Consider the following 57671-nt stretch of genomic DNA (forward strand, 5'->3'; position numbering starts at 1 on the left):
CGTCGTTCAGCGCCGTCGTCTCCACCTCTTCGGTGGCGTAGAGTTTCTTGAGATGTTGTGTCGTTATCATCACATGCCCCCTTTGCGGTTTATCGTTGTACGCTGCACACATACTAGTTCATTACCAGCCGTTCCATGTCGCCGAAGTTGTCATACATGGAGGTGATGACCTGCTCGCCCTCTTCGAGCCCTTCCAGCACTTCGAAGTACTGGCTGTTCTGCCGGCCGAGCCGGATCTGCCGCCGCACGGCGACCTCGCCCGTGGGATCCAGCACGTAGATCCAGCGTCCGCCCGTCTTCTGGTAGAACCCGCCCCGGGGCACCTGCAGGGCGTCGGCCAGTTCCCCCAGGGCTACGCGAATCTGGAGCGTCTGCCCGCGGCGCAGGCCGTCCGGCATCCCTCCGGGAAACTCCATGTCCGCCTCGAACTGGCCGTCGATCACCTCGGGATACACCCGTCGGATCACTAGTTCGTAGGTCCCCCCGGCGAAATCGAAGGACCCCGCCTGGCCGATTCCGATGCGGGCGATGTAGTGCTCATCGATCGCGGTACGCACCTTGAAACTGCCCTCCACATCGATCTGGCCGAGCCTTTCGCCGCGGGCTTTCGATTCCCCGACCTCGGCCGCGAGGGAGGAGAGCAGCCCCTTGATAGGCGCGCGTAGCGTCAGGTTCTCCTCATTCTCCTTCACCATGTCCAGGTTCAGTTGCAGCCGGTCGATGGATTCCTCTAGTTGCTGGATCTGCACCGCCTGGAAGAGCGAATCCTGGCGAAGCGTCTCCACTGTGACGGCCCGCTTGCGCGTTAGATATTCGAGATTGTCACTGGCCTCTTCGTACTCCTGCCGTGAGGCCAGATCCGCTTCCAGCAACGCGGCCTGCCGCGCGTGTTCCCGCTCCGCCTGCTGGAGATTGTAGTCCAGCTCCACCAGTTGTGACCGCATCTCCAGTCGCCGTTGTTCCATCGTAACCCGCGTCTGCCTGAGCTGGTTCGCTTCGCGGAAAAGCTCGGCTTCCCGCTGCATGACGTTGAGCTGCAGGTTTGCGTTGGATAGCCGCAGAATCGGCGTGCCTTCCTCGACATGCGCACCCTGCTCCACGTAGACCTCTTCCACGCGACCGCCTTCGACCGCGTCCAGGTAGATCGTCGTAAGCGGCATCACCGCGCCCTGCTCGACGATGTACTCCAGAAAGGGACCGTAGGTGATCGGGGCCGTGGTCAGCTTGCCCGCGTCGACATTCAATGCGGATGAGTCGATGGCCGAAAGCTCGTACGCCGCGAATGCGAGGATCAGCACGGCCAAGCCGCCGAGTGCCATCCTGCGCGGCGTAAATCGCTTCCTCTCGATCCTGCGATCCATCGTGCCGTGCTGTTCCTTGGGCTCCTCCGCCGTGAACATCTCCACCAGCCCCTTCGGTTTCCCACCGTGCTGCGTTGACTTTTCCATAATGTCCTCCTCATCATGACTGCGATTTTCGCCTTGTGTTACCGGCATGATAGCCGGAATGAGGATTCGGTTCCATAGGGTGATTCCTACTTATCCCCTGAGTACTTCAACCGGGTTCGTCTCTGCCGCTTTCACGGTCTGGAATCCCACGGTAAACCAGGTAACCAGCATCACGACGACGCCGGCGAAGATGAACGTCAACGGACTTGGTTCGATGCGATAGGCGAAGTCGCGCAGCCACACATCCGCCATGTAGTAGATCAAAGGGATGCCGACAACCCACGCGATGAGGACGTACAGCGTGAATTCCCGGTACAGGAGGACAACGACCTGGCCGACCGTGGCCCCCATCACTTTACGAACGCCTATCTCTCTGATGCGGCGCTGGACCATGAAGGCGGACAGGCCCAGGAGCCCGAGGCAGGCGATCAGAATCGATACGGTAGATCCTGCCGTGAAAACGGTCCGGAGGATGTGATCGTCTTCATAAAGCCCGGCTACCTTGTCTGTCATTAACGCGAACTCCGGCTCCGGAAGATCGGGGTAGACCTGGTTCCATTGGTCCCTCAGGATGCGGAGCGCGTTTGCCTCGTTACCGCTGTCGATCTTGACTACAATAGAACCGTATTGACCCCCGTATTGCGCCAAAGCGATCCTCATGGGATGAATCCCCTGACGTAACGATTCCACGTTGAAATCCCGTACGACGCCAATCACCTCGCACCGCACCCACTCATTGTCTAACTTGTCCGGCCCTAAAAGTTCCGTACCGACGGGATCTTGCAGACCCAGGACGCGGACCGCCGTCTCATTGATCAGGCACGCATCGGCGTCCGTAGACTTCTCCCGAGCGTAAAATCGCCCTTCAACCAACTCAAGCCCCAGTACATCGGAGAATTCGTAATCTGCACTGAAACGTTGAAAAGGGGTTAGCTGGTCATCCGGAACGCCCTCCAGCTTTACTCCACCGATGGAAAACGCCTCTCCAAAGATCGTGGACGACCGTCCCATTGCCAGGATTTCGGGATGTCTGAGCGAGTTATTTCTGAATACCTCATAGCCGCGCTCCGGCAGATCGATGATGACGACGCCACCTTGCTCAAACCCCAGGTCTTCGCTCATTATGTAGTCAAGCTGATCCGAGATCGTCCACGTGCCGATGATCAGGACGACTGAGACGGTAAACTGAAACACGATGAGTATTCTGCGGAAGATCGCGCCAGTGGTCCCGGATACAGACGAGCCCCGCAACACGGCTGTCGGCAGGAAGGAAGAAATGACGAACGCGGGATAGGTACCCGCGAGCATCCCGACGAGCAGGACCACACCCGCGAGCATCAGCATCGTGTCCGTCGTGAATTCCAGGATGATGTGCTGGTTGAACAGATTGTTGATAGAGGGCAGCAGCGCCTGAAGCAACACGATGGACAGTCCCAGGGCGAACAAAGTCAACAACACCGATTCGCCCATGTATTGCAGCATGGCGTGAGCCCGCGTGCCGCCCAGCACCTTTCGCATACCCACTTCACTCGCACGACTCATCGACCTGGCTGTCGTCAGATTGACGAAGTTGGCACAGGCGAGCACCAGTATGAAGGCCGCCAGAAGGAAGGCGACATAGACGGTGCGGATATCCCCGGTGCCGCCTCCTTGCATCAAATCGTAGGTGTACAGGTGTATTTCACCGACAGGCCGGAGATAGGGATTCGCTTCGGCGCCGAAAGCCCGCAGTCGATCTCCGAGGTATCTTTCGATGAAATCGGGCAATTGCTCGTCCAGTTCCAAGGCGGAATACCCTTCTCGCAAGAGGAGGTAGGTATAGACGGTGTAATTGAGACCTTGATCCTGCATGTTGGCGGGCTCGCCCCAACCCAATGACTCGAGCGTGACGTAGGAGATCAGGAAATCGAAGTGCACGTGAGAATTCTCCGGAAGGTCGTACACGACGCCCGACACAGTCAGCGGCAGCGTGTTGCCTTTCCCCAGGTCCAGGGTGATCGGAGAACCCGTGGGATCCGTCTCGCCAAAGCATGTATTCGCCATGGATTCCGAAAGGACGACCGTATGAGGTCTGGTCAGGGCCGTGGCGGGCGTGCCTCTGGCCAGGGGCACGGTGAAGACGTCGAACAGGGTCGAATCGGCAAAGAAAGACGCCTTGCCGCGTACCGACCTGTTTTCAAGCTGTACCAACTGCTGTTCAGACAACGGCCGCAGCCTGGTCAAGTTTTCTATGGACGGGTAGTCGGCAAGTAACACGGGGCCCCAGGCCGATGGCGTTGTGCCGGTCTTGTTCTCGGTGCCGCCAAAAAAGATACTGCCTTCAATCCGGTACATGCGGTCTTGCTTCAAATTGTAATCGTCATAACTGGTTTCGTACCGAATGTAGAGCAGCATCAGGATGCATCCCGCCAGGCCAAGGGTGAGACCGATTACGTTGACCAGAGAATACCCCTTGTGTTTCAAAAGATTCCGTATGGCTGTCGTAATGTAGTTGCGTATCATGTCACACCTCCGTACCTCAGGTTTATGTCACGAATTCAGTCTCTTCAAAGCTGGACTCACTCCCCCCTCGGCCCCGTCACGTCCCGGCGGAGGAAGAGCCAGAACGCGGCCGCACCGGTCACGACGGTGTAGGCGAACATGACGAGGAGTGGATTAAGGTACAAATCAACAAAGGAGGCAAAGACGCTTGCGCCTTCATTTGCGGGCAGCACGAAATCGATCTGCGAGACCATCATGACGTTGGGCGCGAGCATGTAGTCGCCGACGTTCGGACTGAACAGCGCGATGAGAGGGTTGACGGTTAGAATCTCAAATAAGAGATGCACCAGCGTGATCGAAACGCCAGCCGTCCCCGAGCTCGTCAACACCGTAAAGAACAGGGACACCACGATGTATGGAAGCAGTATGCAGATCACCTTGCCGAATAACACCGCCGCGGACGACCACTGGCCGGCATCCGCGGTGATCAGGTCTTCACCGGTCAGGAGCGCCGCCACCAGGCTGCTGACCACGACCACAAGGGACAAGATGAGCAACCCGGCGCCTGACGTCAGCGCTATCGACAGCGCCTTCGCGCCCAGGAACTCCCAGCGCCTCACGCCTCTACTCATTACCGGCCGAAAGGTTCCCAGAGTGTATTCCCTTCCGAAAAAGGACGCGGCCAGGATGATGACCAGGACGAGCACGGTATCCTTAACGGATTTCAAACCGTTGGCCAGACTGCCCGGAAGGATGCAGTGATTCGCGAAACGTTGCCTTCCGGTTTCAAACTGGTCTCGGATTTCGGGACACCGCTCCCGGAGAGTTTCCACTTCCTGCCGGGCCTGTTCCCGGAACTCGTCTGGAACGTCCGTCAGAAGGGAATCAACCGTCCCATCCTCGATGTCGTCACAGGAAACCCGGATGACCGACTCCTCTTCGCCCGCATTCGCCGGTACCGAGACGACGACGTACTGATCGGCAGGGGCGGAATCATACATCGTGGTGTAGGCGACCCAGAAATAGATTTGGTTGAGCATGACAAGCACGGCCAGGATTATCCAGGGCATCCGTAGCCGCCGGAGTTTGAACAACTCCCATCGCGTGAGGTGCAGTATTCGGCGTATCATGAGTCCTCCCCTTCACTGCTGCCCGTGACTTTGAAGTAGTATTGCTCCAGGGACATCTGCTCCGCTGACATCTCGGCGACGTAGACGTCCGAGCGGCCGAGGGCTGCAGTCAGTTCCGGCGATCGTTCCGTGGGGACCGCAACCAGGATTTTTCCGTCCTCCACGGTGATCTCCCCGACCCACTCCAGAGCGGACAGTATTTCCATCGCTTTTTCGTTATCGGTGGTACGAACGCGAAGCTGATTCGCGGCCAGCGAGTGGACCAGGTCGTCGAGTCGGCCCTGGACGACGAGTCTGCCCCGTGAAAGGATGGCGACGCTGTCGCACACCTGCTCGACTTCGTGCAACAGGTGGCTCGACAGGAGCACGGTACGGCCTCCGGTCCCGAGGCTTCGGATCAACTCCCTGATTTCGGCCATGCCTTCCGGGTCCATGCCGTTGGTGGGCTCGTCCAAAAACAGGATTTCGGGGTCGCCGAGAAGGACGCACGCCAGTCCCAGCCGCTGCTTCATACCCTGGGAGTAGGTGCGGAAGCGGTCGTTCGCGCGACCGCCGAGCCCCACCTTTTCAAGCAGTTCGCTCAATTCTTCGCGGTTGCTCTTCCCGGATATGCCCTGGAAGTAGGCGAGGTTGTCTCGGCCGGACAGGTCGGGATAGAAACAGGGGGTCTCCACGATGGCGCCAGTGCGGCGCAGGGCTTCCCGGTGGGAGATGCCGGCGTCCAGCAGCCTGAAACGGCCCGAGGTAGGCTTCACGAGTCCGAGCAGCATACCCATGGTGGTCGTCTTGCCCGAACCGTTGGGACCAAGCAGTCCGAAGATCTGACCGCGCGGCACCGTCAGCGAGAGCCCGTCCACGGCTACGATGCGGCCGTAGTGTTTGGTGAGGGATTCGGTCCGTATGGCGAAGTTGTTGGAATTCATCTGATCCGCCTCCTTCACAAGTTGGTCTGAAGCATCTACCCATAAAGGAACGGAAAGCCGGACCGGATTTCTATAGGGTGTATCCCTATTTCGCGGGTTTTTTAACCGGAATCGAAGAAAAACTTGATGCCGGTCTTGGACGGGGTGGTGCGTCTGCTTTAAACGAACGTGCTCATTCTTCCAGATTTATCAGACCAAGTTTGATGGCCGATCGGATCAGATCGGGGAGACTGTGCGTGTTTAGTTTCGCCATCAGATTGATGCGATGGTTTTGCACGGTTTTTGCACTAATTCGCATGGTTTCAGCAATCTGCCGATTGGATCGTCCCGATGCGATCAGTCGAAGGACTTCGTGCTCACGGGGAGTCAGCCGGGGCGGCGTACCCTGGGGGTTCTCCCAATACTGGTCATCGGCATGATCCATGGCCCGGGATTGGTACGTGACGCCCCTGCAGACTGTACGTATCGCTTTGACCAACTCTTCGCCGGCTGATTTCTTTAGCACGTAGCCCCGGGCGCCGTTGTCCAGCGCTTTCCGGATCAGTTCGGGATCCGAATGCATCGACATCATGACCACCTGGATCTCGGAAAACGACGCGCGTATCCTCCTTGTCGCTTCTATACCGCCGATACCGGGCATCTCGACGTCCATCACGATGACGTCTGTCCGAACTCGATGCACAACATCCATCACGTCCCGGCCGTCCGTAGCCTCGGCGACTACTTGAATATCGGGTTCCTTCGAGAGCAGATCCCGAAGGCCATGCCGAATCAGGTGATGATCGTCTGCTATGATCACTCGTATCATGTGTGTTCCGTGATTCGTCCTGCCGTCCCAATGTTGGCTTCAGATTAATCCGACTCTTGCTCAATTTTAACACTGAAAAAGAGAAAATTCCATAGGGTGTTTCCCTATGTTCCGTATTTTCGGACGGTCTTAGGGGGTTGAAGAAGGTGATAGAGGTGGACTGCGGCCAACCGGATCACTACCGTTCGGGGAAAGACAACGGCTCATTCATCCAGGAAGGCGAGACGGTGCTTGAGCGCTACGAGTATGAGATCCGGCAGGCTGTGGACTTCCAGCTTTTTCATCAGGATCGCACGGTGTTTTTCCACGGTCTTGGCGCTGATGCTCAGGACCTCCGCGGCGGCCTGGTTGGTATGTCCCTCGACGATGAGCTGAAGTATCTCCCGTTCGCGGGATGTAAGCTGCTCCAGAACGGTAGATGACTCATTCGTCGATTCCGTCTGCAGGAATCCCGATAGCACCGTTTGGGCAATCGAAGGAGAAAGATAGATTTCGCCCTTGTTGGCGGACCGGACAGCGATCAGGAGTTCCTCCACGACGGAGTTCTTGAGGAGATACCCGCTGGCCCCGCATCGGAGTGCCTGGCGAACCACGTCCTCTTCCGAATGTATGGATAGTATGACGACGCGGGTATCGACGGATAGCGTCTGAATCCGCCGCGTGGTCTCGATACCGTTCAGCAACGGCATGGCGATATCCAACATGGCTACATCCGGTCTCTTCCGTTGTACAAGGTCCAGTGTCTCGTGACCATCGGCCGCTTCGCCGACAACTTCCATGTCCTCGGCCTTTTCGATCAGCGATACGATGCTTTGACGGACCAGTTGGTGATCGTCGGCTATAACGATCCTGATCATTTCTCCTCCAGAGGAATGGTAGCGACCAGACGGGCTCCCGCGCCTGGTTTCGAGTGCACCTTCATACGGCCGTTCAGCGATTCGAGGCGTTCCTGCATATCGATCAAACCGATTCCTGTTTCATTCTGATCGGAAAGTGTATCTGCAAGATCAAAGCCCTGGCCGTTATCCTGTATTGATAGTTGCACCACTTCACCATTGCGTTTCAAGCTTACATCAACGTGAGAGGCTTGTCCGTGTTTGGCACAGTTCGTCAGCCCTTCCTGCAGTATACGATACAGGCAGATATCGAGTGGATTCGAGATCGCTGTAGTATCCATGCCAACGTATGAGACCGGTATCTGAGTTTGTTGCGTGAAACGCTTGCAAAGTCCTTCCAATGCTGAATTCAGCCCGACTGTATCCAGTGTCGGAGGACGAAGATTATGGGAGATCGCACGTAGTTTCTCCAGCGTATCGTCGGCCAGTACTACAGCGTCATTCAGCCGTGCTGCAGTGTGATCGGTATTCCCGGACAACTCGTTCCGGGTTATCTCCAGGCTCATTTTCAGCGCCGTAAGCGCCTGTCCGGTATCATCATGGAGATCCCGCGCCAGCCGACGTCTTTCAGATTCCTGAATGTTGATGAGTCGGTTGGAAAGTCTCTTGAGGCGTTGTGTCTGCATTCTCAGCGATGTATTTGCCTTTATGTTTTTCAGCACCATCTCCAACTCGGCAGCCAGTACCAGTAACTGTTCTTTTTCTTCGCCGGTAAAGGGCTCTTCCGAGACTTTGGCTCCAATTGCGATACAACCTTGAGTATGCAATTCACCACGTAGTAAGATGATGAGTTCGTAACCGAGATCTGAAACCCGATTCCGGACATAAGGGTCTTCAGACTCGACTAATGGTCGTTCTGGAGACATCAGCTTCAACAACGCTTCGATTTGGCCAATTGACGCACTGAAGAAGGCTTGGTCTTTTTTGGGCTCACTGTTGAACTTCTTGTTTACGTCGTACCAGGCAACCGATATCGACTTCCGAGGTCCATCGTTGAGGTAGATTGCTACATATGAGATGTCCAGCACCTCGAGCAGTTCACTTCCTGTACCATTAAGAAGGGCGTTTCGATCCTGAAAATGCGTTAACTCGCGTCTGAGCCTGAAGAGTCGCTGCCGGTTCTCGATTTCATCACGAAACAGGTATCGGTCTATAAACCGGATGACGGCTGGTTTTGCCAGGGTCCAGCCTCCGACGAGTATCAGGATGAATCCCGCGGTAACAACCATAATCAACAGGTCGGAGACTTCTACACCAGTAGCCGCGAACGTTATCGTTTCATAGATAATCAGGAGCAACCCGAGACTCAGCAGGAGATTCACACCCTGGTTGGATATAAATTGCCGAAGGCTTTTTCCGACGATGAACCTGAGGCCGAATACCCGGTGAGCCAGCACTGAATATGCAAAGGAGAGCGGCAAAATGCACTTCAACCCGACGAGGACAACATGATCGAGCAACCAGACGAGCAACGGAAATATGGCACCTTGCAGCGGTACCATAACCCATGTGACCATGAGTGTGCCTGGTTGAGTTATGGTCCAAACCGGTGCTAAAACGAAGGCTGACACAAATCCGACGTTGATGAACTGCAGGCGCGTGTACTGCTGTCGACGCGCGACGGATCGTTGGGCGAGAAGCAGGCAGGCCGCTATTAAAACAACAAGAACGGGTAACGCAGGGACTGGAACGGATTCAACCAGAGAGATGATGGTTTGTATCGAATCACTGTTCCAGCCATTGGTCAGACTTAGAAGATAGATAATTCGAAGGACGATCCAGGCGAAGAACGGTATCAGAATCCACGACGCCCGTTTTCGCATCCATGATCCGAGTTCGGTTTCGGTTGGGAATACGGTCAGGATGCTGAACAGGAGCCAGAACTCAAGGAAGTAAGCCAGGGTAATGACGAATATACTGAGTGATAATATCCAATCAGGCCAACCGGCGATCATGGGATGGAATGCAGGCGACACGGAGAGCGCTGTCGCGAGAAAGAGCAAGGCGCATTGAAAAGCGGTTTTATTGCCTGGACGCCTGAACCCCATCCACGTTCCGAAGACCAGCAGGACCATTGGAAAGATCAGATAGGGACCTCGCTGGAACCAGGTCATCGCGCCTGCGCTCAGTACGAGTTCCTCCTGATTGACCTCGACGGCGTACCGTACATGTTCTGTGGCCTCAAGCGTGAGGATACCGTTTTGCATATTGCCGTCGCGAAGCCAGGCGAGATTGAATTGGTCACCGGGCTTGCTCCGCAAACGCGCCTGGAAATAGGCTTCCGGACGTGTCCTGAGATCCGTCCCATCGATGGAGATCACCAAATCGCCCGGTCGCAATCCGGCTCTGTCCGCAGGGCTGTCCGCGTCTACTTGCGTGACTTTAATACCGCCGTCCTCGCGTATGCGAACGAGATGGAACCACGTGCCCTCCTGCAGATTGTTCACCGCGCTTTTCGTCAGTCCCTTCGTCTGTATCATTTCATTTCCGAAGAACTGGATGCCCGGCGACCAGTGCTCGATCTGTGTAAACCGGACCAGCGTCCACACGACCAGACCCATCTGTGCGCATAGCGCAACGACAAGCGTGCTGAGCAAAAAGTAACGCAGTCCGATTGTTTTTAGAGGTTTCAACGGTAGGCTACATGGATGAGTAGGCAACGGACAAACGAGATGCCGCAAACCGGAATCTTCGTATCCTGCCATATTTCAATGCAATGGTGTAATTACATACATAGTCGACCAGCGGGTTGATGTCAACTATGGGTGATGGGATCAGTCTGGCGCAATGGCCTAAAACCTTGACACCTGAAGCCGGATCGCAACATATTAGAGTTTTCCCTGAAAGTTGACGGTCGTACAGACGATCTTACTGAAAAAAGCGTAATACTAAGGAAAGCGCAGTCCCGAAGAGGAGGGGTGTTCGTGAAGGAATATAACATCGAAAAAATCAGAAACATTTGCCTCGCGGGCCACGGGGGGAGCGGCAAGACCTCCCTGGCGGAAGCCATGCTCTTCAACACCGGCGCCACGAACCGGCTCGGTAGCGTGGACGACGGCAACACGGTTTCGGACTACCGCGAGGAAGAGATCGAACACCGCATTTCCATGAACCTGACGCCGCTGTACTGCGAGTGGAACGACCACGACCTCCATATTCTCGACACCCCGGGTTATTCCGATTTCACCAGCGAAGTGCACTGCGCGATGCGCGTCACCGACAACGTGGCCATCGTGGTCAAGGCCATCGAAGGCATCGAGGTGGAGACGGAGCGCGCCTGGGAATACGCGGATCAGTACGGCCTGCCCCGCATGGTGGTGGTCAATCTCCTGGACAAGGAACACGCCGACTTCTACGACGCGCTGGGCCGCCTGCAGGAACGCTTCGGCACGCAGGCCGTTCCTGTCCAGATTCCGATTGGAGAGGCCGATGGATTCTCGGGTGTCGTCGACCTGGTCGCCATGAAGGCGGTGACGTTCGTGGGCGGCGACGGCAAGGGCAAGCGCTCCGAGATCCCCGGAGACCTCGCCGACCAGGCGGAGGAACACCGGGAAAAATTGGTAGAAACCGTGGCGGAATCCGACGACGAACTGCTGGAGGTCTACTTCGAAGAAGGCGCGTTGACCGATGAGCAGCTCCTCGAAGGGTTGCGCAAGGGGGTGAAGGACGGCGCCATCTTCCCCGTGCTGGCGACGTGCGCCTCTGCAAACATCGGCGTCTCCGGCGTGATGGACGCGGCGGCCGCGTACATGGCTTCTCCGGCGGACCGTCCGGCGGTGTCGGCAACCCCATCGAGCGGCGGCGAGGAAGTCGCGCTGGACCCGGATCCGTCCGGCCCGCTGGCCGCGCTGGTGTTCAAGACGGTCTCCGAGGCCCATATCGGGGAACTGACCTACTTCCGGGTTTTTTCCGGAGAAATCAAGCACGGCGGCGACGTGTACAATTCAACGAAGAACACGTCGGAACGGTTCGGCCAGATCTACCACACCAACGGTCACGCCCGCAATGAACTGAACGTCATCCGCGCCGGCGAGATCGGGGCCACCGTGAAACTGAAGGACACCCACACCGGCGACTCCCTGGGTACGCGGCAGAAGTCCTTCGGCCTGGAATGGGTGGACTTCGCCGAGCCCGTGGCGAACGTGGCCATCCTGCCGAAGAGCAAAGACGACGAGGAGAAGATCAGTACCGGCCTTTCCCGGCTTCACGAAGAGGATCCCTCCTTCACCTTCCGGTACAATTCCGAGATCAAGCAGCTGATCCTGGCCGGGGCCGGTGAAATGCACCTTGACCTCATCGTAGAGCGCCTGAGCCGCCGTTTCGGCGTGGAAGTCGAGATGGTGCAGCCGCGCATCCCTTACCGGGAAGCGATCAAGGGCAAGTCCGAGGCCCAGGGCCGGTTCAAGCGGCAGAGTGGCGGTCGCGGCCAGTTCGGCGACGTCTGGTTGCGCGTGGAACCCAGGCAGCGCGGTGAAGGGTACGAATTCGACAACGGCATCGTCGGCGGCGCGGTCCCCAGCCGGTTCATTCCGGCCGTGGACAAGGGCATCCAGGAAGCCATGGTGGAGGGCGTGGTCGCCAAGTATCCGGTGGTTGACCTGAAGGCCACGCTGTACGACGGCTCCTTCCACACCGTCGATTCGTCCGAAATGGCCTTCAAAGTCGCCGCGTCCATGGGGTTCAAGAAGGCCTTCTTGGAAGCCCGTCCCGTCCTGCTCGAACCGATCTACGAAGTGGATGTGGTCGTCCCCGAAGACTACATGGGCGACGTAATGGGCGATCTTTCCAGCCGGCGTGGCCGCATCCTGGGCATGTCGCCCCGGGGGAGTAACCAGGTGGTCCGGGCGGAAGTGCCCCTGGCCGAACTGTATCGGTACTCCACCGTGCTGCGGTCCATCACGCACGGTCGCGGAAGCCATGCGCGGAAATTCGTCCGCTACGAGGAAATGCCCAGGGAAATCGAAACCAAGGTCATCGAAGAGTCCAAGGCCCTGGAAGAGGAATAGCGGCGGCGTAGTAAGCGCGGCGGGAAGGTCTCGGCACGAACATGTGCCGCGAGTCGCCGGACCGACGCACGAAAGTCTGAATAAATGGATCCTTTACTTAAAGTAGATAACCTTTCGACCCACTTCCTCACCCGCGGCGGTGCGGTGCGTGCCGTGGACGACGTCAGTTTCGAGGTGGCGGAAGGCGAAACGGTGGGCATCGTGGGGGAAAGCGGTTGCGGCAAGAGCGCCACGGTGCTTTCCATCATGCGGCTCATCCCGAGCCCCCCGGGCCGCATCGTCAGCGGCAACATCCTTTTCCGGCCCGGCGCCGACGAACCCGCGGTCGACCTGCGCACCATTCCCGAATCCGAAATGCAGGAGATCCGGGGCAATATCGTCTCCATGGTGTTCCAGGACCCCATGACGTCGCTCAACCCGGTGCTGACCATAGGGTGGCAGCTGCGGGAACCGCTACAGCTTCATCTCGGCCTCGACAAGAAGCAGGCCACGGATCGCAGCATCGAACTGCTGCAGATGGTCAACATCCCGAGTCCGGAGCAGCGCCTGAACGACTACCCCCACCAGTTCAGCGGGGGGATGCGGCAGCGCGTCATGATCGCCATGGCCATCGCGTGCAACCCGAAGCTGCTCATCGCCGACGAGCCGACCACGGCGCTGGACGTCACCATACAGGCGCAGATCCTGGAACTGATGATGAAGCTCCAGGAAGAACTGAACATGTCCGTCGTCATCATCACCCACGACCTCGGCGTGGTGGGCGAGGTGTGCGACCGGGTGATCGTCATGTACGCCGGCCGGATCATCGAATCGGGGCCGGTGGACACGCTGCTCGACGATCCGAAGCACCCCTATACCCACGGGCTGCTGCAGTCCGTGCCCAAGCTGGGTCCCACGGTGAAGGAACGCATGGAACCCATCGACGGCGTGCCACCGAACCTGATCCAGCTGCCGCCCGGCTGCCGGTTCGCGCCCCGGTGTCCGAGCCGTTTCGACCGGTGCGAGGAAGATCCGGCGCTGAAGGACGTGGCCTCGGAGCACGACTGCGCCTGCTGGCTGTATTAAACCCTGGAGGACGCGTTGAACGAGCCTCTGCTGCAACTGGACAACGTAGTCAAGCACTTCGAACTGGAAGAAGGGATGGGCCGCAAGGAGGAAGGCGGCACCGTCCGGGCCCTGGACGGCGTCTCCTTTTCCATCAATCGCGGCGAGACCTTCGGCCTGGTGGGCGAGAGCGGCTGCGGGAAGTCCACCCTGGGACTGACCGTGTTGCAACTGTACCGCCCCACGGCGGGGAAGGTCTTCTTCGAAGGCAACGACCTGGCGGACATGTCCGAGGATGACCTGAAGCCCATTCGCAAGCGGCTCCAGATGATCTTCCAGGACCCCTACGCCTCGCTGGACCCGCGCATGACGGTGGGGAACATTGTTCAGGAACCCCTCGACATCCATCGTGTGGGCAACCGGCAGGAACGCAGGACGAGGCTGGTCAGTCTCCTCGAGATGGTGGGACTGGGCGAGGCCTACGTGGACCGTTATCCCCACGAGTTCAGCGGCGGCCAGCGGCAGCGGATCGGCATCGCCCGGGCCATCGCGCTGAACCCGAGCCTGATCATCTGCGACGAGCCGGTTTCCGCCCTTGACGTGTCCATCCAGGTCCAGATCCTGAACCTGCTCCAGGACCTGCAGAGCGAGCTGAACCTGACCTATCTGTTCATCGCCCACAACCTGGCCGTCGTCGCCCACATCAGCGACCGCATCGGGGTCATGTACCTCGGCAAGCTCATCGAGGCGGGCCGGACCGACGAGGTGACGGACAACCCCCAGCACCCCTACACGCAGAGCCTGCTTTCCGCCGTACCGGAAATCAGCAAGCGGCGTCAGAAGCAGCGCATTCAGCTCACGGGCGACGTCCCCAGTCCGGTCAACCCGCCCTCCGGCTGTCGTTTTCATCCCCGCTGCCCCATCGCGAAGGCCGACTGCGCCGAGCACGAGCCGGAACTCAAACAGAACGACAGCGGCCATTGGGTGGCCTGCCATTACGCCTGAGGCGCCGCGCATACCTGAGGCGCCGCGCATACCTGAGGCGCCGCGCCCGCACAACTAATCCGAACATGTCCTCTTCCTCTCCTTCCGGCGCGCCTTCACGGCCGCGGTACGACGTCATTACCTTCGGCGAGACGATGATCCGGTTCTCGCCCGTGGACGGCGAGATGCTGGAACAGGCCGATTATCTGCGGGCCGACGCGGCGGGCACGGAATCCAACATGGCGGCGGCCCTGGCGCGGATGGGCGCCGGCGTAGCCTGGGTCTCCGTCCTCCCCGCCCATCCCGCTGGCCGGTGGATCGCCTCCAGACTGGCCCAGCACGGGGTGGACACGTCCCACGTGGCGTGGCAAGGCGACCAGGACGAGCCGTCGGGTGGACAGACCGAGCAGGGCGATCAGGCCGGGCAGTCCACGCGGCCCAGTCGGCCCAAGCGGACCGGCGTATTCTTTCTCGAGCCTGGTTCGCCGCCGAGAGGCAGCCGGGTTGTCTACGACCGTGCCGGGTCCGCGGCGACCGGCATGACGCCCACGGTGGTGGAACAGGCGCTCCGTTCCGGCGCCCGGATCGTGCATACGTCCGGCATCACGGCTTCCCTGAGTGCTGATTGCCGCGAGACGGTCGCCCGGGTCCTGGGCAACCGCGCGGAGGGTGGTTACCGGACCTCATTCGACGTCAACTACCGTGCCAAGCTGTGGTCGCCCGAGGAGGCCCGCGCCGTCCTGGAAACGATGCTGGGCGAGGTCGACATACTCGTATCGACGTCCGACGACGCGGCGTTGATCTTCGGGTTGGACGGAAAACCGGAGGAAACCGTCGAAGCCCTCCACGGGCGGTTCGGGAACGAGATCGTGGTGTTGACGCTGTCCGAGGGCGGGGCCGTGGGCTGGTCCGCGGAGACCGGCTTTCTATATACGCAGCCCTACGTGGTGGAACCGGTCGATCGGCTCGGCGCCGGCGATGCATTCGATGCCGGCCTGCTGTACGGCCTGCTGCGCGAAGATCTCGCGAACGGGCTGTCATACGGCACCGCGCTGTCCGCGCTGTGCCTGTCGGAACGGGGCGACATGACGTGGTCCACGCTGGAGGAAGTGAAGCGGTTGGCCCGTCCGGTCCGTACCGTCCGGTCCGCCCAATCTGCCCAATCCGCATCGTCCGCACCATCGGGGCCGTCCGCATCGCCCACACCGTCCACTCGGACCGCGGGATCATGAAGACGAAGGCCAGGTTCACCGTAGGCATTCATACCCGCCGGGCGCCGGACGAACAGGACCGGCCCTTCGGTCCGCCCACGGGGTTTTTCGAAGAGTGCTGCGAGGCGGCCGCCGCTTTGGACCTGCGTGCGGTCGTGTTCGACGCAGCGGACGTGGATGACGCGCAAGGGACGGTGTCTCCGGCCACGGTCGTGGACGGCCAGTGGGTCGAATGCGGCCCCGAGCCGTGGCCGGCGGTCATCTACGACCGGGCGCCCGTGCTGGATCCCGCCGGTTCTCCCGCCGCGGACCGCGCGCGAGGGCTGTTCGACCGGGCGGGCATACCCTTCGTGAATCCCGGGTCTTTCGTTCGGCTGGCGGTGGACAAACTGGAGATGCACCGGCGCCTGGCGGGCGCAGGCGTCGCCTTACCTCATACCGAAATCCTCGATGCCTACGCGCTGCGGGCGTTCCTGACGCGATACGATCACGTATACGTCAAGCCCAGGGTCGGCTCACTTGGAACGGGCGTCATGGAAATCGTCCGGTCCGCGGAGGGACGCCAGGTCATCAGGACGCTGGACGCAACTTTTGAGACACGTGGCGCAGGGCCGGCCATGGACCGGATCATGGCGCTGACCGCCGGAACCCGCGGGGAACCCATGGGTTGCCTGGTACAACAGGGGATATCGGCAGAACCGCCGAGCGAAAGGCATTTTCCGAGGTTTGACCTTCGGCTGCTCATGCAGAAGGACGGGCAGGCTCGGTGGGACCTTACCGGCCTGGCGGCCCGCATCGGGCAGACCAACGGCCCCACGACCAACCTGAGCAACGGTGCCCGTTCCGAGGAGGCCGAACCCGTCCTCGACACGGTGTACGGTCGGCCCATGAGGAAGGAGATCCTGCGCCGCGCCGAAGAGGCGTCTTTCACGGCCTGCCGCCTGCTGGACGCGGAACTCGGACCCATCGGAGAGGTGGGCCTCGACATCGTGCCGGACGCGGCCGGGCTGCCGTGGATCATCGAAGTCAACGCCCGCCCCGGCCGGAACGTGTTCAGGCGCATCGCCCGCAGCGAGGACGTCCCCGCTTCGGCCCGCCAGCGGTACGGCGCGATACGCCGCAGGTCGGTGGCCCGTCCCTTCGAGTACGCAAGGTCCCTGGCCGGAATCGGAACGACCGCATGAACTATAAAGAGGCGCTGGACTATCTGTACGGATTCGTGGACTTCGAACAGCGGCCGGGCGCCGCCCCTGTTCGCATGGACCTGTCGGGCATAAGCGCCCTGACGAAAGCCCTGGGCCAACCCGAAGGGCAGTGGAATTCGGTGCACGTGGCCGGCACCAAGGGGAAGGGATCCACCGCCGCCATGATCGCGGCGATCGTGCGCGAATGCGGTTACCGCGTGGGCCTGTACACCTCGCCCCACCTCGTCTCCCTGCGCGAACGCATACAGATCGACGGCGAGCCCATTTCCGAACCGGATTTCGCCGAACTCACGGAACGCGCTCGCCCGGCGATTGAAGGAACCGGGCCGCGGTGGAAGGACATGGGGTCTTTTTTTGATGTACTCACCGCCCTGGCCTTTGTGTATTTTAGGGAACGCCGGGTGGACCTGGCCGTGGTCGAATGCGGACTGGGCGGACGGTTGGATTCGACCAACGTGATCCGGCCGCAGGTCTGTGCGATTACGCCTATCGGCCTCGACCACACGGACCGGCTCGGCGAGACGATCGCGGAAATCGCCCGCGAGAAAGCCGGGATCGTGAAGGAGGGCGTCTGCACCGTTTCGGCCGCCCAGCTTCCGGAAGCATCCGAAGCGATTCAGGAAGCCTGCCGGCGCCATGGGAGTGCCCTGGTGCAGGTGGGCGTCGACGTGCGTTACGCGCTCAAGGAAGCGGCGATCGGCCGGCAGGTGATCGACATTGAGGCCGCGGGCCGGACGTATGAAGATCTCGCGCTGCCGCTCTCCGGGTCGTATCAGGCCGCCAACGCGGCCATGGCGGTGGGGGTGGCACAGGCGCTGTCTGAAGGGGGCATGGAGATCACGGACCGGGGCGTGCGCCGCGGCCTGGCCTCGGTGCGGCTGCCCGGACGCATGCAGGTCCTGCAGGACCGGCCCTGGGTGGTGCTGGACGGCGCCCACAACGTGCTGGCTGCCGAAAGCCTGACCGACAGCCTGCGCGGCCTGTTTCCGGCCCGGCGCGTCATCGTCGTGCTTTCCGCACACCGTGACAAGAACGTAGACGATCTGTGCGCGGTCATCGCGCGCTACGCCGACGAGATTATCGTCCCCGAGCGGCGCGTGCTGCGGAAAAGGCAGGCGGATCCCGGGGACGTGGCCGCAGCCTGCATGCGTGCCGGAACGCAGGCGCGGACAGCGCCGTCGGTAGCGGCGGCTCTCTCCGAATCGATGGGCAGGGCGGGACCCGACGACCTGGTCCTGGTGACGGGATGCTTCGCGCTGGCGGGAGAGGCCCTGGAAGTACTGAACGAACTGGAACCCGAAGAAACGGCAAGTCGTTGAAAAACAATCGCGAAACCGTTGAAGAGAAACGCGGGGCCGCAAAAATATGCGCGAATCGGTTGAAGTGAATCGCGTAGCTGTTCAGGTGGTAAATTCCGGAGGGCGGAAGCCAATGAGCAAGGTCAATCAGACATGGGGAATCGCTTGGGTCCGGCCAGAAATGTGGCTGGCATCTTGCACCCTCAGTCTTTTCCTCATCGGGACGGGCTCGGCTATCGCGCAGACGACCGCCGATCCGCCGGCCGGGACAGAAGCTCCGGGTGCTGCGGAAGTTCCCGAAAACACGACCGGCGCGGAGATCCGGCCTGGAGCGCCCACCCCGCAAGCCGCGCCGCCGGACACCTCCCTGACGCCCGAACAGCGCCGGCAAGCCGCGGTGCAGCAGTTTCTGACCACTATCGCCCTTACGAAGAACAACCTCGGCGCTGTGTATTTCGAGCAGGGGCTGTACGACAGCGCCCAGGTCCATCTCGAACACGCCCTGGAGATCGCGCCGGGTTTCGCCGCCGCCTACCTCACGATGGGACTGGTACACCACGCCAGGGGGGATTCGGCCGCCGCGCTGGATGCGTTCATCAAGACCGTAGAGGGCGATACGCTCAGCGTCGCGCGCATGAGCACCGTACCGCCCGATACCGTCTATGCCTGGGCTCGAAGCCAGTACGACCGGATGATGGTGGGGATACCGAACCTGGCCGCGGCCCATACCGACATGGCGATCGCGTACAACCAGGGCGGGTACCTCAACGAAGCGGTCCACCACTACCTGCAGGCGATCGAGAACGATTCCTCTTACGTCGACGCCTACACGAATCTCGGCAAGGTCTATTCCGATACCGAGGAATACGAGCAGTCGGCCGAGGCCTACGAGAAAGTGCTCACCCTGTCGCCCCCGGAGGATCAGCTGCCCAGGATCCATCTCAATCTCGGCGTCGCCTACATGGGCCTGGAGCGCGTCGACGACGCGATCGCGGAATGGGAACGGGCCGCCGCGCTCGCTCCTGGCTACATGGACGCCTACATGAACCTGGGGACCGCCTACCAGAGCAAGAACATGCCGGACAGCACGCGGGCCGTCTGGGAAAGGGCTCTGGAGGTCGGAGGTCAGTCAGTCGTGCCCCGCGTGGCGCTTGCCCGCCTGGCCTTCGCCGAAGGCCGCCTTCCCGATGCCCTGCGTTACTACGGGGAGATCCTCGACCTGGGCGCGAGAGACCCGCGTATTTCCGCGGAAATCGCCCTGGTACACGAGCGGATGGAAGACTTCGACCAGGCGATCACAAACTATGAACAGGCCCTTGAGCTTGTGCCGGATAACGCGCAGCTGAAAGCCGCGTTGAACCGGGTCCGGCGGATCGTGGAGGAGCGGACGAAGGCCATCGAATCCAACAAGATCCGCGTCCGCCAGATCGTCGTCGCCACGCGGGAGGCCGCGGACGCCGTGATGGACCGGTTGACGGCCGGCGCCGATTTCGCCGAATTAGCCCGGGAGACCTCCATCGATTCGAGCCGGGACTCCGGGGGCGACCTCGGTTTCTTCGGTCCGGGCGAAATGATCCCGGAATTCGAGCAGGCCGCAATGGGGCTGGAGGTCGGCGAGCTCAGCGGGGTCGTTCAGACGCCCATGGGCTTTCACATCATCAAGCGGATCGAGTAAATGGAGCAGGTCGTCATCATCGGCGGGGGTCCGGCGGGTTATACGGCAGCCCTTTACGCGGCCCGGGCGAACCTGTCTCCCGTCGTGCTGACGGGCAGCACGATCGGTGGGCAGCTGTCGCTCACCAGCGAGATCGAGAACTTCCCCGGATTCCCCGAAAGCCTGGGCGGCATGGACCTCATGGACCGCATGAGGCAGCAGGCCGAACGTTTCGGCGCCGAGATGAAGTACGAGGAAGTCACCTCCGTAGCCTTCGAACCGGGGGCGCACCGGATCACGACGGACCGCAGCGAGTACACGGCAAAGGCCATAGTGATCAGTACCGGTTCGTCACCCCGCCTGCTCGGTGTGCCGGGCGAGGAAAGGTTCTTCGGACGGGGCGTCTCCACCTGCGCGACTTGCGACGGCGCCTTCTACCGGGACCGGAAAGTCGCCGTGGTCGGTGGCGGCGACAGCGCCATGGAGGAGGGGCTCTTTCTGACGCGCTTCGCGAGCCATGTCTGGATCATACACCGCCGCCACGAGCTGAGGGCAAGCCGGATCATGCAGGAGCGGGTCCTGAAACATCCGCAGATCGAATTGCTGTGGGGATCCGTGGTCGACGAGGTGCTGGGTGACGAAACCACCGGCGTGACCGGCGTGCGAGTGCGGGAACTGGAATCGGACCGGGTCCGGGAACTGGACGCCGAGGGCCTCTTCATCGCCATCGGTCACACGCCCAATACCGATCTATTCAGGGACAAGCTCGAAGTGGACGAGCAGGGCTACATCCTGACGGACCGGAGGCAGCACACCAGCGTGCCCGGCGTGTTCGCGGGCGGGGACGTGCAGGACCACGTATACCGCCAGGCCGTCACCGCGGCGGGCACGGGATGCGCCGCCGCCATGGAAGCCGAGAAATACATCGCTGAGAACGCGGACTAGGCCGTTCGGGCGTCGTGCTTCACCACGTCCAGGTTCGGGTCGCCTATGGTCACCTTGGAATGGGGCGGTACCGGTTCCGTCAGCCATACGCTGGCCCCGATCACCGAGTCGTGCCCGATCGTCGTTTCGCCGCCCAGGATCGTCGCACCGGCGTAGATGACCACGTCGTCCTCGATGGTGGGGTGGCGCTTGCCGCCCTTGACGAGCCGGCCGCCCTCATCCTTCCGGAAACTCAGCGCACCGAGCGTCACGCCCTGGTAGAGTTTCACGTTATTGCCGATCAGTGCCGTTTCCCCGATGACGACGCCCGTTCCGTGGTCGATGAAGAAACGGGTGCCGATGGTCGCGCCCGGGTGGATGTCGATGCCCGTGCGGCTGTGGGCGTGCTCGGACATGATCCGCGGGATGAGCGGCGTATTCCTCAAGTACAGTTCATGGGCGATCCGGTAGGTGGCGACGGCTTCCATGCACGGGTAGCTGAGAATGATCTCGTCGTGGCTCTTCGCCGCGGGATCTCCGTCGTAGGCGGCTTCCACGTCGCCCATGAGCAACTTCCTGATATCGGGAACGGCCTCCAGCAGTTCGAGCGCGATCCGGTCGGCGATCTCCTCGCAGGCCACGGGATCCTTACCCTTGCACTGCGCATCGTGCATGAGGCTCCGGGTCACTTCCTCTCTCAGGCGGATGTAGATGGTGTCCACCAGTCCGTCCACGTAGAAGGCCACGTTCTTCGTTACGAGAGGTTCGGCGCCGAAGTAGCCGGGAAAGCAGAGCGCCAGCAGGTCCTTCAGGATTCCGTAGACCCTTTCCCTGGAAGGCAGGTTCTTGCCGTCGATACGGTTCAGGCCGCCGAGCGCGTCGTAGGACTGCACGATCCGGGAGGAAATGGCGCCGATCTGGCTGCGTGTTTCGGACATGGTCATATTGACGTTCGGCACCAGCTTCTCTTCCGTGGTCTTATTGCGTCGTGATTCTCTCATGGTGCTCCAAACCGGTTATCGTCTGACGTTTTCCAAAGGTGTCCTGGGATACGCGGGGCCGGCTTTCCGTACCCTCGCGCGGCTGTCTGAATCTCGCGGAACCATCGCGGTAAGTCAAGCGGTTTCTGTCATTAACGGCTGCGCCGTGATCGTCCGGAAGCTGCTACAAACCAGTTGCCAGGGGAAGCGGTACGACCTTATATTGCAGTAGTCTGGCGTCGTTTTCCAATCCCCTTTTCACCGCGCAGCGGCCCAATGTATATCATTCGATCGATGGTCGTGCTTTTCCTTTACGCAGGCCTGCTTACACCCGCCTTGCCGACCGGGGGCCAGTCCGCCTCGCCTGCCGAAGCCCGGTCCGCCGGCCAGCATGCCGGGTTCATGGATATCGACGACGTGCATCCGGGCATGCGGGGATATGGCCTCACGGTCTTTCAGGATGCCCGGATCGATACCTTCGACGTCGAAGTGATCGGCGTCATCAAGAACCAGTTCTACACGGATCACGACATCATCATGGTGGGGGTATCGGGGCCCTATGTCGACGATGCGGGCGTCATCGCGGGGATGAGCGGCAGCCCCGTGTATATCGACGGAAAACTCGTCGGCGCGCTGGCGTACCGCTTCGGTTTTTTTCCGATGAAACCTATCGGTGGCGTCACGCCGATAGGCCATATGCTGGCCATACGCGAGGCCGTGGAGACAGAAACGAATCCGGGAAGTAACGCACCGGGCGGGGCGCCGGGCGGAATGGGCGGCGGCCGGGACGATCTAAATCCGTCCGATCTCGGTCCGTCCGGTCTCAAACCTATTGCCGTTCCCATGGTGTTTTCGGGATTCCACCCGAGCACAGTATCCCTTTTCGAAGATGAACTGCGCAGTCGTGGGCTCGTTCCGGTGGCGGGCGGCAGTGTGGCCGTTGCTTCCGGCGGCGGAGAAACCGGCAGTGTGGCCGGCGCTTCCAACAACACAGAACCCGGCAGCGTAGCCGGCGATGTCGCGGACCCGGAACAGTACGGCCCGGAGGCGCACGATGTCGCGGACCCGGAACAGTACGGCCCGGTGTCGGCCGGCGGGACGTCCCCCCTGGAACCGGGATCCGCCGTGAGCGCGCAGCTCATCCGGGGCGATTTCAATCTGGCGGGCACGGGTACGGTCACCTGGCGCGAGGAAGACGCCATTCTGGCCTTCGGGCATCCCTTCCTGTGGACGGGCGCCCTGAACGTCCCGATGAACCGGGCGGAAATCATCACGGTCATCCCGGACCAGGCCGGTTCCACCAAGATCAGCAGCGTGGCGGATGAAGTCGGTTCGGTCCTGTGGGACCACACGAACGGTATATACGGCCAGCTCGGCGATTCGGCGCGCATGATTCCGGTGGAACTCTCCTATGACGAGGCCGGCCACGCCCCTCGGAACTATCGGTTCGACGTGATGATGGCGAACGGCTGGACGCCGCTGCTGGTGAACATGGCCGTGTCGAATACGATTCTCGCGAACGGTCGCATGGCTGGCGAACGAACCATAACGCTCGGCGGCCGGATCGCCCTGAGGGACCATCCGGATGTCGTCTTCGACGACCAGTTTTCCGGCCAGGCGTCCCTGTCGGCGCTGGCCAGGGATGTGAACGGCGTGCTCAATTTCGTCCTCGACAACCGGTTCATCACCCCGATGATCGAGTCTCTCAGGATCGAGATCCATTCTTCCGACGAACGCAGTACGGCCGTCATCGAAGATGTCTGGTTCGGTTCGGAAACCGTCGAGCCGGGCGATACGCTCGAGGTCAGGGTGTACCTACGACCCTACCGGGGAGACCGCGTGGTCAGGCGAATGGACGTGACGATCCCCAAGACCGTATCGGCCGGACCGGTACAGGTACTGGTCGGTTCCGCCCGGGCCGTCACCCGCCACGATCTGAATGCCGTACCCCAGAGGTACAGGCCCACGGACGGCCCCCGGCTGATCGAACTGCTCAATAACCGCCGGACCGGCAACCGGGTATACCTGAAGATGTTCCAGGGCGGCGCGGGCGGCATGGTGAAGGGAAGAGAAATGCCCGGACTGCCCCCGTCGGTCCTCGCCGTCATGGATTCGGAGCGTACCAAAGGCAGTTTCGTGCCGATCCGCGAGAAGGTGGTGGCCGAAGAAACGATCCGCACGGACTACGTCGTCGCCGGGCAGAACTGGAGCCGGCTGACCGTGAAGCGATAGGAGCGATACTTGACCAAGGTACCGGGATGGCGAGTACTATGCATGGCCGTGGTGTTTCTGCCGGCGGCGTTCGGTGTCCTCGCGTCGACGCCCGTCATCTGGAAACAGGCCGGACAAGGGGACTTTATAAAAGGAGAAACCCGGGGCGTTTCCATTACCGGCAAGGGCCGCCTGACCCTGTCACCGGTCCTGGACCTCGTTTTCGAGAGCGACGAGCCGCTGATCTGGAGTCTCGCGGCCGATTCCAGGGGGAACCTGTACGCGGGTACGGGAAACGACGGCAAGCTGTACCGGATTGATCCTTCGGGCCGGTCCGAGGTGTTTTTCGATGTGGACGAGCTGGAAATCCGCAGCGTCGTGATCGATCGGAATGACCGGGTCTACGCGGCTACATTCCCTGATGGACGGATCTACCGGATCGACCCGGACGGGACGCACGCGGTGTTTTTCGATCCCACGCAGGATGGCGGCATGAATGGCCCGGACGGCGAGCCGGGCAGTGACCCGGACGACGGCAAGGGCAACGGCACGAACTACATCTGGTCGCTGGCGCTGGACGCCGGGGGCGGGCTCTACGCGGGAACGGGGGAGCAGGGTAGAATTTTCCGTATAGACGAAAACGGTGGGGCACACTTGCTGGCCGAGCTGGAGGAGGCCCATGTGATGGCCCTGGCCGTGGATGGATCGGGCCGGCTCATCGCCGGGACCGAACCGGGCGGTAGAGTCTACAGGATCTCGTCCGACGGCGCCATCTCGGTCCTTCATGATTCTCCCTACGGTGAAGTGAATACCCTTCTGGTGGGCGAAGACGGCGCGGTGTTCGCCGGCGCACTGAGCGGACCGCGTCGGGGCGCCCGCGGCGGCCGGGCCGGAACGGCGGGCGCTTCGATGCCGCCGCCTTCCACTGGCGCGCCCGATGATCCGGGCGGAGGTCCGATGCTCAACGCGATTCAGGTGACCGCCGCGGCAGAGACCGCCGATCGCCCGGCCGTCGGTAATTTCGCCACGGGAGGCAGCGTCGTCTTCAGGATCGATCCGGACGGCCGGGTGGAGGAGTGGTGGCGGTCCCAGACGGACGTAGGCCTGTCGCTGGCGATTCGCGGGGAAAACGAACTGCTCATCGGTACCGGGTCGAGCGGCCGGCTATACAGCGTCCGGGAACGGGGCGTCGGCACGCTGCTGAACGAACTGCAGGAGTCGCAGATCACGGCGCTTTCGCCCGACGCGTCGGACGGCGTCGTCGTGGCGACGAGCAATCGAGGAAACCTGTACCGTTTGCGCTCCACGCCGGTGCGCGAGGGCGAGTACGAGTCCGACGTCCGGGATACCCGGGGCATGGCGCGGTGGGGCCGTATCCGGTGGGAGAGCGAGCAGCCCCCCGGAACATCGGTCCGCCTGTTCGCGCGGTCCGGTAATACGGATTCTCCGGACCAGACCTGGAGCGAGTGGACCGGACCCTATACCGATCCGGCAGGGGAAGCCCTGGCCTGCCCGCCCGCCCGCTACCTGCAGTGGAAGGCGGTCCTGGGCACGCGGAACGATGAGACCCCCTCCGTCTCGTCCGTTTCGGCCTCGTACCTGACGCGGAACAATCCGCCCAGGGTGCATGGGGTCACGGTGTACGAGCCGGGCGTCTACCTGCGGGACGCCGCGCCGGGCCAGGTCGGGCAGTCCGCACAAGCCGATCTCCCCCCGGGCATCGCCGCGCAGGTCGGCGGCCGGGGTAACGGCCGCGGCCAGAACGCGTCCTCCGGGTCGCCCGCCTACCGGAAGGGCATGCGGGCGGTCGCGGTCCGGGCGAGCGATCCCGACGGGGACGGACTGTCTTACGAGATCTATTTCCGGGGCGAAGCGGAAGAAACGTGGAAAATTCTGGAGTCGGAACGGCGAACTCCTTCCTATTCGTGGGATTCCGAGACCTTTCCGGACGGCGAATACGTCCTCCGCGTCGTGGCCAGCGACGCCCCCTCCAATCCTCCGGACCAGGCCCTGGCGGCGGAATACTTGAGCGAACCCTTCCTGGTGGACAATACCGGTCCTCAGGTCACCCGGATCGACGTGGCGGGCGGCCTGCTGTCCTTCATGGTCCAGGACGGCGCCAGTCCTCTGTTCCGGGTCGAATACGCGATTGACGGAGGCGATTGGCGGGTGGTCCATCCCGAAGACGGCGTAACGGATTCGGAGACGGAGGCCTTCGAGATCGCCCTGGACGGCCTGGAGTCCGGAGAACATACCCTCGCCATTCGCGCCAGGGACACAGCCAACAACACAGGTACGGGGAAACGGGTCGTTACGATTCCCTGAGGAGGCAAGGTGTCGGGTCATTCCAAGTGGAGCACGATCAAGCGGAAGAAGGAGCAGAAAGACGCCGCCCGCGGGAAGATCTTCACCCGGGTCATCAAGGAAATCACGATTGCGGCGCGGCAGGGCGGCGGATCGGTCACGTCCAACCCCCGGCTCCGGACGGCCGTACTCGCCGCAAAGGCGGAAAACGTGCCCCAGGCCAACATCGACCGGGCCATCGCCCGCGGCACGGGCGAGCTGGACGGCGTGCATTACGAGGAACTGGTCTACGAGGGCTACGGCCCGGCCGGTGTGGCGCTGCTGGTGGAAGCGGTAACGGACAACAAGAACCGTACCACGTCCGAGATGCGCCATGCCTTCACCAAGAACGGCGGCAACATGGGTGAGGCGGGCTGCGTGGCCTGGATGTTCGACCAGAAAGGCACGATCGTGGTGGACAAGGACGGCGTCGACGAGGACGAGGTCATGATGGTCGCCCTCGACGCCGGCGCCGAAGACATCCAGGACGAGGGGGAGACCCTGGACGTGCTGACGGCCGTTTCCGATTTCGAGGCGGTCCGCGTCCAGCTCGAGGAGAGCGGTTTCGCCCCCCTGCGGGCGGAAATCGGCCGCATCCCGCAGTCGACCGTGGCCGTCGCGGGTCAGGATGCGCAACAGCTCCTCCGGTTGATGGAGGTCCTCGAGGACCACGACGACGTCCAGCATGTATACGCCAATTTCGACATAGACGACAAGGTGCTGGAGGAAATGAACGGGTAGCGGGTATCCATGATCATCCTCGGAATCGATCCGGGCAGCGTGATTACGGGATACGGCGTGATCGAGGCCCGGGGCAGGCAGTACCGGCTGTTGGACCAGGGCGTGTTGCGTCCGGGATCGCGAAAACCCCTGGCGGACCGGCTCAAGGTCATCTACGACGGCCTGTGCGAGGTCATCGACCGGAACCATCCGGAACTGGTGGTCGTCGAGTCCACCTTCGGCGGCCGGTTCCCCAGGGCGGCCCTCGTACTGGGCCATGCCCGGGGCGTCGCCCTCCTGGCTGCGGCGAACCGGGGACTGCAGGTCTGGGAATACGCCCCGCGCGAAGTGAAATCGGCCATCGTCCGCGCGGGAGGCGCATCGAAGCAGCAGGTACAGTACATGGTCAGCGCCATGCTGAACCTCGACCGGGGCCCCGGCCGGGAACCCCTGCCGGAAGACGCGTCGGACGCGCTGGCCGTCGCCATCTGCCACTATCACCGGATAACCGGAGGGATAAAGGCCGTTGATCGCATTCGTCGAAGGTGAACTGGTCGACAAGCAGCCCGACAACATCACGGTGTCCGTCGGCGGGATCGGCCTGCAAATGTTCGTCCCCCTTTCCACGCTCGAGGCCCTGGGTCCCGCGCGCTCGCAGGTCCGCGTGGAAACGGTGCTCCATGCTCGGGAGGACGGCATGCAGCTCTACGGTTTCGGGACCGAGGAGGAGAAGCGCCTTTTCGAAGTGCTGATCACCCTGCCCGGCATCGGTCCCGGCGTGGCCCTGAACATCCTTTCCGGCGCGACGGTCGCCGAGTTCACCGCGGCCATCATCAACGAAGACATCGGGAAACTGGTCTCGCTGCCCAAGATCGGCCGGAAGACCGCACAGCGGCTGATCATGGAACTGCGCGACAAGCTGGCCGCCATGGATACCGGCGGAACGCAGGCACTGCCCGTAGCGCCGGCGGGAGAGGCCCCCGAGGTGGACGACGCGATCACGGGCCTGGTGTCCCTGGGCCTCGATCATCCCGAAGCGCGCAGGCAGGTCATCCGCGTGCTGTCCGAAAGCCCGGAGACGCCCGTCGCGGAGGAAATCATCAGAACGGTGCTCAAAAACCAGAAAAGGCAATAGATGGACGAACGGGACTTCCCGCTTACCGACCCCGACCGGCTCGACGAGGATGCCGAGTTCGACCGCGCGCTGCGGCCTGGCCGTTTCGATGAATTCCCCGGCCAGGAAAAGGCCAAGGCGGAGTTGCAGCTCTACATCGAGGCCGCGAAGACCCGCGGCGAGAACCACATCGACCACGTGCTGCTCCACGGACCGCCCGGACTGGGCAAGACCACGCTGGCCACCATTCTCGCCAACGAGATGGGCGTGGAGATCCGACAGACCGCCGGACCGGTGCTGGACAAGCCGGCCGACCTTGCGGGCCTGCTGACCAACCTGCAGCCGGGAGACGTGTTCTTCATCGACGAGATCCATCGCCTGAACCACGTGGTGGAAGAGCACATGTACGCGGCGATGGAGGATTTCAAGATCGATATCCTCGTGGACCGCGGACCGAACGCCCGTTCCCTCGCCCTTAACCTGGACCATTTCACCCTGGTGGGCGCGACGACGCGCACGGGCCTGCTCACGGCGCCGCTCCTTGCGCGTTTCGGGATCCCCATCCGCCTCGATTTCTACACGCCGGACGAGCTTTACCTGATCGTTGCGCGGGCAGCGGAAATCATCGGCGTGGAGACCGACGAGTCCGGTGCGATGGAGATCGCCCTGCGGTCACGGGGAACCCCCCGGATCGCCAACCGGTACCTGAAGCGGGTGCGGGACTACGCCCAGGTCAAGCGTGACGGTCGCATCACCGGAGAGACCGCGAAGGCCGCCTTCGAAATGCTGGGCGTGGACCACATGGGGCTGGACGACATGAACCGGCTGATCCTCACGACCATCATCGAGAAGTACGAGGGCGGTCCCGTGGGCCTGAACACACTGGCCGTGGCCGTGGGCGAGGAGAGCGGTACGCTCGAGGAGGTATATGAACCCTTCCTCATCGTCCAGGGACTGATCAAGCGCACCCCCCGGGGCAGGGTGGCCACCGAACTGGCGTACGACCACCTGGGATTCACGGCGCCGCCTCCGCCTCCCAGGCCGCAGGCCGGACTGTTCGACAATCCGTGAATCTATCCGAATACGACTATACCCTGCCGGAAGACCTGATCGCCCAATACCCCGCCGAACCCCGCGACACGTCGAGGCTGATGGTGGTGCACCGGCGCGGCGGCGAGATCGAACACCGTACATTCCGGGACATCGTCGACTACCTGGCCCCGGCCGACACGCTGGTGCTCAACCGGACGCGGGTGATGCCGGCCAGGCTCCGTGGGGTGCGGCCGGAAACCGGCGGAAAGGTTGAGGTCGTGCTGGTCCGTCCGATCCGTCCGGCACGCCCGGCACTCGATACCGTGCCCACCCGCGCATCTTCGCCCGACCGCGTATCCGAAACATCTCGCGCGTCCGCGACAACTCGCGATACCAGGCCCGACCGCTGGGAAGCGCTGCTGAAACCGGGCGCACGGCTCGCGAAAGGGACGCGCCTGGAACTGGAGGGTGGCGTCCTGGCCGCCACCGTGGAAGACGACCCCGGGAGGGAGATTCGTCACGTCCGTTTCGAAGGGGACACGGACGTGGCCCGGATCATCGAGCAGGTGGGCCGCACGCCGCTGCCGCCCTACATACACCGCGCGCCGGACACGGAGGACCGGGACCGCTACCAGACGGTCTACGCAGAGGAATATGGCGCCGTGGCCGCGCCTACGGCCGGACTGCATTTCACGGCACCCCTGCTGGATCGCATCCGGTCGCGGGGCACGGCCGTGGTGCCGGTCCTGCTCCACGTCGGACCGGGAACGTTCCAGCCGATCCGCACCGACGACGTGGCGGACCACGAGATGGATGCGGAATACTACCGGGTGGAAGCGCACCAGGCCGAAACGATCCAGCGCAGGCGGTACGAGGGTCGCGTAGTCGCCGTAGGAACGACGACCGTACGCGTCCTGGAGACGCTCGCGGCGGGGGGCGGCGTCGCGGGAAGATCCGGGGGCGTGTCCGGGCCAGGAGGGCCAGGTCTCGAACCGCGCCGGTACGAGGGCCTTACCCGGTGTTTCATCTACCCTCCCTTCGAATTCAAGCTGGTCGACGCGCTGCTGACCAATTTCCACCTTCCGAAATCGACGCTCCTGCTACTGGTCAGCGCCTTCGCCGGGAGGGAACTGATCCTTGCCGCGTACGAGGATGCGGTCCGGGAGAAATACCGGTTCTACAGCTATGGCGACGCCATGCTGATTGTCTGAGCTAATTCAAATTTCTAAACATCAAACATCTTTACTTTAACGTTTATACACATATTTTAACTCATCGGAAACAGATGGCCATATGATCGTCCGATGAATGCGGTACCCTGGTCCTCGCGGCTGTCGAATCCGACGGCGCTCCCGGAGGCCTCAACCAACGGCGGCGGACATGAACCTTGACGAGATCGGCGCGGCGTCCGCGTCCCGCGAATATGTTGGCCTTATCGATCCCCTGACCGATGCCATCATCCTGGCTGGCGCCCTGCTGACCATCCTCTTGACCTGGCGCGCCTGGAACCGGCGGACCCCTATCGGCGCGTTTTCGAACACGCCCTTGCATGGAATTAGTGCGGATACCGGCCATGATCGAGGCAATCCGGTCCTGAACCGGGGTCCGGTCCGTTTCCGCAAGATCCGGCGCGTCGAGGACGCCGTAAAGTGGGCCCGCGCCATGCTGTGGCGCGCCTTTTTACTGGCGTTTTTCGTCGGGGCGATCCTCACGGCCGGGACCTCCGGAAGCCTGCTGGCCTGGTGGTATCTGGGCGGCCCCTGATCCGGGGATGGTACGTCCCCCTCCCGGATTTTTGAATCGATTCCCAAAATATCATTCATATTCCTTCACGCGATCGCTTTAATTTGTAATCATTAGAGCAGGCTCGCCGTGGAGCGCGTGAACGAACATTTTCCGGCCTGCAAATTGAACGCACCCGCCGGCGCCCGATGCTCGATCCGGCCCGGAAGGAGGCATTGCCGTTGAATTCGGTCATGGGCATCATCCCCGCCGCCGGAACCGGCCTGCGCATGCGGTCGGCCCAAGAGAAACCGTATATCGCGATCGGCGGGAGGTCGATCCTGACCCATACCCTCGCCGTCTTCGAGGCGTGCCCGGCCGTGGAAGGCTACGTAGTGGTGGTGGAGCCTTCCCGGGTAGCGTCCTGCCGAGAGCATCTGGCCGTCCCGGGCGGCGCCCATCCGAAGCTGGCCGATGTGGTTGCCGGCGGAAGCACGCGCCAGGAGTCGGTCTATCTCGGCCTGATGGCCCTTGACGAAGGCACCGGGTCCGTGCTGATTCACGACGCGGCACGGCCCTGCGTCGAACAGGGCGCGCTTGAAACGTCCGTCCTCGAGGGAGCCAGGCACGGCGCCGTGATATCGGCCACCCCGGCCACGGATACGATGAAGATCATCCGGGACGGCGTGGTCGAGGCGACCCCGGACCGGTCTGCGCTCTGGCGGGCGCAGACGCCGCAGACCTTCGCATACCGGATCCTGCGGGCGGCCCATGAACGGGCGCGCGAAGAAGGCTACGTGGGTACCGACGACGCCGAACTGGTGGAACGGGCCGGATACGTGGTGCGGGTGCTGGAGGGCAGTCCCGACAACATCAAGGTGACCACGGCGGAGGACCTGGAAATCGCTGAGCGCATATTGCGGCGACAGGGGCGGATCTGACGGTGCGGCAACCGAAAATCGACGAACGAGGCTCAGGACATGGATGATATACGCGCAGGTACCGGCTACGACGTCCACGCCTTCGCGGAAGGCAGGCCCCTTGTGCTGGGCGGCGTGACCATTCCCCACGAACGTGGGCTGCAGGGCCACTCGGACGCGGACGTGCTTTCGCACGCCATCGGCGACGCTATGTTGGGCGCGGCCGGGCTGGGAGACATCGGGATTCACTTCCCGGATTCCGACGCCCGTTACCGCGGGATTTCCAGCCTCGTACTGCTCCAACGGATTGTTGACGCACTGGGTGAATCCGGTTATACTATATCGAATGTGGACGCCACCGTCGTCGCGGAACGTCCGAAACTATCGCCCTACGTGTCACAGATGCGCAGCCGGATCGGCGAAGCCCTCGGACTCCCGGACGACCGCGTGTCGATCAAGGCCACAACTTCAGAGAGACTCGGATTCACGGGACGGGAAGAAGGCATCGCGGCCCACGCCGTGGTACTGATCCGTTCCGCTGACGGCGGGTGATTTGTGTTTTCGCGCGCCGCCGTGCCGCCGTAAGGTATTTCATGGGCAAGGTCATTTCGATTGCGAATCAGAAGGGCGGGGTGGGCAAGACGACGACGTCCGTCAACCTTTCCGCCTGCCTGGGGGTCGCGGAGAAGAAGACGTTGCTGGTCGACCTGGACCCGCAGTCGAACGCCACGTCGGGACTCGGCCTGCAGGACCGGACGCTGGACGTGACGATCTACGAAGTGCTGCTCGACGAGCGCGACATCGGGGAAGCCGTCCAGCAGACCGAGATCCCCGCGCTCCACGCCGTCCCGGCCCATCGGCGGCTGGTCGGCGCCGAAATCGAGCTGGTGTCGGCCATCGCCCGGGAACGGAAGCTGGAAGAGGCGATCAAGCCCATACGAGACGAGTACGAATACATCCTGATCGACTGCCCGCCCTCCCTGAGCCTGCTCACCCTGAACGCCCTCACGGCGGCCGACTCGGTGTTGATTCCCATCCAGTGCGAGTACTACGCCCTCGAGGGACTCGGGCAGCTGCTCAATTCGATCCGGAAGATCCAGAAGCACCTGAACCGCAACCTGAAGATCGAAGGCATCCTCCTGACGATGTACGACAAGCGGCTCAATCTCTCGAGACAGATCGAGGTGGAAGCCAAGCAGTATTTCGCGGACAAGGTCTACCAGACCACCATCCCGAGAAACGTCCGGTTGAGCGAAGCGCCGAGTTTCGGGAGTCCGATCATCCTCTACGATATTCTCTCGTCTGGCGCGGAAAGCTATATGAATCTGGCCAGAGAGGTGATGGCCAATGGCAGCCAGGAAAGCGCTGGGACGGGGGCTGGAAGCGCTGATTCCTGACCTTCCGGACGACCAGGAAGGCCGGCAAAGCGTGCTCCAGGTGCCGATAGACCGGATTTCGGCCAATCCCTACCAACCGAGGCAGTCCTTCGACCAGGCCAGGCTCGACGAACTGGCCCGATCCATCCTCGAAAAGGGCGTAATCCAGCCGGTTACCGTTCGCCGGAAGAACGGGCAGGATGAATACGAACTGATCGCCGGGGAACGGAGGCTGCGGGCCGCCAGGCAAACGGGCTACCAGACCATACCGGCCATCGTCATGGCGGTTTCATCTCCTGAAGAAATGATGGAACTGTCGCTGATCGAGAACATCCAGCGGGACGACCTGAACCCGATCCACGAGGCCCGGGCGTACCTCAGGCTGCAGGAAGAATGCCACCTCACCCAGGAGGAAGTCGCCACACGGGTGGGGAAGAACAGGACGACGGTGGCCAACACGCTCCGGCTGCTGAAACTGCCGGCCGAGGTCCAGAAATGCCTCCTGGCCGACGAGATCACCATGGGCCACGCGCGGGCGCTGCTCGGTCTTGAAAACCGTACGGAACAGGCCGAGTTGTGCAAGCAGGTCGTAAAGAAGGGCCTGTCGGTCCGCAAGGTGGAAGAACTGGTCAAGAAACGCTACGAGGAGAAGCGGGAAAGCGCCCCGGCGCGCAAGCCCCACGACCTCGCGGCCGCCGAGTCCATCATGCAGCGCATACTCGGCACGAAGGTGAACATCAATCGCAGGCAGCACAAGGGGAAGATCGAAATCGAGTTCTATTCCACGGACGACCTGAACCGCATCCTCGAACTGCTGAAAGTCCGACTGTGATACGCGCTTGACCCCGCACACGCCCCACGCCCGTTCAGCCCCGTTATTTTGCCGATATACGTTGACTTTTCGGGCCGGCGGACTATATTTATGCTGTTGCGCCGAATCCGTCGAGAGGCGTAACGGAGCAAGGGAGGTACGCACGTATCCGGGGCGGTGTCGGCCATGTTCAGAATGCACTGGATGACATTGGTTTTCGTCTCCGACCGATCGGGCCGGGCGCACGAACTGCGCATGCCGCGGTTCCTCTTCGGCGCGCTCGTCGTAGTGATCGGCCTGTGCGTACTCGCGCCCGTGGCTTTCCTGGTCCTTCCTACGGGTATAGTCGACGTTACTTTCGGCCATTCCTGGAAGGCACAGATGAAGACGGTTGAGGACAAGTCCACGGAACTGGCCCGGCAGCTGGAGGAATTGAAGGAGACCGGCAGAACCATTCGCAGGCTGGCGGGCGTCGAAGAGATGGAATCAGGATACCTGGCCCGCGTGGACGATGAAACCGGCTTTCGGTCGGTCTGGTCCGTCCTGACCGCCCGCCGGGACGGGTTGCCCTTCCTGGCGGATGACGGCCTGCCGGAGGAGGCTGCGGTCAACCTGGCCGGTCTGGCAGGTCCGGCCACCGTTGACGGCGCGGCCGCCGCGGAAAGCGAAAGCGCGGCGCTGTTCCGGTACGTGCCGTCCATATGGCCCGTGGCGGGCTGGGTGACCCGGGAGTTTCAATCCGGGGAAGAGTCGATCGTCGCGAGGCATTTCGGCCTGGACGTCGCCGCCCGCGAAAGTACGCCGGTCGTGTCCACGGCCGACGGGATCGTGACGTTCGCGGACTGGGACCAGAACCTGGGCTGGCTGATCAAGATCGATCACGGATATGATATGTCGACGCGTTACGGTCACAACGCCCGGCTGCGCGTCGACCTCGGCCAGGCGGTCCGAAGAGGGCAGATCATCGCCCTGGTCGGGAACACGGGCCGAAGTACGGCGCCGCATCTGCATTACGAGGTCTGGAAAGACGACGTTCCCGTAGATCCCCGCGGCTACCTGCCCGAGGTCATCCACTGGGACGATCTGCTGGTGAGCCTGCGGACGGAACGCTGACCCGTTTGGGCCAGGCAGACCAACAGGCGCAAGACGATTCCGGGAGTGCGGTATGACGATTATAGCCAAAGGCGCTGAAATGAACGGCTCGATGGACGTAGAGGGCAATGTCCGGGTAGACGGCACCGTGCACGGCGACGTGAAAGCCACCGAAGGGGTCGAGGTCGGCAAGACCGGCCGGATCGTCGGATCGACCATCGAATCCAAGACCGCGGTCATTCATGGTTACGTGGAAAGCCACCTTATCGTTTCACAACACATTCTCCTGGGCGGCAAATCCACCCTGGTCGGCGACCTGAAGACCAAGACCCTCGTCATCGAGGAAGGAGCGGTTTTCCACGGGAATTCGGACATGGCGGACGAACCCGTCGGATCGGACCGGGCGGACCAGGCAGGCCGCGCGAACCAGACGGACCAGGCGGACCAGGCGGACCAGAAGAACCGGACGGATCAGTTGGACGGCGGAGACGACGCCGCATCCGGTACGTCCGGTACTCCATATTCCTACGAGCGTTGACTGATGGTCTATGGCACGGGACACGCAGGGCAAATGGCAGTACATGAGGGAAGCCGGGGAGCTCGCCGTAATCGGCCTGACCCTGGTTTTCGCCACCGCGATCGGGTACTTCCTGGGTCACCAGGTCGAACGGGTCTGGCCTGAGTGGAAGCCCTGGGGCGGCGTCGTCGGCGCCATGCTCGGGGTCGTGGCCGGGTTCCTGGAGATGGCGAGGACGCTGAAACGGCTGAACAGGAAGATCGAAGCGGCGGAGCGAGAGAGAGATGGCGGAAAGCACTGAACATGATGGCGAATCACTGAGGCGGTTTCTGCCCCGCGTCTACCGGATCAGCGCCGTGCTGACCATCGTCGGCACCATCGCGGCGCGGGTGGCGGGCGCGGACCTGCTTGCCGTCAATTTCTTCGTCGGGTCGATGATCGGGCTGATGATGCTCTACGTCACGGCCTGGCTGGTCCGCCGTTTCGTGACGCCCGGCGAACAGATCAAGCGGAACCGCAACAAGCTGTTCCTGCTGCTGATGGCCAAGCTGCCGCTGCTGGGGATCGTGCTCTATTTCGTGACGTCGGGGAACTGGTTCCACCCCATCGGGTTGCTGACGGGCGTGTCCCTGATTCCCTTCACCCTGACCCTGTGTGGCCTGGTGCTGGTCATGAGACAGGGTTCATCGGATAATCGGGCAGACTGGACCGCCGTGTTGAGCAAGCCGAAGCGGTCGTACCGGTAAGGAGGTTGTCCTTTGACTGGTCCGTGGTCGAGTGTCCTCTCTCTGGAGATGGCGTCCGAGGGAGGAAGCGGTGAAGCGCACTACTCGATTCTACATGGGTTATTCTACCTGCTGGGCCCGCTGGCCGATTGGATCCCCCAACCCGTCAGGCAGCCGGATCTCCTGCTGAACACCCTGCTCGTCTTCGTAATTGTCATCGTTCTCGTAACCATCGCGGTAAGATCGTTCAAGCGCATACCCGAAGGCTCGGTCCAGACGCTATTCGAGATGGCCGTCGAGGGACTGACCGGGTTCTTCCTCAACATCGTCGGGGAGCGCGGCCGGAAGTACATACCCTTTTTCGCCTCCTTCTTCATCTACATCTGGTTCATGAACATGCTGGGCGTCATACCCGGCATGCAGTCGCCTACCGCCGATCTGAACACCACGCTCGGATTCGCCCTGATTTCCATCGTCTCAGCCCATCTCATCGGCCTGCGCGAGATCGGGCTCAAAGCCTATCTCTGGCATTTCTGGGGCGAGCCCAAGTGGATGGGCGTACTCATGTGCCCGCTTCATATCGTGGGCGAGTTCGCCAAGGTCATCTCCCTGTCGATCCGCCTCTTCGGCAACGTGTTCGGAGAAGAGATGATCGTACTGGTGCTGCTGGGCCTGTCCCCGGTGTTTCTTATCGGCGCCCTCGAGGTGCCCTTCGTGCCGATGCAGGTTCCGATGTTGATGTTCGGCGTGTTTTCCGGGACGGTCCAGGCGATGATCTTCTCGGTGCTGAGCGCGGTGTACGTGGCCCAGTTCCTGGATCACGACCACGGGGAGGAAGACCACTGATTCAGAGATTTTGATATAGATGTTTGATTTTGTTGTAGTTCATTCTCCATTCCGAAAGGAGCTCGCTTCATGCTGTACTACATGGGTTTAGGACTTGGCGTGGCGCTGGCCGTTTCCGTTGCGGCCATCGGCTCGGGTGTCGGTCAGGGGATCGCAACCGGTCTGGCCTGTCAGGGCATTTCCCGTCAACCCGAATCCGCCGGCCGTATCCAGCTGGTGTTGATCATCGGCCTGGCGTTCATGGAATCGCTGGCGATCTACGGCCTGCTGGTGTTCTTCATGCTCCAGGGCCAGTTGCCGTCCTTCGAACAGGTCATGGAACTGAGCCGCCTCGCCCAGTAGCAGTCAAGCGGCTTGCGGCGCGCGCCTGTCCGGAGTGTCAGGAGGTCCGGGGCGTGCCGCCGGCGTTCGAAGGAGCATAGCGCGTGTTAGATATATTGCACGATCTTGGCATTGACCTGAGCACCCTGATCATCCAGATGATCGGGTTCGCCGTCCTGTTCTTCGTCCTGAGGAAGTATGTCTTCGGCATCATCGCCCAGGCCATCGAAGACAGGAAACGGGATATCCGCGACCGCATGGAGGGACTGGACGCGGACCGGGCGGAACTGGACCGCCTGCACGAGGAAGCCAGGCGGCGGCTCGAGGACATCGAGACCGAGGCCCGCGAGAAGATGCAGGCCGCGGTCGACCAGGCCAACGAGGAACGGGGCCGGATCCTCGAGCATACCCAGCAGGAAGCGGAGCGCGAGCTCGAGAAGGCGCGCAACACGATCCGGCGCGAGAAGGAATCCGCCGTGGCCGAACTGCGCGCACAGGTAGGCGATCTGGCGGTGGAAATCGCGGGCAGGATCCTGAACAGTACCCTGGACGCGACGGAACACCGGAAGGTCGTGGACGAGTTCATCGCTCAGATGCCTTCAAAGGAATAAGGGACCGATGGCCAGCAAGTCAGACATCGCATACCGCTACGCCGGGGCGTGGCTGGAAGCCGCGGCGGAAACGAACACCCTGGACACGGTGCGCGGGGAAATCACGGCTTTCGAGCAGTTGTGCCGGGACTCGCAACCCTTCGTGGACTTTATCACGGACAAAGTCATTCCCGCTGACGTAAAGCAACGCATGCTGGGTGAGATCTTCGAAGGCAAGGTCCAGGACATCACCCTCAATTTCCTCTATCTGCTGGCTTCCAGGCGGCGGGCGCGCAACCTGCCGGAGATCCTGGACGCCTGCCGCACGATCCTGGACGAATGGGACGGCATCGTAAACGCGGACGTCGCGAGCGCGGTGGCGCTGACCGACGGGCAGGAAGACGACTTGAAAACCAGACTGGAAGCGCAGACCGGAAAAAGCGTTCGTATGCGGACCACGGTAGACGAAGACTTGATCGGTGGATTCGTGGTGCGCGTGGGCGACCTGGTTTTCGACAGCAGCCTGGCGACCCAGCTCCAGCAGGTCCGGCAGGCGCTTGTTCGTAAATGACCTTCGATGGAGAAGACAATGGCGTTTGATGAAATTGCAATTCGTGCGGACGAGGTCTCCGAACTCCTCAAGCAGCAGGTGCTTGACTACAAGAGAGAGGTCGACATCTACGAAACGGGTACCGCGCTCCAGGTGGGCGACGGGATTGCCCGCGTGCAGGGCCTCTCCAACGTGATGGCGAACGAGTTGGTCGAATTTCCCAACGACGTGGTGGGCATGGTGCTGAATCTGGAAGAGGACAACGTCGGGTGCATCCTCTTCGGGGACGACCAGCTGATCAAGGAGGGCGATCCGGTCAAGCGTACGGGGCGGATCGTCGAGTGCGCCGTGGGCGACGGCCTGCTGGGCCGCGTGGTGGATTCCCTGGGCCGGCCGATAGACGGGAAGGGACCTGTCGTAGACGCGGATTCCCGCCCGATCGAGACGAAGGCCCCCGGCGTGGTGCAGCGCCAGCCCGTGAACGAACCCATGTATACCGGCCTGAAGGTGATCGACAGTATGTTCCCCATCGGAAGGGGGCAGCGCGAGTTGATCATCGGCGACCGGCAGACGGGCAAGACGGCCGTGGCCCTGGACGCGATCATCAACCAGAAGGGCCAGGACGTGGTCTGCATCTACGTCGCCGTCGGCCAGAAGGGATCCACGATCGCCAAGACGGTCGCGACCCTGGAGGAACACGGCGCCATGGAGTACACCACCGTGGTCGTGGCCTCGGCCAGCACGCCGGCGCCCATGCAGTTCCTGGCGCCCTACGGCGGCGCGACCATGGGCGAGCACTACCGCGACAACGGCAAGCACGCCCTCGTCATCTACGACGATCTGACCAAGCACGCGGTGGCCTACCGGCAACTGTCGCTGAACCTGCGGCGGCCGCCGGGCCGGGAAGCCTATCCGGGGGACGTGTTCTACCTCCACTCCCGGCTCCTGGAGCGGGCGGCCAAGATGAGCGACGAATACGGATCCGGATCGCTGACCGCGTTGCCCGTCATCGAGACCCAGTTCGGCGACGTGTCGACCTACATTCCGACCAACGTGATTTCCATTACCGACGGACAGATCTTCCTGGAGTCGAACCTGTTCTTCGCCGGTCAGCGACCGGCCGTGAACGTGGGCCTGTCTGTCTCCCGCGTGGGCGGCGCCGCGCAGATCAAGGCGATGAAATCGCGCCAGGTCGCCGGATTGCTGAGAACCTCGCTGGCCCGGTACCGCGAGCTGGAGGCCTTCGCCCGGTTCGGCACGTCGGGGCTGGACCAGACGACGCAGCGGGAGCTTCACCTGGGCGAGCGGCTGGTCGAGCTGCTCAAGCAGCCCCAGTACCGGCCCATGGCGGTCGAGGAACAGATCCTCTCGCTCTACGTGGGTGTCAACGGGCTGTTGAACGACCTCGAGGTGGGCGACGTGCAGCCCTTCGTGGCGGCCTTCCTCCAGCACATGGAGACGCACCATTCGGACGTGGGCCGCGAGATCCGGGAGACCAAGGAACTGAGCGAAGACATCGAGCAGCGCATCCGGGACGCCGTCGAGGAATTCAGCAAGACGTACAACGCGTAGAAAGGGCAACATGCCGTCACTCCGCGAAATCAGGCGACGCATCGCGAGTACGAAGGACATCCAGAAGATCACGCGGGCCATGCAGACGGTGGCCGGCGTCCGCCTGCGCCGGGCGCAAAGCCGGTTGTTCGCCGCCCGTCCCTACGCCCGCAAGCTGGACGGGATGATGAAGCACCTGGCGGCGCAGACGGCCGACGAGCGGCATCCGCTCATGACTCCCCGCGAGGTGAAGGCCTCCGCGCTGATCGTCGTGACGGCCGACCGCGGATTCTGCGGAGGGTTCAACTCGAACGTCGTGCGCCGCGCCCTGGAAAGCGTCCGAGAGGGTTCGCCGACCCCCGCGTTGTTCTGCGTGGGTCGCAAGGGTTCGGATACGCTCTCCCGCCAGCGGCTGGAGATCCTGTCCCGCCATACCAACGTGTTCCAGGCGCTGGAATACGCCCAGGCCGGCGAGATCGCCGACGAGGTGACCAGGCTTTTCAACAGTGGCAAGATCGACCGGGTGGACATGCTCTACAACGAGTTCAAGTCCGCCGGGCAGCAGAGCCTCGTGACCGAGCAACTGCTCCCCGTGCCGCCCATGGCGGTGGAGGACGATCCGGGGTTCACCGGCTACGTGTACGAGCCGTCGCAGCCCCTGCTCCTGAACGACCTGCTGCCGCAGCATCTCCGCTTCCAGCTGTGGCGCGTGCTGCTCGAATCCAACACGGCGGAGGAAGCCGCCCGCATGATGGCCATGGACAACGCCACACGAAACGCGAGCGACCTGATCGACGATCTGACCCTGACGGCCAACAAGATCCGCCAGGAAACCATTACATCCGAACTGATGGACATCGTGGGCGGCGCCGAAGCACTGAAGTAACGCCAGGACGGCCGTCCGTTGACCGGGAAGGGAAACCATGGAAGGAACGAATACAGGAACCGTGGCGCAGATCATCGGCGCCGTTGTGGACGTCGAATTCGGCTCGGGCGCGCTGCCGAAGATCTACAACGCCCTCGAAGTGCCCGTGGAGGGCAGCGACGCGCTGGTCCTCGAAGTCCAACAGCACCTGGGCGACAACAAGGTGCGGTGCGTGGCCATGGACGCCACGGACGGGCTGGTCCGGGGCGTGCCGGCCGTCGACACCGGCGGACCGATCAACGTTCCCGTGGGACCCGCCGTCCTCGGACGCATGATGAACGTCCTGGGCCGCCCCATCGACGACGGCGGCTCGGTGGAATCGGATCATCACTATCCGATCCATCGCCGCGCGCCTGAACAGGAGGACCTGACGACCTCGGCGGAGATGTTCGAGACGGGGATCAAGGTCATGGACCTCATGGAGCCCTATACCCGCGGCGGGAAGACGGGACTGCTCGGCGGCGCCGGTACGGGCAAGACGGTGCTGATCAAGGAACTGATCAACAACATCGCCCGGGAGCACGGCGGCATCTCCGTGTTCGCCGGCGTGGGCGAACGGTCTCGCGAGGGCAACGACCTCTGGCTGGAAATGGAAGAGGCGAAGGTGCTCGACAAGACCGCCCTGGTGTTCGGCCAGATGAACGAGCCGCCGGGCGTGCGCCTGCGCGTCGGCCTGTCCGGCGTGGCCATCGCCGAGTATTTCCGCGACGAGGAAGGCCGCGACGTGCTGCTCTTCATCGACAACATCTTCCGCTTCGTGCAGGCGGGATCCGAAGTATCCGCCCTCCTGGGCCGCATGCCCTCCGCCGTGGGATACCAGCCCACGCTGAGCACGGAGATGGGCGACCTGCAGGAGCGCATCACGTCCACGAAGCAGGGCGCCATCACTTCGGTGCAGGCCATCTACGTGCCCGCCGACGACTACACGGACCCGGCCATCGTGACGGCCTTTCCCCATCTCGACGCCATCACCGCCTTGTCCAGGGATCTCTTCGCCCGGGCCATCTTCCCGGCCGTGGATCCTCTCGAGTCCAACTCCCGGATCCTGGATCCCGCCGTCGTCGGAGAGCGGCACTACGGCGTCGCCCGCGGCGTCCAGCAGGTCCTGCAGCGGTACAAGGACCTCCAGGACATCATCGCCATCCTGGGCATCGACGAACTGTCGGACGACGACAAGCTGATCGTCTCCCGCGCCCGGAAGATCGAGCTGTTCATGACCCAGCCCATGTTCGTCGCGGAGATCTTCACCGGCCTGGAAGGACGGTACGTCAAGGTAGAGGATACGGTCGAGGGATTCGAGAAGCTCGTAAACGGCGAGTGCGACGAACTGCCCGAGCAGGCCTTCTACATGGTGGGCACCATCGACGAAGCCTACGACAAAGCCAAGGAGCTCCAGTAGATCATGGCAGGCGAATTCCCCCTGGTCATCGTAACGCCTTCGAGCATGGCCTTCGAAGGCGAGGCGCGCAGCGTGCTCGCCCCCGGTACGGACGGCTATTTCGAGGTGCTGATCGGCCACGTGCCCATGCTCACCTCGCTGCGGCCGGGTCTCCTGACCATCCGGAACGACGAGGGCCGCAAGGTGTACACCGTGTCCGGCGGATTCGTCGAAGTGCTTCGTGCCCAGGTGACGGTCCTTGCTGAGACCATCGAAGAGGTCGGCGCCATCGACGTCGAAAGGGCGAAGCAGGCCGAGGAACGGGCGCGCCAGCGCCTGGGATCGGGCGAAGAAGACGTCGACGTCGGCCGGGCCAGGGCTTCGCTGGACCGGGCGCTCAACCGCATCAAGGCGACCCAGCAGTAATCCTCCCGCTGCTATCGACGATTATACCTGGCTGGTGAAGCGGAACTTATAGCCGCTAATTTCGTTGTATAGACCATAGTCTCCCCTATCAGACGAGTTTTCCTGGACGATTCGATTCTACGACTTCTTTCAGGAATACTCTAACACAGTCACCCAGAGGAAACCAGCAATGAAACGCTTTAAATTGCTGTTTACACGCTATGTCGCCATTCTGATCGTGGCGACCCTGGCGGCATGCGGGAAGGACAGTCCCACGGAGCCGGACCGGATTTCTTCAAGCATCACCCTCTCTTCGCGTTCCGTGATTATCACCGCGATAGGACAGACGTTGCAGATCAACGCAACGGTACTGGATCAGGACAACAACGTCCTGACAGGCGCGACCGTTGCCTGGTCCAGCAGTAATCCGGCCGTCGCCTCGGTCAGCAGCAGCGGTCTCGTGACGGTGTTGTCGGGCGGCATCGCCCGGATCAGTGCCACATCCGGCGGCGTATCCGCCGTTGCGAGTGTACAGGTCTCGCAGGCAGTGATCAGTGTAGCCATCGCCCCGACTTCCGTCACGCTGGCTCTATTGGGTGAGAGCGTCCAGCTCGAGGCCGAGGCGTACGACAGTGGGAACGCGCCTATCCCCGTCGCGTCCTTTACCTGGTCGAGCAGTAATCCGACCGTCGCCACGGTCAGCTCGACCGGACTCGTGACGGCTGTGTCGAACGGCACCACGCGGATTACCGCCGAATCGCAATCCGTAACCTCGAGTATCGAAGTCGTCGTGGAGATACCTGACTAGGACCGTGAAGCTTGCGAATGAACGAACCGGAGAATCCGATCGGCAGTGGTGTCGAACTGGACCTCGTCCCGGTCGCCTGCGCGATGTGCGGGGGTTCGGAGACGAAACCGCGTCCGGTCTTCGAGGGATACGACTACGAGTACCGCACCTGCGACAACCGGTTCCGGTTCGTCGCGTGCTCGGACTGCGGACACGTGTACCTGTCGCCGAGGGTCCGGATGGAGGACATAGACCGGATTTATCCGCGCGACTATGTTGTACGTGTCACGGAAATCGAGTACCCTGCGTTCGCTCCGTTCAGGTGGTTGAAACTCAACGTACTTGACCGGGGATGGAACAAGAAGGTGATCGCGAATCTCCGACCCGAATCACGGGTGCTGGACATCGGCGCGGGATTCGGCGGGAACCTGACCTACCTGGCGGGACTTGCGCCTTTTCCGCTCCAACTTTCCGCCAATGACCTCAAGTTCGAGCCCGAAGCCCGGTCATTCCTTGTCGATCGCGGCGTGACGCTTATCGAAGGACCGGTCGAGGAGGTACAGTGCGAGGAACGGTTCGATGCCATCATCTGCCAACAGGTCATCGAACACGTGGTCGATCCCCGCCGGCTGGTCCGATGGATTTCGGATCATCTCGCGCCGGGAGGCGTCGTTTATCTTGAAACGCCCGATCTGCATGGCCTGTCCCGGTACATCTTCAAGAACCACTGGCTGGCGCTTCACACCCCAAGACACTTTCATTTGTTCTCTCGCAAGGCTCTCACGGCCTGCGTGCGTGGATGTGACCTGGAGATCGCTTTCCACGGCGCCATCGTCGAAGCGAGTCATTGGCCGGGAAGCCTCCGCATCAAGCTGGGCATGGAACCCCATGCGCCTCGCTCGACCGGCTGGTTGTATAGCCTACTGAGCTATGACAACTTTTTTACCAAGTGCGTAAGTTGCATGATCGATCTGTCGGCCATCATGCTGGGGCTGTCCACGGTGAGCCAGGCACTGATCGCGCGTAAACCGGCGACGGCGGCATGACGGACGCGAGACCGCTGGAGCGCCGAGGTGCCGTGGAACCGCGTCATCCGGTGCCAGGTACGAAGCCCGGTTTCTAGTCCCGCAGAAAATCCAACGCTTCCACAGCCCGCCGGAGCCCGTCCTTCAACACCGGCTCGTCGCCTCCCACAAGCAGCAGTCGCACGCCTTCTTCCACCTGCCTGAGGACGTTCTCCTCGTCATCCATGGAACCGAGCAGGGGATGGCCCACGGGCTTTCCCGTTCGCTGTCCGGCTTCCCGCACGCGGCGGAGCGCGCCTAAGTATTTCGGATGATCGAACCGGAAAGGGATGCCAAGAGAAATGCACAGGTCCACCGGACCCACGATACAGCCGTCCACGCCCTCAACGGCCATGATGCTGTCGATGTGCTCGACCGCTTCGGCCGACTCGATGATCGGTACATACATTACCACGTCGTCAATCTCAGCGGTGTATTCCTTCTCGAACAGCCCGTAGCCCGCGGCACGGTGAGGACCCCATCCCCGGGAGCCGCGCGGCGGATAGCGGCAGGCATCGGCGCCCAGTTTCGCCTCCTCCGGTGTGTTTACGAAGGGGACGACGATACCCATGGCGCCCATGTCGAGGTACAGCTTGATCAGGTCGGGATCGGTGCGGGTGATCCGGACGACCGGCGTGGCCGGCGTGCAGCCCGCCGCCTGGATCTGGGCCTGGACGGTCACCGGCGTCTGCGGCGCGTGTTCCGTGTCGATCAGGATCCAGTCGAACCCGGCCAGGCCGGCCAGTTCCGCGATGGCGGGGGACCCGAATCGAAGTTGAATCCCGAAGGCGGGCTTCCCTTCGTCCAGCAGGTTCTTGAGTCGACTGTTCATCATGATTCGTCGGTGACCATGTCCTGATAATAACCCAGTTCGAGAAGGCGGTCCAGCCATCGCCTCCGCTTCGGACTGCGATCCGGATTTGTGAGCCAGTACGGGTCGACCGGCGGATCGTTCGGACGATTGTACTTGGCGGTGGCCTTGCTGTTGTTCGCCCCCTGATCCCTCGTGGTTTCGATTTCCTCGGGCGTCCTCGGATTGTTGTAGTATACGCAGGTGCACATGCGCCGGTCGCTTGAGCCCCCGTAGCTGGCGTGCCACAACCGAAGGTCGAATCCCACCACGTCGCCCGGTTCCGAGTCGCAGACGAAACAGGGCACTTCCTTGTGGCGGTCGAATTCGGAAATGAACCGTCTCAGCTCGCCGTGAATGGGGTCGCGGTGCGATCCCGGGATGACGCGCAGCGCTCCGGTTTCCGGTCCAACGGGTTGCAGGTAGAATGCGAACTTGATGCCGTACTGGTGGATGCTGTGGGTATCCGGATGCCATCCCGTGTTGCCCACGTAACGGTTCGCGTCGGTGGCGATGCCCAGCGCATCCTCGCCGTAGAGTTGTTCGGCGACTCCACAGAGCCGGGGATCCTCCAGCAGGCTCGCGAAGAAGGGCGTGGATTTCCCCATCATCGTGACCCAGTGGCGGACCGTGCCGTCGAAGGGCATGTGACGATAGGCTGCTTTCAGGCCGTGGTCGAACTCCTTGTTGATCACGGCCAGTTCATCCGGCGTGAAGACCTGCCGAAGGACGACAAACCCAAAGGTCTTGAAGTGAAGGTACTGCTGTTCCGTCAGCATGAGGACTTCCTCCCTCATCGGTGATTGGGACGCCTATAGCCGGCGAATCAGGCGCTGCAGGCGCAACCACCAGACGATCCAGACCGCCTCGTTGATCACACCCTGGGAGAGTTTCGAGGTACCCGATCGCCGGTCTACGAAAATAATGGGGATTTCACGCATCCGATATCCCTTTCGCCAGCACCGGAAGTTCATCTCGATCTGGAACGCATACCCGTCGGACCGGACATTATCGAGATCGATCTTCTCCAGCACTTCACGCCGGAAGCACTTGAATCCCGACGTGGTGTCCCGGATCGTCATGCCCGTGACCACGCGGGTATAGATATTGGCGAAATAGCTCAGTAATAGCCGGGACATGGGCCAGTTCACCACGTTGATGCCGCTGATGTACCGGGATCCGATCACGACGTCACAGGACGCGATCTCTTCGATGAACTTAGGGATCATGGCGGGATCGTGGGAAAAGTCCGCATCCATCTCGAAAACGCAGTCCACGTCCTGCTGGATAGCGTGCTTGAATCCCGCCACGTAGGCCGAGCCCAACCCAAGCTTTTTGGGCCGATGCAGGACGCTGATCCGTTCGTTCTCCGCAGCCAGTTTATCGGCCAGCCTCCCCGTCCCGTCCGGCGAGTTGTCATCCACCACGAGCACCCGGATATCCGGTCCGAGCGCCATCAGTTCGGGCAGAAGCCGCCGGATGTTGTCGAATTCGTTGTAGGTGGGGACGATGATCAGGGATTTCATGGTCTTCTGTAGGTTTCCAGTTGGTTTCCGGTCGGTAGCTGGTCGGTTTCAGGTCCGGGTTTTCAGGCTATTTCTGACTTGCATGGCACCTGCGGCGATCAAACCGGCCAGCACCAGTGCGCTGGCGATCCGGCTCACCAGGTGGCCCGCAGTGAAGCTCGCCGGCTGGAACTTCATGACCACTTCGTGCTGACCCTCCGGGACGGTCACCGAGCGAAGCACGTAGTTAGTCTTGAGTATCTCGGCAGGTTGACCGTCCATCGTGGCCTGCCACCCGGCTGGATAGTAGATCTCGCTCAGTACCAGCAGACAAGGCGCGGCCGCATCCACGGCCATCTCGATGCGGTGCGGCGTGTGAAGCGTGATCTCCACGGTCGAATTACCCAGCGGGCCGAGCCGCTCCGCGACGGGTTTCTCCAGGATCGCGTATTCGCCGGGGCGGAACCCGGGATCTCTTATCGCTTCGAAGATGGCGTCCTTCTCGGTAATGACGCGCACGCTGTCCACCAGGAAGGCCCTCGGCAGGGCGGTCTCGTTCCGGTAGAGGTAACCGCCTACGGACTCGACCACGGGGGTAAGTCCCTCAGCCTGAAAAGGTTGCGCGGAAACCAGGTACCGGGTGTTCAGCATGTTCAGCACCGGAAAGGAATTGAACCCGACCTGGTCCATGAGTTCCTGGTAGACCCCCAGCTTCGCCGCGTGGTAGCCTCCGATAGTGGAGATGCCGAAGTAGCCGTACTCATTCGAAGAAAATGCGGAGAGCGGCAGGAGGCGATAGGGGTCGGGATCGTCTTTCAATGCCTTCACCACCTCGGTTTCCCGGGCGGCATAGTAGGCCTCGATCTGCGCGGGATCATCCTCAGGGTTCACAATCCGCGAGGCTACGAGCAAAAGATCGACGACGACCAGGGCGCACAATCCCGCGGCCAACAGCCTGGGGCTCGACTTGCGGGTTGCATAGATCAATGCGGACGCCGCGCAAAGCAACAGTACCATGATCCACAGGTCGCCCATGAGCCGATAGAAACGCATGGCATTGACCCCGGCATGGTATTCGGCGTTGTTCACCATGGCGCTGCGTGCACCGTGGGCCGCGTCGGCATCTGTGTATACGCCCGTCATGAAGGACTGGAAGGAGGATTCGAACACGGTCAGCGCCAGGACGAGCAGCAGAACCCCGCCGGCAACGACGCACAGCCTTTTCGCGAAACGCCCAAGCATGTCTTTGCCCGCCCGCATACGCTCGACCAGCGCATGCACGCCGTAACCGGCAAGAAGCGCAACGGCGAACTGCGACAGGACCAGGATCATGACGGGCGCGCGGAACTTGCCGAAGAAGGGGACGAAGTGGAGCATGACGTAGGATACGGGCGGCAGGTGCCGTCCGAAAGATACCAGGAGGGCCAGGACTGCCGCGATGACCAGGAAAAGGGTCATGCGCGATCTGTTCAGCACGATGCCCGCCACGGCCAGGACGACGACCACGATGCCCAGGTAGTTCGGGAAATCCGTAAAGGGCATGTCGCCCCAGTAAAGAGGACCGCCGAAACCCGCAAAGGAAGGGATGATGAAGGTCAGGATTTCAACCGGCGGGAAAGACCAGCTCGTAGCGAAGGGCACGTTCACGTCGCTGCCCCCCACGGAAAGGCCGCGGGCGGAGTGCTGCGCGTATTCCTGCATGGGAAAGACCAGCACGGCCGCGACGGTAATGGCCAGCACGACGCCGCCGGCGAACAGCACGGATTTCCTGACAATCTGGCCTGCGGACGTTTTGTCTCGCAAGTCGTTCACGACCGCGTAAACGGCGTACAGGCCGATCAACATGGCCGTGTAGAAGGCAATCTGGGGATGGAATGAACTCAGCTGGGAGCCCAGGGCCGCACCGAGCAATACCATGTCGAAGGGCCGTCCGCGGTCAAAGACGCGGTACGCGGCCAGGAAGACCAGGGGGACGTGCATGAAGCAGATGAACCGGTTGGCGTGTTCCGTGGCCATCATGTGGGTGGAAAAGACGAAGGCCGTGGCCGCGATGAAAGATGCGGGCCTGGAGAGCGACAAGGTACGCGCCAATAAAAACATGGAAACCGCGCCGAGGAGCAGGTGAAAGAAGAAGCGGCCGTGCAGCGCGCTGATGAGCCGGTCCGGCAGGACGGCATTGATCAGGGCTTCGTAACTGTACTGTAGATGGTGATATGTGCCGCTGGCCTGGAAGGGCATGCCGCCGAAGATGTGGGGGTACCAGAGCGGCGTTTCGTCATACGCTTCTTCGAAATCCTGCGCGAAACGATCGAAGGGTATGGCCTGGCCGACGAAATCGGGCCGGATATCCACCTTGCCCTCGATGATGTAGCCGCGATACACGAAGACGGCAAGCACCGCGATGGCAAGACACAGCAGGACATCCTGAAGGTACGGATTCGGGCCTCCCACCGTACGATCCCGCTGGCTTCCATCCCGCCCTCGGACTCTGCGCTGTTCAGATCGTGGTTGAGTTCGGCGTTTCGCCATAGATGTCCTTCAAATTCTCGAGTTGATCGGAAAGACGAACCCTTCCCGGATCCCTCGATGGAGCGCATCCAGGTGGACCCACCTGCGATGGAAGATCAAAATAGCCGCCGGCCGAAGATAACGATACAGAAAAAGGTAAGGTATAAACGCGCATACAAACAGCAGACGCGGAATGTGTTTCCTTGCGAACACAATCCTGCTGCGCACCATGTGTTGCATATAGAAAGGACTACCGAAACCGGCTGTTCGCGACCCCCTGTGGTGGACAACGGCTCCTGGAGCTAAAAGCAGTCTGTAACCGGCCTCCCGCGCCTTCATTCCCCAGTCGAAGTCTTCGAAATAGCAAAAATAGTCCTCATCCATTAGTCCGATCTTCTCCAGGACGGTGCGCTTGACGAGGAGCGCCGTTCCCGTAACGTAGGGCATTTCGCCGGGATTATCGTACTGGCCGCGGTCCACTTTTCCGTGACCCAGAAGAAACCCCTGCGCCAGCCAGGGTATCGTTCGCGTACCGGCCGAGTCGAGAATGTTTTCCTTTCCGTACTGGTAGATCTTAGGACCCACCATGCCGATATCATCGGATTGTTCCGCCGTTGCGACGAGTAATTCCAGTACATCGGGCTCCACGACCGTGTCGTTGTTCAGCAGGAACACGTAGTCTGTGTTCGCTGTAAGTGCGTGGAGCATACCCTGGTTACTGCCACGAGCGAATCCCAGGTTTATATCGTTGCGGATGAGTTCGACCGGAATCTTCCGGCCGCTCCATCGCTCGATGGCGTCCGTTGACCCGTCGTTTGATCCATTATCCACGACAACGATTGAGAATCTTGGGTAGGTCACTCGCGCCAGGGATTCCAGGCACACCAGCGAATCCACTACGCGGCCGTAGTTGACTATGACGATCGTTACGTGGGGCTCGGGAGGATTCATGTATAAGGATCAGTCCGTCGTTCGAAGGGGAACGCCCATCTTCCTCGCCAGGCCCCGAACGTAAACCTTCTCCGGCTCCTCCAACAAGGAAAACGCGTACCAGAGGTAGGCGACGGCGCCCAGAATGGCCAGGGCGGCACTGACCTCGACCCGGTCGAAGGTCCAACGGACCGCGCCGAAGAAGACCGCCGAGATGGTGATGAGGATGACATAAGGTTTCCAGGGGAGGAGCGCACTTACGGGTTGCTTCAGCAGCCGCGCGTAACGGGCCAGGTAGTAGATCCATCCCGCGGCGGTCCCGCACAGGGTGGCCAGGGCCGCGCCCCACAGGCCGAAGGCCTCGATGAACACCAGGTTGCCCGCGACATTGACGATCAGCATGGCGGTCGCGGCCTGGACGATGATCGCGTTCCGGTTGAGCGCCCGGGCGAGGACGTCCGGGCTGTTGAAGCGGAGCAGGAGGAGCAGCGCGTAGATGCCCAGGACCCTGTGGCCTTCGAAGTAGGCGTCCGGTAGTATGAGGCGGTACAGCACGTCGGAGAAGAGAAAGACGAAGATCCCCGCGGGGACGATGGCGATCATGCCGTACCTGGAGCACTTGCGCCACAGGGCCGCCATGGACGGATGATCGCCGGCTTCGGCGTATCCCACGTAGGTGGAAAAGAACACGGAACCGAACACGCTCATCAGGATGCCTGCAATGGGCAGTTCGATGGCCGACACGCTGTAGATCGCGAAGCTGGAGGCGCCCAGGAAGGCGCTGATCATGATCTTGTCCAGGCTCCCGTTGATGAAGGGGATGAACCCCGCGACGCCCAGCCCGAAGGCGTAGCGGTACTGGGCCCGGTTCTCTATGCCCCGGAGCCGGAAGGAAAGCAGCTTCCTGCTTAGCAGGACGAGTCCGTAGAGCAGGGACTGGATGCCTTCCAGGACGACGATCAGCAGGATGAGCGGGTAGATGGCCGCGATCAGGCCCGAGAACAGCGCGCCGGCGATGGCCAGGATGCGCAGGAGGTACTGGAACACGCGCAGGACGCTGGCGGCGGCCGTGTGGCCGCTTCCGACCAGGGCGTTGTGGGCGGTCATGTTGACGAACAGGAACAGGGCGATCAGGAGATAGGCGCCGATCTCCCGGAGATAGGGACCCAGTTCCGTGTGGATGAGCACATAGGGGTCGAGCACGCCTTCGAAGAGCAGGAGGAGGACCAGGAAGATCAGCGCGCAGCTGGCCAGGGTGTTCCCCACGTACCTGCGGGCGTCCGGGGCGTATTTTCCCGAAATGAAGAAGAAGACGCTCTCGATCAGTCCGGTGGCGAACAGGTAGGCGAATCCGGCCGCCAGGATGCCATAGCGGTAGGGCGCCAGGTATTCCGGGTCGAAGAAATGGGCGATGACGATCGACTGGAATACCTGCAGCACGCTCGCGATGAGCAGCGCGGCATAGAGTATGACGGCGGCGCTTCGTTTTGACATGGGCCCGTCAGGCGGTGGGCCTGCACCGGCGGGTAGGCTCAGACCCCGTCCCTCAGCATCTCCGCGACCGCGGTAACGGCGCGGTCCGCCTCATCGAGGGTATTGTAAATATGGGGGGAAAGGCGGACGTTGGGTCCCATGCCCGCACCGGCGATATGGTACGTATTGTAGAGCTTGTCGAAGACTTTGCGCGGATCGAGTTCGCCCGGCTTGAAGATGACTACGCCGGCGGAAAGGGCGGGGTCCATGGACGTGGAAAGCTCGATGCCCGGCAGGCCGGAAAGCCCTTCCTTGATGGCCGTGGCCACCTGGCGCATGCGGGCCTCCACGCGGGCGGGCCCGATCTTCTCGTGGAACTCGACGCCCCGGCCCGTGGCCGTCAGCGCCGCGTCGTCCCGCTGTCCGAGGACCTCGTACTTGCGCGCGCTCTCCTCCACTTCGTCCCGCCAGCCCGCGCTCACAATGCTGGGCCAGACAGCGCCCTGGCTTTCTTTGCGGACGTAGAGCACACCGACCTCCTTCGGGCCCATGAACCACTTGTGGGCGCTGCCCGTGTAGGCGTCACAGCCCATATCGGCGAGATCGATCTTCAGGGCGCCGAAGCTCTGGGCGCCGTCCACGACGGAAAACACGCCGCGGGCCCGCGCCGCCGCGCACAGCCTTTTGGCCGGCATGGTCAGCCCAGTGCGATTGGACACGTGGGTGAAGGACATGACTTTCGTCGCCGGGGTGTAGGCCCGCTCGAAGGCATCGATGATCTCGTCTTCACTCTGAGGCACCACCGGGACCGACACGTAGTTGATCTTGAAGCCGAACCGCCTGGCCTTGACCTGCCACGCCTGGTTGTTCGAGGGATGGTTCAGGTCGGACAGCAGCACCTCGTCACCCGCCCCGAGGTGATAGCCGGTGCTGATGACGTTGTTGGCCTCGCTCGTGTTCCGCACCAGCGCGATCTCGTCAGAATGGGCGCCCAGAAGGCGCGCCATCTTCTCGCGCGTCTCCTCTCTGATCTGCCGGTACTTCATGCGGTTGTGGAACGACGCATCGTAGTCCAGGTCGCGGGTGTACTTGAAGACTGATTCCATTACCGGATAGGGCGAAGGGCAGAGGTTCGCGGCGTTCATCAGCGCCAGGTCGTCCCGGAGGAGGAACTGGCTCCGGACCGCGTGCCAGTACCGCTCGTCGCCGGGGTCCGTACCGGAGACCGCCGTCTCCAGGTCCTGGGGCACGTCAACCATTGGCGATGCGGAGGCGGAAGTGCCGTTAACCAGGGCGCCGCCCGCGGCGATCCCCCCGGCCAGCCGTTTCATGAACGATCGACGGGACACCTGCCACGCCGATTCCGGTATGCTCTCTATTTCGTAATCGTTCTGAATCATCCTTGACCTCCGGATGTGTAGTGTTGGGCCAGGCTAGAAGTCGATCGCGAGTCCGAAATGGGCCGTAATGAGATCGGTGGTCGACTTGGTTATGTTCAGTTCGGCCGTACCCTCCCTGCGAACGATATCGCCCCGCTTCAGGTAATCGGCTTCCGAGCCGTCATGGTAGCGCATCCTGAGTTCCAGGGAAACGGACCGCAGGGTGCGGTTCTGCGGTGTCCGGTCTTCGCCGCCGCTCCATACCTCGATCAGGACCCCGCCGCCCACGCCCTTGGTGAAGGCGAAGTCATCGAGATTTGTGGAACTGGCGATATCCTCGCCGCTGAACCGGGGGAGGTCCTCGATCGTCGTGCTGGTGAAAAGGTAGTGGAAGCCCACGACGCCTTCTACGTAGAAACGCAGCGGGGCGGGAGTGGTCTGCAGACGGAGAAAGGCGTTCATCGAAAAGATGTTGTTCTCGGTAACCACGCCGACGAGGACATCTGGGATCGTCAGGCTGAACTGCTCGGTGCGCCGCTCGTGGCCGTAGATCATATAGCCCAGGTCAAGGCCGATCACGGCGGGCGTCCGGGGAATCATGTAGCCCACGTAACCCGATATGCCGATACCAGGGTTCTTGACGTTATCACCGAACTCGCCCGTCGGGAATCCGCCGAGGATGCCGAATCCGGTGATGACGTAGGGAGGCACGTCCACGACCTCCGCGTCCTGCGCGTTGGCCGGGGCCGTCCGCGCCAGGCTGAACAGTAGGGCCAGGACGGTCAGGGCCGCCATGTACGTGGGGTACGTTGCGCGGCTTGATATGCGATTGAATATACGGCATGAAATACGTTGCATTAGAAACGTCCGTGTTAAGGGTTGTGGTTCAGGACTGCAGTTCCCCGACTCTCGCGAACACGGCGGACCAGCGCACTCGGTGGCTGTCCTCGATATAGTCGGGAATGAACCCCAGTCCGAGATAGGTCTTGACGGCAGGCAAGCGAAAATCGTCCGTACCCAGAAAAGCGGCCGCGTAGCCGCGCTCCCGCATGTAATGGAGCACGGCCAGGGTAACGAGTCGGCCCAGTCCCCTTCCGCGGTGGGCCGGTTTCGCGCAGACCATGTGTACCTGCGCGGCGCTTACGCCCTCGGGCCGGACGTCATAGGCGCAGGCCGTGGCCACGGCTACCCCCGATCGTGTTGCGAAGAAACACCCGTCCGCCATGAACGGTTCCGTTTCCGTCAGTTCTTTGCGGCACTTCTCCGCCGTCCAGTCCGTCCCGATGCCCGTGTTCATGATCTCGCACCAGGCTGCTTCGTCGCCGGGCCGGTAGGTCCTCAGCACATACCCGTCCGGCACGCTGATTTCCGGCAGGTCTTCCAGTTCGGGGCGCATCATCCGGAGTTGCAGTTCAGGCATGGACGCCTCGTCCCCTACACGTCACATCCGACGCTCCGCAGGTGCGCCACCGAATCCGCAACGCGCCGGCAGGTCTCCTCTTCGTTGAGCGATTCCCCTGCCACCCCTTCGATTTCCATGGTGAACGGTCCGTGGAACCCGTGGGCGTTCAGCCGGTCGAAAACCGTCTTGAAATCGACGATGCCCTCGCCGAAAGTGGGAAAGCACCAGGTTTTGTATTGGCCGTCGGTATCCTTGAGATGCATGCTGCCGATGCAGTCGATGACCTTTTCCATTTCGTCGACGTGGTCCACGTCCCGGTTGTAGTAGTGTATGTTGGCCGTGTCGTAATTCACGCGGACGTTGGGGTGGTCGACGCCGCCCATGGTCTCCAGGGCGATGGCCGCATTGGTGATCAGATCGGGATGGGTTTCCATACCGATGGTGATCCCGTATTCGGCCGCCTTTGCGCCACAACGGTGCAATCGTTCGTAAACCACGCGCTTATCCTGGTCCCCGGCCTGAACGCTCACGAAAAGCACGCGGGCGCCCAGGGCCGCGGCGGCGTCCAGGTGCGGGGTCAGCCGAGCGTCCACGTCGTCGTACTGGATCTCCACCGGGCACTGCAGGCTGCTGGCCGAAAGCCCGTGATCTTCGAGCCTGGACTTGACCCCGGCGACCTGATCCGGCGCGGGGGCGTCGATTTCCACGTGATGAACGCCGATCGTGGGCAGATGGGCATAGGCGGATTCGCTGAACTTTCCGTAGCTTGCCGTTCGGCACGCAAGCAGGTTGGCGGGCATAGAGATCCTTCTTTCGGATTGATACTTCTAACGGGGAACGGAGCGGACAGGTACCGGAATGAACACTGTTCGAAATATAACGGAAGTACAAAGGAGGGTCAAGGTGTCGTACAGGTCAGAAGCCCCGCAGTCCCGTGACCCACTTCATCAGGCCTTCCGCGGGCAGGTCGGGTTTCAGGATGGGCTTCGTTGCTCCCAGGGTACGCAACAGGACCTCGGCGGCCTGGTAACCGCTGCGCACGGCGCTCTCCATGGTCGCCGGCCAGCCCGTCTGCACCCAGTCGCCGGCGATGGAGAAATTTGAAAGGGGACTGGTTGGGCCGGGGCGCAGCGCGTCGCAACCAGGCCGGGGCGCGAAGGTGGCCCGGCCCTCCTTGACGACGATGGCCTTGAGCAGTTTGGCCTGGCGTACGGCGGGCAGGAGTGAGTCGAGATCTTCCATGGCCTGATCGATGATGACCTGCCGGGGCGTTTTCATCCAGTCATCGGAAGCGCTGACTACGAGGCCGAGATAGGCGCCGCCGTTATCCGCGGAGAAGGTACCGGCGTGCCGGCTGGACTGGTTGAATATCCACTGTATCCTTCGGCCGATCACGGCGGCGTAGCCCAGTTCCGTCACGGGCCGGTCGAACCAGACGTGCACGGCCGTGATAGGCGAGACCGACAGCCCGTCCAGCATCGAGAAATAGGGATCCGAAGCCTGGCTTTTAGGAAGCAGCTTGCACAGGACGTCGAAAGGCAGGGCCGAAAGGTAGGCCTCGGCTTCGACAGACGAACCGTCCTGCAGCGAGATGGAAGCCACCTTGCCGTCGTGGACGTTAATACCGGTAACCCCCCGGTTGAACACGACGCGGCCGCCCCGCTGCTCGATGTAGTCTATACAGGGCGCGTAAAGATCTCCCAGCGGAACGGCGGGCAGTCCCACCTCGTATCCGCTGCGATTGAGCAGCATGGCCCGGACGGCCGTTCCGATTCCGTAGTCGGCATCGATGTCGTCCAGTTCGTCATTGAGCGCGCTGATCAGGAAGGGTTTCCAGAAGGCTTCGACGGCCCGATTTGTTGCCCCGTGGGCCTCGAGCCAGGCGGCCATGGAAACCGGCGATGGCTCCGTGCCGCGGGACGCCGCAGGGGCGGGCGCCACGGCCGGCTCGCCGGTTCTCCCTGGTCTGGCAACGTGACGAATCATGCCGGCCACGGTACGGACGATGGACAGCTTGTCCCGGATGCCCATGGTCTTCAGCCGCAGGAAAGATGGAAGCAGATGCAGGGGCGGGGGGAGCGCTGAGGGCTCGATGACCGAGACCCGGCTGGACTCGTCGATGAACGGGATGTCTTCGTGGAAGTCGATATGTTCCGCGACGCCGAGGCGCGTATAGAAGTCGAGGAGGTTGACGCAGCAGCCCAGGAGCACGTGCTGGCAGTTGTCCACCCTTTCGCCGCTCGACGGGTGGATGAAGGATGTGGCGCGGCCTCCCAGGATCGGACGCCTTTCGTACAGTTCGACCTGCAAGCCGGAATCGGCCAGTGCGACCGCGCCGGCCAGTCCGGCCAGCCCTCCTCCGATGACGATTGCGTGGGTCATACGCGCTTTCGGATGAGCGCCCGGGCCGTGATGGAGAGTTTCTTCCACGGGGACAGGCCGATGCGCTGGCTGTATACGTCATACTGGCGGCGGGGGATTTCCTCGAGACATGCCCGGTAGATACCGATCATCGTCGCCAGGCACGCCCGGCTCGAGGGTTGAACGAGCGGAAGGAGCGGCAGCGCCTCGTCGTAGAAGCTCCTGGCCCGTTCCACCTGGAAACCCATCAGTCGCCGGAATGGGTCGTTGA

General features: G+C 62.0%; 54 protein-coding genes (1 of these 54 running past the window's edge). 34 read left to right on the forward strand and 20 right to left on the reverse strand.

Annotated elements, in window-relative coordinates:
• Positions 1-113 precede the first annotated feature (113 nt).
• From F4Z81_03145 to F4Z81_03175, 7 genes are all read right to left on the reverse strand, one after another.
• On the reverse strand, positions 114-1496 hold the full coding sequence (locus F4Z81_03145; GenBank protein ID MXW04046.1) for an HlyD family efflux transporter periplasmic adaptor subunit: 1383 nt from the start codon (positions 1494-1496) through the stop codon (positions 114-116).
• A 42-nt stretch (positions 1497-1538) separates the two neighbouring features.
• The gene (locus tag F4Z81_03150; protein ID MXW04047.1) at positions 1539-3950 is read right to left on the reverse strand and encodes an FtsX-like permease family protein; all 2412 of its coding nucleotides are present in this window, start codon (positions 3948-3950) and stop codon (positions 1539-1541) included.
• 56 nt (positions 3951-4006) lie between these two features.
• Positions 4007-5059, reverse strand: a complete 1053-nt coding sequence (locus tag F4Z81_03155) for an ABC transporter permease (protein ID MXW04048.1) — start codon at positions 5057-5059, stop codon at positions 4007-4009.
• Complete coding sequence (locus F4Z81_03160; protein ID MXW04049.1) at positions 5056-5982, reverse strand: ABC transporter ATP-binding protein; 927 nt, start codon at positions 5980-5982, stop codon at positions 5056-5058. Before F4Z81_03160 ends, F4Z81_03155 begins: the two co-directional genes overlap by 4 nt.
• Positions 5983-6154: 172 nt before the next feature.
• Entirely contained in the window at positions 6155-6790 is a 636-nt protein-coding gene (locus F4Z81_03165; protein ID MXW04050.1) for a response regulator transcription factor, read from the reverse strand.
• 203 nt (positions 6791-6993) lie between these two features.
• On the reverse strand, positions 6994-7647 hold the full coding sequence (locus F4Z81_03170; GenBank protein MXW04051.1) for a response regulator transcription factor: 654 nt from the start codon (positions 7645-7647) through the stop codon (positions 6994-6996).
• Positions 7644-10391, reverse strand: coding sequence for a PDZ domain-containing protein (locus F4Z81_03175; GenBank protein ID MXW04052.1), 2748 nt, complete (start codon positions 10389-10391; stop codon positions 7644-7646). The genes F4Z81_03170 and F4Z81_03175 overlap by 4 nt, the downstream gene beginning before the upstream one ends.
• Before the next feature lie 219 nt (positions 10392-10610).
• Between F4Z81_03175 and fusA the strand changes: the two genes are divergently transcribed.
• The 8 genes from fusA to trxB all read left to right on the forward strand — a co-directional run bounded on the left by fusA (position 10611) and on the right by trxB (position 21033).
• Positions 10611-12692, forward strand: coding sequence for an elongation factor G (gene fusA / locus F4Z81_03180; protein MXW04053.1), 2082 nt, complete (start codon positions 10611-10613; stop codon positions 12690-12692).
• Between the two features lie 84 nt (positions 12693-12776).
• Positions 12777-13757 (forward strand): ABC transporter ATP-binding protein, encoded by a 981-nt coding sequence (locus F4Z81_03185; protein ID MXW04054.1) that lies wholly within the window; start codon positions 12777-12779, stop codon positions 13755-13757.
• A 15-nt stretch (positions 13758-13772) separates the two neighbouring features.
• Entirely contained in the window at positions 13773-14741 is a 969-nt protein-coding gene (locus F4Z81_03190; protein ID MXW04055.1) for a dipeptide ABC transporter ATP-binding protein, read from the forward strand.
• Between the two features lie 65 nt (positions 14742-14806).
• Entirely contained in the window at positions 14807-15952 is a 1146-nt protein-coding gene (locus tag F4Z81_03195) for a sugar kinase (protein ID MXW04056.1), read from the forward strand.
• Positions 15949-17115 (forward strand): YheC/YheD family protein, encoded by a 1167-nt coding sequence (locus tag F4Z81_03200; protein MXW04057.1) that lies wholly within the window; start codon positions 15949-15951, stop codon positions 17113-17115. The genes F4Z81_03195 and F4Z81_03200 overlap by 4 nt, the downstream gene beginning before the upstream one ends.
• Entirely contained in the window at positions 17112-18455 is a 1344-nt protein-coding gene (locus F4Z81_03205) for a bifunctional folylpolyglutamate synthase/dihydrofolate synthase (protein ID MXW04058.1), read from the forward strand. Before F4Z81_03200 ends, F4Z81_03205 begins: the two co-directional genes overlap by 4 nt.
• Before the next feature lie 46 nt (positions 18456-18501).
• Positions 18502-20109, forward strand: a complete 1608-nt coding sequence (locus F4Z81_03210) for a tetratricopeptide repeat protein (GenBank protein ID MXW04059.1) — start codon at positions 18502-18504, stop codon at positions 20107-20109.
• A complete protein-coding gene (gene trxB, locus F4Z81_03215; protein ID MXW04060.1) occupies positions 20110-21033 on the forward strand; it encodes a thioredoxin-disulfide reductase in 924 nt (307 codons plus the stop codon). It abuts the gene before it with no gap.
• On the opposite strand, the gene F4Z81_03220 is transcribed toward trxB, so the two are convergent.
• Positions 21030-21905 (reverse strand): serine acetyltransferase, encoded by an 876-nt coding sequence (locus F4Z81_03220; GenBank protein MXW04061.1) that lies wholly within the window; start codon positions 21903-21905, stop codon positions 21030-21032. The two genes, trxB and F4Z81_03220, sit on opposite strands and share 4 nt — an antisense overlap.
• 363 nt (positions 21906-22268) lie before the next feature.
• Between F4Z81_03220 and F4Z81_03225 the strand changes: the two genes are divergently transcribed.
• From F4Z81_03225 to F4Z81_03350, 26 genes are all read left to right on the forward strand, one after another.
• Complete coding sequence (locus F4Z81_03225) at positions 22269-24224, forward strand: hypothetical protein (GenBank protein ID MXW04062.1); 1956 nt, start codon at positions 22269-22271, stop codon at positions 24222-24224.
• A 9-nt stretch (positions 24225-24233) separates the two neighbouring features.
• Positions 24234-26528, forward strand: a complete 2295-nt coding sequence (locus tag F4Z81_03230; protein MXW04063.1) for an SMP-30/gluconolactonase/LRE family protein — start codon at positions 24234-24236, stop codon at positions 26526-26528.
• A 9-nt stretch (positions 26529-26537) separates the two neighbouring features.
• Positions 26538-27287: a YebC/PmpR family DNA-binding transcriptional regulator gene (locus tag F4Z81_03235; GenBank protein ID MXW04064.1), complete on the forward strand. Its 750-nt coding sequence runs from the start codon at positions 26538-26540 to the stop codon at positions 27285-27287.
• 9 nt (positions 27288-27296) lie between these two features.
• A complete protein-coding gene (ruvC, locus tag F4Z81_03240; protein ID MXW04065.1) occupies positions 27297-27815 on the forward strand; it encodes a crossover junction endodeoxyribonuclease RuvC in 519 nt (172 codons plus the stop codon).
• Positions 27793-28401 (forward strand): Holliday junction branch migration protein RuvA, encoded by a 609-nt coding sequence (gene ruvA / locus F4Z81_03245; protein ID MXW04066.1) that lies wholly within the window; start codon positions 27793-27795, stop codon positions 28399-28401. Before ruvC ends, ruvA begins: the two co-directional genes overlap by 23 nt.
• Positions 28402-29451 carry a Holliday junction branch migration DNA helicase RuvB gene (ruvB, locus tag F4Z81_03250; GenBank protein ID MXW04067.1) on the forward strand — a complete coding sequence of 350 codons (1050 nt, stop codon included), beginning with the start codon at positions 28402-28404 and terminating at the stop codon, positions 29449-29451.
• Positions 29448-30623 (forward strand): tRNA preQ1(34) S-adenosylmethionine ribosyltransferase-isomerase QueA, encoded by a 1176-nt coding sequence (gene queA / locus F4Z81_03255; GenBank protein ID MXW04068.1) that lies wholly within the window; start codon positions 29448-29450, stop codon positions 30621-30623. Before ruvB ends, queA begins: the two co-directional genes overlap by 4 nt.
• 169 nt (positions 30624-30792) lie before the next feature.
• Entirely contained in the window at positions 30793-31176 is a 384-nt protein-coding gene (locus F4Z81_03260) for a hypothetical protein (protein MXW04069.1), read from the forward strand.
• A 167-nt stretch (positions 31177-31343) separates the two neighbouring features.
• Positions 31344-32075 carry a 2-C-methyl-D-erythritol 4-phosphate cytidylyltransferase gene (gene ispD / locus F4Z81_03265; GenBank protein MXW04070.1) on the forward strand — a complete coding sequence of 244 codons (732 nt, stop codon included), beginning with the start codon at positions 31344-31346 and terminating at the stop codon, positions 32073-32075.
• Between the two features lie 39 nt (positions 32076-32114).
• A complete protein-coding gene (locus F4Z81_03270; GenBank protein ID MXW04071.1) occupies positions 32115-32606 on the forward strand; it encodes a 2-C-methyl-D-erythritol 2,4-cyclodiphosphate synthase in 492 nt (163 codons plus the stop codon).
• 41 nt (positions 32607-32647) lie between these two features.
• On the forward strand, positions 32648-33451 hold the full coding sequence (locus F4Z81_03275; protein MXW04072.1) for a ParA family protein: 804 nt from the start codon (positions 32648-32650) through the stop codon (positions 33449-33451).
• Positions 33402-34262, forward strand: coding sequence for a ParB/RepB/Spo0J family partition protein (locus F4Z81_03280; protein MXW04073.1), 861 nt, complete (start codon positions 33402-33404; stop codon positions 34260-34262). Before F4Z81_03275 ends, F4Z81_03280 begins: the two co-directional genes overlap by 50 nt.
• Before the next feature lie 165 nt (positions 34263-34427).
• Entirely contained in the window at positions 34428-35354 is a 927-nt protein-coding gene (locus tag F4Z81_03285) for a M23 family metallopeptidase (protein MXW04074.1), read from the forward strand.
• A gap of 52 nt (positions 35355-35406) precedes the next feature.
• Positions 35407-35871 carry a hypothetical protein gene (locus tag F4Z81_03290; protein MXW04075.1) on the forward strand — a complete coding sequence of 155 codons (465 nt, stop codon included), beginning with the start codon at positions 35407-35409 and terminating at the stop codon, positions 35869-35871.
• A gap of 10 nt (positions 35872-35881) precedes the next feature.
• Positions 35882-36151 carry an AtpZ/AtpI family protein gene (locus tag F4Z81_03295; GenBank protein MXW04076.1) on the forward strand — a complete coding sequence of 90 codons (270 nt, stop codon included), beginning with the start codon at positions 35882-35884 and terminating at the stop codon, positions 36149-36151.
• On the forward strand, positions 36135-36596 hold the full coding sequence (locus F4Z81_03300; protein MXW04077.1) for a hypothetical protein: 462 nt from the start codon (positions 36135-36137) through the stop codon (positions 36594-36596). The genes F4Z81_03295 and F4Z81_03300 overlap by 17 nt, the downstream gene beginning before the upstream one ends.
• 12 nt (positions 36597-36608) lie before the next feature.
• Positions 36609-37421: a F0F1 ATP synthase subunit A gene (atpB, locus tag F4Z81_03305; GenBank protein MXW04078.1), complete on the forward strand. Its 813-nt coding sequence runs from the start codon at positions 36609-36611 to the stop codon at positions 37419-37421.
• A gap of 81 nt (positions 37422-37502) precedes the next feature.
• On the forward strand, positions 37503-37763 hold the full coding sequence (locus F4Z81_03310) for an ATP synthase F0 subunit C (protein ID MXW04079.1): 261 nt from the start codon (positions 37503-37505) through the stop codon (positions 37761-37763).
• 83 nt (positions 37764-37846) lie between these two features.
• Positions 37847-38353 carry a F0F1 ATP synthase subunit B gene (gene atpF, locus F4Z81_03315; protein ID MXW04080.1) on the forward strand — a complete coding sequence of 169 codons (507 nt, stop codon included), beginning with the start codon at positions 37847-37849 and terminating at the stop codon, positions 38351-38353.
• A 7-nt stretch (positions 38354-38360) separates the two neighbouring features.
• Positions 38361-38903, forward strand: a complete 543-nt coding sequence (gene atpH, locus F4Z81_03320) for an ATP synthase F1 subunit delta (protein ID MXW04081.1) — start codon at positions 38361-38363, stop codon at positions 38901-38903.
• A 33-nt stretch (positions 38904-38936) separates the two neighbouring features.
• Entirely contained in the window at positions 38937-40454 is a 1518-nt protein-coding gene (locus tag F4Z81_03325; protein ID MXW04082.1) for a F0F1 ATP synthase subunit alpha, read from the forward strand.
• A gap of 10 nt (positions 40455-40464) precedes the next feature.
• Positions 40465-41319: an ATP synthase F1 subunit gamma gene (atpG, locus tag F4Z81_03330; protein MXW04083.1), complete on the forward strand. Its 855-nt coding sequence runs from the start codon at positions 40465-40467 to the stop codon at positions 41317-41319.
• A gap of 37 nt (positions 41320-41356) precedes the next feature.
• Positions 41357-42757 carry a F0F1 ATP synthase subunit beta gene (atpD, locus tag F4Z81_03335; GenBank protein ID MXW04084.1) on the forward strand — a complete coding sequence of 467 codons (1401 nt, stop codon included), beginning with the start codon at positions 41357-41359 and terminating at the stop codon, positions 42755-42757.
• Between the two features lie 3 nt (positions 42758-42760).
• Positions 42761-43162 carry an ATP synthase F1 subunit epsilon gene (gene atpC / locus F4Z81_03340; GenBank protein MXW04085.1) on the forward strand — a complete coding sequence of 134 codons (402 nt, stop codon included), beginning with the start codon at positions 42761-42763 and terminating at the stop codon, positions 43160-43162.
• Between the two features lie 169 nt (positions 43163-43331).
• Positions 43332-43949: a hypothetical protein gene (locus tag F4Z81_03345; protein MXW04086.1), complete on the forward strand. Its 618-nt coding sequence runs from the start codon at positions 43332-43334 to the stop codon at positions 43947-43949.
• Between the two features lie 11 nt (positions 43950-43960).
• Positions 43961-44974 (forward strand): methyltransferase domain-containing protein, encoded by a 1014-nt coding sequence (locus F4Z81_03350; GenBank protein MXW04087.1) that lies wholly within the window; start codon positions 43961-43963, stop codon positions 44972-44974.
• A gap of 73 nt (positions 44975-45047) precedes the next feature.
• On the opposite strand, the gene F4Z81_03355 is transcribed toward F4Z81_03350, so the two are convergent.
• The 12 genes from F4Z81_03355 to F4Z81_03410 form a co-directional block, all read right to left on the reverse strand.
• Positions 45048-45884 carry a hypothetical protein gene (locus tag F4Z81_03355; GenBank protein MXW04088.1) on the reverse strand — a complete coding sequence of 279 codons (837 nt, stop codon included), beginning with the start codon at positions 45882-45884 and terminating at the stop codon, positions 45048-45050.
• Complete coding sequence (locus tag F4Z81_03360) at positions 45824-46621, reverse strand: phytanoyl-CoA dioxygenase family protein (GenBank protein MXW04089.1); 798 nt, start codon at positions 46619-46621, stop codon at positions 45824-45826. Before F4Z81_03360 ends, F4Z81_03355 begins: the two co-directional genes overlap by 61 nt.
• Positions 46622-46654: 33 nt before the next feature.
• Positions 46655-47368, reverse strand: a complete 714-nt coding sequence (locus F4Z81_03365) for a polyprenol monophosphomannose synthase (protein MXW04090.1) — start codon at positions 47366-47368, stop codon at positions 46655-46657.
• Between the two features lie 48 nt (positions 47369-47416).
• The gene (locus tag F4Z81_03370) at positions 47417-49876 is read right to left on the reverse strand and encodes a YfhO family protein (protein MXW04091.1); all 2460 of its coding nucleotides are present in this window, start codon (positions 49874-49876) and stop codon (positions 47417-47419) included.
• 9 nt (positions 49877-49885) lie between these two features.
• Positions 49886-50806: a glycosyltransferase family 2 protein gene (locus F4Z81_03375; protein MXW04092.1), complete on the reverse strand. Its 921-nt coding sequence runs from the start codon at positions 50804-50806 to the stop codon at positions 49886-49888.
• Positions 50807-50815: 9 nt separating this feature from the next.
• Positions 50816-52279, reverse strand: a complete 1464-nt coding sequence (locus F4Z81_03380; GenBank protein ID MXW04093.1) for a polysaccharide biosynthesis protein — start codon at positions 52277-52279, stop codon at positions 50816-50818.
• Between the two features lie 38 nt (positions 52280-52317).
• Positions 52318-53658 carry an aminotransferase class V-fold PLP-dependent enzyme gene (locus F4Z81_03385; protein ID MXW04094.1) on the reverse strand — a complete coding sequence of 447 codons (1341 nt, stop codon included), beginning with the start codon at positions 53656-53658 and terminating at the stop codon, positions 52318-52320.
• A gap of 33 nt (positions 53659-53691) precedes the next feature.
• Positions 53692-54495: a hypothetical protein gene (locus tag F4Z81_03390; GenBank protein MXW04095.1), complete on the reverse strand. Its 804-nt coding sequence runs from the start codon at positions 54493-54495 to the stop codon at positions 53692-53694.
• A gap of 28 nt (positions 54496-54523) precedes the next feature.
• Complete coding sequence (locus tag F4Z81_03395) at positions 54524-55057, reverse strand: GNAT family N-acetyltransferase (GenBank protein MXW04096.1); 534 nt, start codon at positions 55055-55057, stop codon at positions 54524-54526.
• Positions 55058-55071: 14 nt separating this feature from the next.
• Positions 55072-55839, reverse strand: a complete 768-nt coding sequence (locus F4Z81_03400; protein ID MXW04097.1) for a sugar phosphate isomerase/epimerase — start codon at positions 55837-55839, stop codon at positions 55072-55074.
• Between the two features lie 115 nt (positions 55840-55954).
• A complete protein-coding gene (locus F4Z81_03405; GenBank protein ID MXW04098.1) occupies positions 55955-57421 on the reverse strand; it encodes an NAD(P)-binding protein in 1467 nt (488 codons plus the stop codon).
• On the reverse strand, positions 57418-57671 hold the end of the coding sequence (locus F4Z81_03410; protein ID MXW04099.1) for a squalene/phytoene synthase family protein. It continues 703 nt past the right edge of the window; 254 of the gene's 957 nt are visible here — the last part of the coding sequence; its start codon lies off the right edge, out of view; its stop codon occupies positions 57418-57420. Before F4Z81_03410 ends, F4Z81_03405 begins: the two co-directional genes overlap by 4 nt.

The organism is Gemmatimonadota bacterium (genome assembly GCA_009835325.1).
Taxonomy (GTDB): domain Bacteria; phylum JAAXHH01; class JAAXHH01; order JAAXHH01; family JAAXHH01; genus JAAXHH01.

What these genes read in the sequence shown, in the direction of transcription:
- F4Z81_03145 (MXW04046.1), bottom strand. Translation starts at nt 1,496, where the DNA reads ATGCCGGTAACACAAGGCGAAAATCGCAGTCATGATGAGGAGGACATT.
- F4Z81_03150 (MXW04047.1), bottom strand. Translation starts at nt 3,950, where the DNA reads ATGATACGCAACTACATTACGACAGCCATACGGAATCTTTTGAAACAC.
- F4Z81_03155 (MXW04048.1), bottom strand. Translation starts at nt 5,059, where the DNA reads ATGATACGCCGAATACTGCACCTCACGCGATGGGAGTTGTTCAAACTC.
- F4Z81_03160 (MXW04049.1), bottom strand. Translation starts at nt 5,982, where the DNA reads ATGAATTCCAACAACTTCGCCATACGGACCGAATCCCTCACCAAACAC.
- F4Z81_03165 (MXW04050.1), bottom strand. Translation starts at nt 6,790, where the DNA reads ATGATACGAGTGATCATAGCAGACGATCATCACCTGATTCGGCATGGC.
- F4Z81_03170 (MXW04051.1), bottom strand. Translation starts at nt 7,647, where the DNA reads ATGATCAGGATCGTTATAGCCGACGATCACCAACTGGTCCGTCAAAGC.
- F4Z81_03175 (MXW04052.1), bottom strand. Translation starts at nt 10,391, where the DNA reads ATGGCAGGATACGAAGATTCCGGTTTGCGGCATCTCGTTTGTCCGTTG.
- F4Z81_03185 (MXW04054.1), top strand. Translation starts at nt 12,777, where the DNA reads ATGGATCCTTTACTTAAAGTAGATAACCTTTCGACCCACTTCCTCACC.
- F4Z81_03195 (MXW04056.1), top strand. Translation starts at nt 14,807, where the DNA reads ATGTCCTCTTCCTCTCCTTCCGGCGCGCCTTCACGGCCGCGGTACGAC.
- F4Z81_03200 (MXW04057.1), top strand. Translation starts at nt 15,949, where the DNA reads ATGAAGACGAAGGCCAGGTTCACCGTAGGCATTCATACCCGCCGGGCG.
- F4Z81_03205 (MXW04058.1), top strand. Translation starts at nt 17,112, where the DNA reads ATGAACTATAAAGAGGCGCTGGACTATCTGTACGGATTCGTGGACTTC.
- F4Z81_03210 (MXW04059.1), top strand. Translation starts at nt 18,502, where the DNA reads ATGCGCGAATCGGTTGAAGTGAATCGCGTAGCTGTTCAGGTGGTAAAT.
- trxB (MXW04060.1), top strand. Translation starts at nt 20,110, where the DNA reads ATGGAGCAGGTCGTCATCATCGGCGGGGGTCCGGCGGGTTATACGGCA.
- F4Z81_03225 (MXW04062.1), top strand. Translation starts at nt 22,269, where the DNA reads ATGTATATCATTCGATCGATGGTCGTGCTTTTCCTTTACGCAGGCCTG.
- ruvC (MXW04065.1), top strand. Translation starts at nt 27,297, where the DNA reads ATGATCATCCTCGGAATCGATCCGGGCAGCGTGATTACGGGATACGGC.
- ruvB (MXW04067.1), top strand. Translation starts at nt 28,402, where the DNA reads ATGGACGAACGGGACTTCCCGCTTACCGACCCCGACCGGCTCGACGAG.
- F4Z81_03260 (MXW04069.1), top strand. Translation starts at nt 30,793, where the DNA reads ATGAACCTTGACGAGATCGGCGCGGCGTCCGCGTCCCGCGAATATGTT.
- ispD (MXW04070.1), top strand. Translation starts at nt 31,344, where the DNA reads ATGCTCGATCCGGCCCGGAAGGAGGCATTGCCGTTGAATTCGGTCATG.
- F4Z81_03270 (MXW04071.1), top strand. Translation starts at nt 32,115, where the DNA reads ATGGATGATATACGCGCAGGTACCGGCTACGACGTCCACGCCTTCGCG.
- F4Z81_03275 (MXW04072.1), top strand. Translation starts at nt 32,648, where the DNA reads ATGGGCAAGGTCATTTCGATTGCGAATCAGAAGGGCGGGGTGGGCAAG.
- F4Z81_03280 (MXW04073.1), top strand. Translation starts at nt 33,402, where the DNA reads ATGGCAGCCAGGAAAGCGCTGGGACGGGGGCTGGAAGCGCTGATTCCT.
- F4Z81_03285 (MXW04074.1), top strand. Translation starts at nt 34,428, where the DNA reads ATGTTCAGAATGCACTGGATGACATTGGTTTTCGTCTCCGACCGATCG.
- F4Z81_03290 (MXW04075.1), top strand. Translation starts at nt 35,407, where the DNA reads ATGACGATTATAGCCAAAGGCGCTGAAATGAACGGCTCGATGGACGTA.
- F4Z81_03295 (MXW04076.1), top strand. Translation starts at nt 35,882, where the DNA reads ATGGCACGGGACACGCAGGGCAAATGGCAGTACATGAGGGAAGCCGGG.
- F4Z81_03300 (MXW04077.1), top strand. Translation starts at nt 36,135, where the DNA reads ATGGCGGAAAGCACTGAACATGATGGCGAATCACTGAGGCGGTTTCTG.
- F4Z81_03310 (MXW04079.1), top strand. Translation starts at nt 37,503, where the DNA reads ATGGGTTTAGGACTTGGCGTGGCGCTGGCCGTTTCCGTTGCGGCCATC.
- atpH (MXW04081.1), top strand. Translation starts at nt 38,361, where the DNA reads ATGGCCAGCAAGTCAGACATCGCATACCGCTACGCCGGGGCGTGGCTG.
- atpG (MXW04083.1), top strand. Translation starts at nt 40,465, where the DNA reads ATGCCGTCACTCCGCGAAATCAGGCGACGCATCGCGAGTACGAAGGAC.
- atpD (MXW04084.1), top strand. Translation starts at nt 41,357, where the DNA reads ATGGAAGGAACGAATACAGGAACCGTGGCGCAGATCATCGGCGCCGTT.
- atpC (MXW04085.1), top strand. Translation starts at nt 42,761, where the DNA reads ATGGCAGGCGAATTCCCCCTGGTCATCGTAACGCCTTCGAGCATGGCC.
- F4Z81_03345 (MXW04086.1), top strand. Translation starts at nt 43,332, where the DNA reads ATGAAACGCTTTAAATTGCTGTTTACACGCTATGTCGCCATTCTGATC.
- F4Z81_03355 (MXW04088.1), bottom strand. Translation starts at nt 45,884, where the DNA reads ATGGCTGGACCGCCTTCTCGAACTGGGTTATTATCAGGACATGGTCAC.
- F4Z81_03360 (MXW04089.1), bottom strand. Translation starts at nt 46,621, where the DNA reads ATGCTGACGGAACAGCAGTACCTTCACTTCAAGACCTTTGGGTTTGTC.
- F4Z81_03365 (MXW04090.1), bottom strand. Translation starts at nt 47,368, where the DNA reads ATGAAATCCCTGATCATCGTCCCCACCTACAACGAATTCGACAACATC.
- F4Z81_03370 (MXW04091.1), bottom strand. Translation starts at nt 49,876, where the DNA reads ATGGCGAAACGCCGAACTCAACCACGATCTGAACAGCGCAGAGTCCGA.
- F4Z81_03375 (MXW04092.1), bottom strand. Translation starts at nt 50,806, where the DNA reads ATGAATCCTCCCGAGCCCCACGTAACGATCGTCATAGTCAACTACGGC.
- F4Z81_03380 (MXW04093.1), bottom strand. Translation starts at nt 52,279, where the DNA reads ATGTCAAAACGAAGCGCCGCCGTCATACTCTATGCCGCGCTGCTCATC.
- F4Z81_03385 (MXW04094.1), bottom strand. Translation starts at nt 53,658, where the DNA reads ATGATTCAGAACGATTACGAAATAGAGAGCATACCGGAATCGGCGTGG.
- F4Z81_03390 (MXW04095.1), bottom strand. Translation starts at nt 54,495, where the DNA reads ATGCAACGTATTTCATGCCGTATATTCAATCGCATATCAAGCCGCGCA.
- F4Z81_03395 (MXW04096.1), bottom strand. Translation starts at nt 55,057, where the DNA reads ATGCCTGAACTGCAACTCCGGATGATGCGCCCCGAACTGGAAGACCTG.
- F4Z81_03400 (MXW04097.1), bottom strand. Translation starts at nt 55,839, where the DNA reads ATGCCCGCCAACCTGCTTGCGTGCCGAACGGCAAGCTACGGAAAGTTC.
- F4Z81_03405 (MXW04098.1), bottom strand. Translation starts at nt 57,421, where the DNA reads ATGACCCACGCAATCGTCATCGGAGGAGGGCTGGCCGGACTGGCCGGC.